General features: G+C 52.1%; 52 protein-coding genes (2 of these 52 cut by a window edge). 24 read left to right on the top strand and 28 right to left on the bottom strand.

Translation table 11 applies throughout. The annotated features are described in order from the left end of the window. The 3 genes from mfd to LI114_RS05200 all read left to right on the top strand — a co-directional run. A protein-coding gene (gene mfd / locus LI114_RS05210) for a transcription-repair coupling factor (protein WP_227219753.1) crosses the window boundary here: on the top strand, window positions 1–1,160 show its end. It extends 2,308 nt beyond the left edge of the window; only the last 1,160 of its 3,468 coding nucleotides appear in the window; its start codon lies off the left edge, out of view; it ends in the stop codon at window positions 1,158–1,160. Between the two features lie 141 nt (window positions 1,161–1,301). Beyond that, complete coding sequence (locus LI114_RS05205; RefSeq protein WP_022127264.1) at window positions 1,302–2,711, top strand: amidophosphoribosyltransferase; 1,410 nt, start codon at window positions 1,302–1,304, stop codon at window positions 2,709–2,711. A gap of 26 nt (window positions 2,712–2,737) precedes the next feature. Continuing rightward, the gene (locus tag LI114_RS05200) at window positions 2,738–3,871 is read left to right on the top strand and encodes a fibronectin type III domain-containing protein (RefSeq protein WP_227219752.1); all 1,134 of its coding nucleotides are present in this window, start codon (window positions 2,738–2,740) and stop codon (window positions 3,869–3,871) included. Between the two features lie 79 nt (window positions 3,872–3,950). Here the strand turns inward: LI114_RS05200 and LI114_RS05195 are convergent, their stop codons facing one another. Continuing rightward, the gene (locus tag LI114_RS05195) at window positions 3,951–5,351 is read right to left on the bottom strand and encodes a sugar transferase (RefSeq protein WP_227219751.1); all 1,401 of its coding nucleotides are present in this window, start codon (window positions 5,349–5,351) and stop codon (window positions 3,951–3,953) included. Window positions 5,352–5,785: 434 nt separating this feature from the next. Between LI114_RS05195 and LI114_RS05190 the strand changes: the two genes are divergently transcribed. From LI114_RS05190 to LI114_RS05160, 7 genes are all read left to right on the top strand, one after another. After that, window positions 5,786–8,194, top strand: coding sequence for a GH36-type glycosyl hydrolase domain-containing protein (locus LI114_RS05190; protein WP_227219750.1), 2,409 nt, complete (start codon window positions 5,786–5,788; stop codon window positions 8,192–8,194). Window positions 8,195–8,405: 211 nt separating this feature from the next. Then, window positions 8,406–8,600, top strand: a complete 195-nt coding sequence (gene thiS / locus LI114_RS05185) for a sulfur carrier protein ThiS (protein WP_227219749.1) — start codon at window positions 8,406–8,408, stop codon at window positions 8,598–8,600. Beyond that, on the top strand, window positions 8,600–9,238 hold the full coding sequence (gene thiF / locus LI114_RS05180) for a sulfur carrier protein ThiS adenylyltransferase ThiF (protein WP_227219748.1): 639 nt from the start codon (window positions 8,600–8,602) through the stop codon (window positions 9,236–9,238). Before thiS ends, thiF begins: the two co-directional genes overlap by 1 nt. 4 nt (window positions 9,239–9,242) lie before the next feature. Then, window positions 9,243–10,004, top strand: coding sequence for a thiazole synthase (locus tag LI114_RS05175; RefSeq protein WP_227219747.1), 762 nt, complete (start codon window positions 9,243–9,245; stop codon window positions 10,002–10,004). Between the two features lie 14 nt (window positions 10,005–10,018). After that, window positions 10,019–11,185 carry a 2-iminoacetate synthase ThiH gene (gene thiH / locus LI114_RS05170; protein ID WP_227219746.1) on the top strand — a complete coding sequence of 389 codons (1,167 nt, stop codon included), beginning with the start codon at window positions 10,019–10,021 and terminating at the stop codon, window positions 11,183–11,185. Next, window positions 11,166–11,726, top strand: a complete 561-nt coding sequence (locus LI114_RS05165; protein ID WP_227219745.1) for a thiamine phosphate synthase — start codon at window positions 11,166–11,168, stop codon at window positions 11,724–11,726. Before thiH ends, LI114_RS05165 begins: the two co-directional genes overlap by 20 nt. Window positions 11,727–11,934: 208 nt before the next feature. Continuing rightward, window positions 11,935–12,642 carry a sugar transferase gene (locus LI114_RS05160; protein WP_227219744.1) on the top strand — a complete coding sequence of 236 codons (708 nt, stop codon included), beginning with the start codon at window positions 11,935–11,937 and terminating at the stop codon, window positions 12,640–12,642. Window positions 12,643–12,738: 96 nt separating this feature from the next. On the opposite strand, the gene LI114_RS05155 is transcribed toward LI114_RS05160, so the two are convergent. The 7 genes from LI114_RS05155 to LI114_RS05120 form a co-directional block, all read right to left on the bottom strand. Then, a complete protein-coding gene (locus tag LI114_RS05155; protein WP_022127273.1) occupies window positions 12,739–14,121 on the bottom strand; it encodes a glycine--tRNA ligase in 1,383 nt (460 codons plus the stop codon). Between the two features lie 93 nt (window positions 14,122–14,214). Beyond that, on the bottom strand, window positions 14,215–14,568 hold the full coding sequence (locus tag LI114_RS05150; protein ID WP_227219743.1) for a hypothetical protein: 354 nt from the start codon (window positions 14,566–14,568) through the stop codon (window positions 14,215–14,217). Further along, window positions 14,558–15,484 (bottom strand): ABC transporter ATP-binding protein, encoded by a 927-nt coding sequence (locus tag LI114_RS05145; protein WP_022127275.1) that lies wholly within the window; start codon window positions 15,482–15,484, stop codon window positions 14,558–14,560. The genes LI114_RS05150 and LI114_RS05145 overlap by 11 nt, the downstream gene beginning before the upstream one ends. A gap of 19 nt (window positions 15,485–15,503) precedes the next feature. Next, window positions 15,504–16,367: an ABC transporter permease gene (locus LI114_RS05140; RefSeq protein WP_227219742.1), complete on the bottom strand. Its 864-nt coding sequence runs from the start codon at window positions 16,365–16,367 to the stop codon at window positions 15,504–15,506. Between the two features lie 17 nt (window positions 16,368–16,384). Beyond that, window positions 16,385–17,500 carry a CDP-glycerol glycerophosphotransferase family protein gene (locus LI114_RS05135; protein ID WP_227219741.1) on the bottom strand — a complete coding sequence of 372 codons (1,116 nt, stop codon included), beginning with the start codon at window positions 17,498–17,500 and terminating at the stop codon, window positions 16,385–16,387. Between the two features lie 7 nt (window positions 17,501–17,507). Continuing rightward, window positions 17,508–18,335 carry a glycosyltransferase gene (locus LI114_RS05130; RefSeq protein WP_227219740.1) on the bottom strand — a complete coding sequence of 276 codons (828 nt, stop codon included), beginning with the start codon at window positions 18,333–18,335 and terminating at the stop codon, window positions 17,508–17,510. Between the two features lie 596 nt (window positions 18,336–18,931). Then, entirely contained in the window at window positions 18,932–19,234 is a 303-nt protein-coding gene (locus LI114_RS05120) for a hypothetical protein (RefSeq protein WP_227219739.1), read from the bottom strand. 117 nt (window positions 19,235–19,351) lie between these two features. Here LI114_RS05120 and LI114_RS05115 point away from each other — a divergent pair, with 117 nt between their 5' ends. Next, window positions 19,352–20,113 carry a YdcF family protein gene (locus LI114_RS05115; protein WP_227219738.1) on the top strand — a complete coding sequence of 254 codons (762 nt, stop codon included), beginning with the start codon at window positions 19,352–19,354 and terminating at the stop codon, window positions 20,111–20,113. 51 nt (window positions 20,114–20,164) lie between these two features. On the opposite strand, the gene LI114_RS05110 is transcribed toward LI114_RS05115, so the two are convergent. The 14 genes from LI114_RS05110 to speD form a co-directional block, all read right to left on the bottom strand. Further along, complete coding sequence (locus tag LI114_RS05110; RefSeq protein ID WP_227219737.1) at window positions 20,165–22,855, bottom strand: glycosyl hydrolase family 59; 2,691 nt, start codon at window positions 22,853–22,855, stop codon at window positions 20,165–20,167. A gap of 94 nt (window positions 22,856–22,949) precedes the next feature. Then, the gene (ychF, locus tag LI114_RS05105; RefSeq protein ID WP_022127282.1) at window positions 22,950–24,044 is read right to left on the bottom strand and encodes a redox-regulated ATPase YchF; all 1,095 of its coding nucleotides are present in this window, start codon (window positions 24,042–24,044) and stop codon (window positions 22,950–22,952) included. Window positions 24,045–24,110: 66 nt separating this feature from the next. Next, window positions 24,111–24,371 carry a hypothetical protein gene (locus LI114_RS05100; protein WP_022127283.1) on the bottom strand — a complete coding sequence of 87 codons (261 nt, stop codon included), beginning with the start codon at window positions 24,369–24,371 and terminating at the stop codon, window positions 24,111–24,113. Between the two features lie 51 nt (window positions 24,372–24,422). Continuing rightward, window positions 24,423–27,185 (bottom strand): FtsX-like permease family protein, encoded by a 2,763-nt coding sequence (locus LI114_RS05095; protein ID WP_227219736.1) that lies wholly within the window; start codon window positions 27,183–27,185, stop codon window positions 24,423–24,425. A gap of 9 nt (window positions 27,186–27,194) precedes the next feature. Next, window positions 27,195–28,397 (bottom strand): PLP-dependent aminotransferase family protein, encoded by a 1,203-nt coding sequence (locus tag LI114_RS05090; RefSeq protein ID WP_227219735.1) that lies wholly within the window; start codon window positions 28,395–28,397, stop codon window positions 27,195–27,197. Between the two features lie 139 nt (window positions 28,398–28,536). Continuing rightward, a complete protein-coding gene (locus LI114_RS05085) occupies window positions 28,537–30,183 on the bottom strand; it encodes a hypothetical protein (RefSeq protein WP_227219734.1) in 1,647 nt (548 codons plus the stop codon). Window positions 30,184–30,429: 246 nt separating this feature from the next. After that, entirely contained in the window at window positions 30,430–31,290 is an 861-nt protein-coding gene (locus tag LI114_RS05080) for a polysaccharide deacetylase family protein (RefSeq protein WP_227219733.1), read from the bottom strand. Window positions 31,291–31,400: 110 nt separating this feature from the next. Then, window positions 31,401–32,558 carry a carboxynorspermidine decarboxylase gene (gene nspC, locus LI114_RS05075; protein WP_227219732.1) on the bottom strand — a complete coding sequence of 386 codons (1,158 nt, stop codon included), beginning with the start codon at window positions 32,556–32,558 and terminating at the stop codon, window positions 31,401–31,403. 3 nt (window positions 32,559–32,561) lie between these two features. Next, window positions 32,562–33,764: a saccharopine dehydrogenase family protein gene (locus tag LI114_RS05070; RefSeq protein WP_227219731.1), complete on the bottom strand. Its 1,203-nt coding sequence runs from the start codon at window positions 33,762–33,764 to the stop codon at window positions 32,562–32,564. 49 nt (window positions 33,765–33,813) lie between these two features. Next, window positions 33,814–34,722: a YwqG family protein gene (locus tag LI114_RS05065; protein ID WP_227219730.1), complete on the bottom strand. Its 909-nt coding sequence runs from the start codon at window positions 34,720–34,722 to the stop codon at window positions 33,814–33,816. Between the two features lie 12 nt (window positions 34,723–34,734). Next, window positions 34,735–35,583 (bottom strand): agmatinase, encoded by an 849-nt coding sequence (speB, locus tag LI114_RS05060; RefSeq protein ID WP_227219764.1) that lies wholly within the window; start codon window positions 35,581–35,583, stop codon window positions 34,735–34,737. Then, window positions 35,576–36,427, bottom strand: coding sequence for a polyamine aminopropyltransferase (gene speE, locus LI114_RS05055; protein ID WP_022126963.1), 852 nt, complete (start codon window positions 36,425–36,427; stop codon window positions 35,576–35,578). Before speE ends, speB begins: the two co-directional genes overlap by 8 nt. 6 nt (window positions 36,428–36,433) lie before the next feature. Then, entirely contained in the window at window positions 36,434–37,882 is a 1,449-nt protein-coding gene (locus LI114_RS05050; RefSeq protein ID WP_227219729.1) for an aminotransferase class I/II-fold pyridoxal phosphate-dependent enzyme, read from the bottom strand. A 3-nt stretch (window positions 37,883–37,885) separates the two neighbouring features. Beyond that, window positions 37,886–38,647 (bottom strand): adenosylmethionine decarboxylase, encoded by a 762-nt coding sequence (gene speD, locus LI114_RS05045; RefSeq protein WP_227219728.1) that lies wholly within the window; start codon window positions 38,645–38,647, stop codon window positions 37,886–37,888. Window positions 38,648–39,341: 694 nt separating this feature from the next. On the opposite strand from speD, the gene LI114_RS05040 reads away from it, so the two are divergent. From LI114_RS05040 to LI114_RS05015, 6 genes are all read left to right on the top strand, one after another. After that, window positions 39,342–39,614: an ACT domain-containing protein gene (locus LI114_RS05040; RefSeq protein WP_227219727.1), complete on the top strand. Its 273-nt coding sequence runs from the start codon at window positions 39,342–39,344 to the stop codon at window positions 39,612–39,614. 35 nt (window positions 39,615–39,649) lie between these two features. Beyond that, complete coding sequence (locus tag LI114_RS05035) at window positions 39,650–41,005, top strand: PFL family protein (RefSeq protein ID WP_227219726.1); 1,356 nt, start codon at window positions 39,650–39,652, stop codon at window positions 41,003–41,005. A gap of 127 nt (window positions 41,006–41,132) precedes the next feature. After that, window positions 41,133–41,723, top strand: coding sequence for a hypothetical protein (locus LI114_RS05030; RefSeq protein ID WP_227219725.1), 591 nt, complete (start codon window positions 41,133–41,135; stop codon window positions 41,721–41,723). Window positions 41,724–41,775: 52 nt separating this feature from the next. After that, the gene (locus tag LI114_RS05025) at window positions 41,776–42,636 is read left to right on the top strand and encodes a histidinol-phosphatase HisJ family protein (RefSeq protein ID WP_227219724.1); all 861 of its coding nucleotides are present in this window, start codon (window positions 41,776–41,778) and stop codon (window positions 42,634–42,636) included. A gap of 22 nt (window positions 42,637–42,658) precedes the next feature. Continuing rightward, window positions 42,659–43,330 carry a redox-sensing transcriptional repressor Rex gene (locus LI114_RS05020; protein ID WP_227219723.1) on the top strand — a complete coding sequence of 224 codons (672 nt, stop codon included), beginning with the start codon at window positions 42,659–42,661 and terminating at the stop codon, window positions 43,328–43,330. A gap of 138 nt (window positions 43,331–43,468) precedes the next feature. Continuing rightward, window positions 43,469–45,445 (top strand): cellulase family glycosylhydrolase, encoded by a 1,977-nt coding sequence (locus tag LI114_RS05015; RefSeq protein WP_227219722.1) that lies wholly within the window; start codon window positions 43,469–43,471, stop codon window positions 45,443–45,445. Between the two features lie 72 nt (window positions 45,446–45,517). On the opposite strand, the gene dhaS is transcribed toward LI114_RS05015, so the two are convergent. Next, complete coding sequence (gene dhaS / locus LI114_RS05010; RefSeq protein ID WP_022126972.1) at window positions 45,518–46,045, bottom strand: dihydroxyacetone kinase transcriptional activator DhaS; 528 nt, start codon at window positions 46,043–46,045, stop codon at window positions 45,518–45,520. 620 nt (window positions 46,046–46,665) lie between these two features. Here dhaS and LI114_RS05005 point away from each other — a divergent pair. From LI114_RS05005 to LI114_RS04975, 7 genes are all read left to right on the top strand, one after another. Then, entirely contained in the window at window positions 46,666–47,646 is a 981-nt protein-coding gene (locus tag LI114_RS05005) for an aldolase catalytic domain-containing protein (protein WP_227219721.1), read from the top strand. A gap of 236 nt (window positions 47,647–47,882) precedes the next feature. Next, window positions 47,883–48,689 carry an amidohydrolase family protein gene (locus LI114_RS05000; RefSeq protein WP_227219720.1) on the top strand — a complete coding sequence of 269 codons (807 nt, stop codon included), beginning with the start codon at window positions 47,883–47,885 and terminating at the stop codon, window positions 48,687–48,689. Window positions 48,690–48,791: 102 nt separating this feature from the next. Continuing rightward, entirely contained in the window at window positions 48,792–49,568 is a 777-nt protein-coding gene (locus tag LI114_RS04995; protein ID WP_227219719.1) for a YveK family protein, read from the top strand. Continuing rightward, complete coding sequence (locus tag LI114_RS04990) at window positions 49,568–50,332, top strand: CpsD/CapB family tyrosine-protein kinase (RefSeq protein ID WP_227219718.1); 765 nt, start codon at window positions 49,568–49,570, stop codon at window positions 50,330–50,332. Before LI114_RS04995 ends, LI114_RS04990 begins: the two co-directional genes overlap by 1 nt. Window positions 50,333–50,427: 95 nt before the next feature. Continuing rightward, the gene (locus LI114_RS04985; protein WP_227219717.1) at window positions 50,428–51,273 is read left to right on the top strand and encodes an aldose 1-epimerase family protein; all 846 of its coding nucleotides are present in this window, start codon (window positions 50,428–50,430) and stop codon (window positions 51,271–51,273) included. Window positions 51,274–51,276: 3 nt separating this feature from the next. Beyond that, entirely contained in the window at window positions 51,277–51,735 is a 459-nt protein-coding gene (dtd, locus tag LI114_RS04980) for a D-aminoacyl-tRNA deacylase (protein ID WP_022126978.1), read from the top strand. Between the two features lie 197 nt (window positions 51,736–51,932). After that, complete coding sequence (locus LI114_RS04975) at window positions 51,933–53,237, top strand: WG repeat-containing protein (protein ID WP_227219716.1); 1,305 nt, start codon at window positions 51,933–51,935, stop codon at window positions 53,235–53,237. Between the two features lie 223 nt (window positions 53,238–53,460). Here LI114_RS04975 and LI114_RS04970 read toward each other — a convergent pair whose 3' ends face one another. The 5 genes from LI114_RS04970 to LI114_RS04950 all read right to left on the bottom strand — a co-directional run. Beyond that, the gene (locus LI114_RS04970) at window positions 53,461–54,378 is read right to left on the bottom strand and encodes a dihydroorotate dehydrogenase (protein ID WP_227219715.1); all 918 of its coding nucleotides are present in this window, start codon (window positions 54,376–54,378) and stop codon (window positions 53,461–53,463) included. Next, window positions 54,375–55,142, bottom strand: coding sequence for a dihydroorotate dehydrogenase electron transfer subunit (locus LI114_RS04965; protein WP_227219714.1), 768 nt, complete (start codon window positions 55,140–55,142; stop codon window positions 54,375–54,377). The genes LI114_RS04970 and LI114_RS04965 overlap by 4 nt, the downstream gene beginning before the upstream one ends. A 278-nt stretch (window positions 55,143–55,420) precedes the next feature. Then, window positions 55,421–56,365, bottom strand: a complete 945-nt coding sequence (pyrF, locus tag LI114_RS04960) for an orotidine-5'-phosphate decarboxylase (RefSeq protein WP_227219713.1) — start codon at window positions 56,363–56,365, stop codon at window positions 55,421–55,423. Then, the gene (locus LI114_RS04955) at window positions 56,355–57,641 is read right to left on the bottom strand and encodes a dihydroorotase (protein ID WP_227219712.1); all 1,287 of its coding nucleotides are present in this window, start codon (window positions 57,639–57,641) and stop codon (window positions 56,355–56,357) included. The genes pyrF and LI114_RS04955 overlap by 11 nt, the downstream gene beginning before the upstream one ends. A gap of 17 nt (window positions 57,642–57,658) precedes the next feature. Beyond that, window positions 57,659–57,671 carry the end of a hypothetical protein gene (locus LI114_RS04950; RefSeq protein WP_227219711.1) on the bottom strand. Its footprint extends 515 nt past the window's final position, so 13 of the gene's 528 nt are visible here — the last part of the coding sequence; its start codon lies off the right edge, out of view; the stop codon is at window positions 57,659–57,661.

The raw sequence follows: 57,671 nt of genomic DNA, 5'->3' as shown, positions 1-57,671 counted from the left end.
CCCTTTCGGCTACGCCAATCCCCCGCACGCTGAACATGGCGCTTTCTGGAATACGCGATATGTCGGTAATAGAGGAAGCCCCGCAGGACAGACGGCCTATACAGACCTACGTCATAGAGCACAACGAGGGCGTTATCGCGCAGGCTATAAGCAAAGAGCTGCGACGCGGCGGGCAGGTATACTATATCCACAACCGAATAGACACGATATACACCTGCGCGCAGAAGCTGGCGAAACTCGTACCCGAAGCGCGCATAGGCGTGGCGCACGGCAAGATAACCGAGCAAGAGCTCAGCGAGATATGGCGGCAGCTTATAGAGGGCGAGATAGACGTGCTGGTCTGCACAACGCTTATCGAAACGGGCGTAGACGTTTCAAACGTGAACACGCTCATAATCGAGGACGCCGACAGACTGGGGCTTTCGCAGCTTTATCAGCTCAGAGGACGCGTCGGCAGATCCAGCAGGCGCGCATACGCATACTTCACATTCCGCCGCGGCAAGGTGCTTTCGGAAACGGCTTCAAAGCGGCTGGAGGCTATAAAGGAATTCACCAAATTCGGCTCGGGCTTCCATATCGCCATGCGCGACCTTGAGATACGCGGCGCGGGGTCTATCCTCAGCGGCAGGCAGCACGGCCACATGGAGGCAGTCGGCTACGACCTGTACCTGCAAATGCTGAACGAGGCCATCGCCGAGCAAAAGGGCGAAACTCCCCCGCCCTCGCCCGAGGACTGCCTTATCGACATCATGGCGGACGCCTACATTCCCGAAACGTATATCGAAAGCTCTTCCCTGCGCATCGACGCATACCGCAAGATAGCCTCGATACAGACGGAGGAGGATTCGCGCGACGTGGTGGACGAATTTATCGACCGCTACGGCGACCCGCCAAAACCCGTGATGGGTCTGGTAAACATCGCGCTGGTGAGAAATTCGGCGGCGGCGCTGGGCATACGCGAGATAACTCAGCGCGGCGAAAAGGCGATATTCTACATGAAGAGCCTTTCGCCCGAGTGCGCTCCGCGGCTTTACGACAAATACGGCTCGCGGCTGAAATTCATACAGGGCGATAAACCCGGCTTTTCGATAGACCTGAGCGCCAAAAAAACCACGGCGGAGCTTATCACCGAGGTGGTAGGGGTGCTGCGAACGAAATAAATATTTGCCGAAGTATAAACAAATCATTAAAATAAACTAACGGCTATTGCAATAAGCAGGCGTTTATTATATAATTAAAGTATGGCGGCTCAAACGCGCCGCATACAAGATCTGACAATTTTTCAGGAGGTCAATGGATTTATGGGTGGATTTTTCGGGGCAGTTACCAAAGAAAACTGCGTATTCGATGTTTTCTACGGTACTGATTATCATTCACATCTCGGCACGCGCCGCGCGGGCATGGTAATATACGATGGCGAAAAGGGCTTTCAGCGCTCTATTCACAACATTCAAAACTCGCCTTTCCGCACCAAGTTCGCCGACGACGTAAACACAATGGTCGGCAGCATGGGAATAGGCTGTATATCAGACTACGAGGCGCAGCCGCTGCTGATACGCTCGAAACTGGGCACATACGGCATAACCACCGTAGGAAAGATAAATAACGAGGAAGAGATACTGGAAAAAGTATTCTCAAACAGCCACCTGCATTTCTTTGAGATGAGCGGCGGCGAGGTCAACGCGACCGAGCTGGTAGCGGCGATAATCAATCAAAAAGACAGCCTGCTGGAGGGCATAAAGTACGCGCAGGAGCTTATAGACGGCTCTATGACAATGCTGCTGCTGACGAAAGATGGCATATACGCCGCCCGCGACAGACTGGGCAGAACGCCTATCTCCATCGGCAAGCGCGAGGACGGCTACTGCGCGGCTTTCGAGAGCTTTTCGTACCTGAACCTCGGCTACTCGCACTACCGCGAGCTTGGGCCTGCCGAGATAGCGCTGATAACGCCCGAAGGTGTTGAAACGCTGAGCGCTCCGCAGAAAAAGATGAAGATATGCTCGTTCCTCTGGGTATACTACGGCTACCCCGCTTCGTCATACGAGGGCGTAGGAGTAGAGGAGATGCGCTACAACTGCGGCAGGCTGCTGGCGCAGCGTGACGACGCACAGCCCGACTTAGTTGCAGGCGTACCCGACTCGGGAATAGCGCACGCCGTTGGCTACTCAAATTACTCAAAGATACCTTTTGCAAGACCTTTCATCAAATACACCCCCACCTGGCCGCGCTCCTTTATGCCGCCGAACCAGTCGATGAGAAACCGCATAGCTAAGATGAAGCTGCTGCCGGTAGAGAGCCTTATAAAAGACAAAAGCCTGCTGCTCATCGACGACTCTATAGTACGCGGAACTCAGCTTCGCGAAACTACAGAGTATCTCTTTAACAGCGGCGCGCGCGAAGTACATATCCGCCCTGCCTGTCCGCCGCTGCTATACGGCTGCAAATATCTGAATTTCTCGCGCTCAAATTCCGAGATGGATTTGATAACGCGCAGAGTCATAGCCGAGCGCGAGGGCGACAACGTAAGCGAAGAGGTGCTTCAGGACTACGCCGACCCCGAGAGCAAGAACTACTGCGAGATGATAGAGGAGATAAGAAAACAGCTTAAATTCACTTCGCTGAGATACCACCGTCTGGACGATATGCTGGAATCCATCGGCATAGACCCCTGCTGTCTTTGCACTTACTGCTGGAACGGAAAAGAATAAAAAATCTGACAAGGGAGTAATATGATATGAAAAAGCTTTTAGCCGCGCTTTCCGCCTCGGTGATAATGCTTGCGAGCGCGAGCGCTCTGCCCGCTTCGGCGGCAGTATCAAAGCCTGCTGCCCCGCAGGTGGAAAACGCTTACAGCGCTTCGACCGGCGCAGTTCGCTTAAAATGGGCGAAAATAAAAGGCGTTTCGGGTTACCGCGTATATCGCTATGATTCGTCAACAAAGAAATGGAAGACGATCAAAACGATAGGCAGATCAAGTACAACAGAGTACAGAGACAGCGGGTTATCCCCTGCTACGAAGTACAAGTATAAGATCAAAGCCTACAAACGCGTAAACGGCAAAGCTGTATGGGGCAGTGCAAGCACTGCGAAGAACACAACGACCAAACCGTCTGCCGCAAAATTCAGCAAAAGCTCTGTGACAAAAACATCGATCACGCTCAACTGGAACCCTGTGAAATGCAGCGGATATACACTGTATCAGAAAAAAGACAGCAAGTACACGAAAATCACGGACATCAAAGATATGAACGTATCTTCATTCGAAATCAAAAACCTGCAGCCTGACACAGAGTATTCGTTCAAGATCAAAGCGTATGCCAGAGATTTAGACCTGACCAGACAGTATGCTTCCGGTAACACAAGATCACAATCGACCAAAAGCGCTGTCACATGGTCGAAAACAATGCTTGCATATAAGTCAATGTGTGAAGGCAAAAGGCCGACCAGCGAAGAACAGGAACTGATCAGAAATGATATTCTTGACTACGCCATGAAATTCAACGGGCAAAAAAATCTGCACTTGAGCGATGGCTACGGCAGCACATGGGATATTTCCTATCCGCACCCGCTGGAGATGATCATACGGCGTGATCTGACGGACGTAGAAGAAAACGCCCATATGGACGCGCACGATCAATATGACGGACTTGATGTGCTTTTAAAAGAAGCTTATCGTGAAGGTGGCGAGCAAGGTGCTTACAACTTTGTAAAAGAATGTAGGTACACATCACAACACATAATAGATTGTGCACTCCGGAATCGATATGAAATTAGAGAACTTCACAACTCACTGGAAAGTGCTCATATTATCAACTTCAATATTGGTTTTGACGAGTATAATAATATCTGGTTCTTGTCAGAAGGCTAAAAATAAAACAAAAAAATCAAGCGCATGACTTCAAATCTGAAAGCCATGCGCTTTTATTATTTTTGTATAATTCAGCAAGTCAGCGGTTGAGCTTTTCCAGCTCTTCCGAAGTGTGGCCGCTGTGCTCTTCGCGCTTGGTAGTTACCATCTCGCCGTCCACGCCCTCGGTGGCGTCGGGCACGAAGCATATTTTTATCGTCATAAGTATCAGCTTTATATCAAGCGCAAGCGACTGACGCTCTATGTACATGAGGTCGAGCTTGAGCTTGTCATACGGCGTGGTGTTGTACTTGCCCATTACCTGCGCGTATCCTGTAAGACCCGCCTTTACTTTCAGGCGGTAGTGGAACTCGGGCATATCCTTTTCGTACTCCGCCGCAAGCTCAGGTCGCTCGGGGCGCGGGCCTACGAATGACATATCGCCCTTTAAAATATTTATAAGCTGCGGCAGCTCGTCGAAACGTATCTTGCGGATAAGCTTTCCTATCGGCGTTATACGGTCGTCGTTTTTGCCCGCAAGCTGCGCGCCGTGCTTTTCGGCGTTTACTATCATGCTGCGGAACTTATGCACCTTGAATTTCTTGCCGTTCAGCGTAAGGCGCTCCTGCGAATAGAGAACCGGGCCGCCATCGTAAATCTTTATAGCCGCCGCCGTTATCAGCATGAATGGCGAAGCTATCACCAGCGCTATCAGCGAGAAAAGTATATCCGCCGCGCGCTTTATTATCTGCTGCTCGAAAGGCGTGCCCTCGTTGCGGCAAAGCAGCAGCGGGGTATCGAAAAGATTGCACTCGTCAGCCGAGCGGATTATGATGTCAGAAAGCTTCGGGTTGATATATGTGCGGATATTATTTGCGAACGTGAATTTCACGAGCTGGTTTTTCATTATGCTGGGAATATCGCAGATTATCACAGCGTCGTGCGCGAGAATTTTCTCTTTTATAATGTCGATGTCATCGTCGCAGCTTACCGAATCGTTTATGATGTACTTATCTACGCGTGTGCTCATTTTTTTCACTAGCGCGCTGGCGCTGGAATTGCCATAGATTATGAGCATTTTGCGCGGCGGGTATATGCTGGAAAAAATTTTGGTAAACAGTATGCACCAAACAGCCGCGCCGATAAGTTCGCCGAGGGTAAGCCAAAGCATAGGCACTACCGAGAGCCTGCCTCTGCCGATAAGGCTTATCTCTAAAAATGTGATGGCGTTGGTCATTAGTATACCCAGCACTTGCGAGCCGATAAGGCTGCCCGTCTTGAAATAGCCAAGGCGAAAAGCGCTGAAACAGTTGGCGCTGATGACGTATACTATTATATATAGTATCACCATGAGTATATTGCCGTTAAACCAATAGGGGTCGCGCATTTCGCGGTTATACTGCGTGTACCACATTTTAGAAAACGCGTAGGCGAATGCGCCGATTATTATAAAAGAAGCCAGAAACGTAAGCAGTCTTTTGAACTGTTCTTTATTTTTCATTTATCCGACCTAACCTTTCAAATATGCTGCCAAAAATGTCTTGAAATTAAGTATAGCACATTTTGAAAAAATAATCAAGTATTTTCAAGATACAAAGCGCAAAAAGGCGGAAAATAGACCTATTTTATCACAAATTGCGCCATATGCAGACATATATTACAGTAGATGGCAAAATGATTTTCGCTGTGTATCTGCAAAATTTCTCATAAGATAATAAATTTATAGAAAAAATATCGCGTACCCCCTTGAAAAGCGGGTGATTTTATGTTATCATTATTAAGGCAACACCGCACAACTACCGCCTAGCGGCTTTGTGCGGTATTGCCTTAAAGGCAGAACTGCGCTTTTTTATGCGTACTGCAAAACTTACCGCGGTGTAACGGACGCGGATAAAATATCCTTGCGAATATTATTTTAAAGGAGTATTTATTTCTATGAAGTACGGTTATTTTGACCTGAAAAACAAAGAGTACGTGATTACCCGCCCGGATACCCCGGCGCCTTGGGCTAATTACCTCGGCTCTCCCGAATACGGTGCTATTATTTCCAACAACGCAGGCGGTTACAGCTTTGTAAAGAGCGGCGCTAACGGAAGAATCGCGAGATACCGTTTCAACACCAATATCTCCCTCCCCGGCAGATATGTTTACATTCGTGATAACGATACCTACGACTACTGGTCTGCTTCCTGGCAGCCCGTTGGCAAGCCCCTCGACGAATACAAGTCGGTATGCCACCACGGCACCGCTTACACCCGCCTCGAGGCTGATTACGCCGACATCCACTCGGAAGTTACCTACTACGTTCCCCTTAACAAGACCTACGAGGTTTGGAGAACTAAGGTCACCAATACTTCTGACAAAGTAAGAAACCTCTCGCTCTTCGGCTTCATCGAGTTCACCAACGAAAACAACTACGAGCAGGATCAGGTAAACTTACAGTACACCCTCTTCATCACCAGAACATCTTTCGAGGGCAACAAGATAGTACAGCACATCAACGAAAACAGCGGCAAGGACGCTAACGGCTCTAACTGGAGAGAGAGATTCTTCGGCGTAGCGGGCGCGCGCGTTTCCGCTTACAACGGCAACCTCGACAGCTTTATCGGACCTTACAGAACCTACGGCGACCCCATTGCGGTAGAGCGCGGATTCTGCGACAATAAGTGCAACTACAACGGCAACGCCTGCGGCGCACTTCAGTCCGAAATAATGCTCGACCCCGGCGAGACCGCTGAGATCATCTATGTTCTCGGTCAGAAGAACCCCACTGAGGCTGACGCTATACTCGCTGCATATGAAGAGCCCGGCAAGTGCGACGCTGAGATCAAGGAGCTGGTAGACTACTGGCACGGTCAGCTGAACAACTTCCAGGTAACCACACCTTCTGAAGAATTCAACAACATGGTAAGCGTATGGAACGCATACCAGTGCTTCATTACCTTTATTTGGTCGAGAGCTGCTTCCTTCATCTACTGCGGTCTGAGAAACGGCTACGGCTACCGCGATACCGTTCAGGATATTCAGGGTATCATCCACATCAATCCTGAGCTGGCTGCTGAGAAGATCCGCTTCATGATCTCTGCGCAGGTTGACAACGGCGGCGGTCTGCCCCTCGTTAAGTTCGACCACAACGCGGGCCACGAGACCTGCCCCGATGAGAACGACGAAAACTCGGTATACGCTAAGGAAACGGGTCACCCCTCTTACAGAGCTGACGACGCGCTTTGGCTCTTCCCGACCATCGTTAAGTACATCGGTGAGACCGGCAACAAGGCGTTCCTCGACGAAGTTATCGTATACGCAAACGGCGGCGAGGACACTGTTTACGACCATCTGAAGAACGCTATCCGCTTCTCTATGGAGCGTCTTGGCGACCACAAGATGCCCGCAGGTCTGCACGCAGACTGGAATGACTGCCTGAGAATGGGCAAGAAGGGTGAATCCACCTTCGTAGCATTCCAGCTCTACTACGCTATGAGCGTTATCAAGGACATGGCTGCTGAGAGAAACGACAGCGAATATGTTGCATACATAGAAAAGGTACAGGCTGAGCTGGGCGAGAGCCTTACTGCTTGCTGGGACGAGGACAGATTTATCCGCGGTATCCGCGAGGACGGCGTTGTAGTAGGCGCTAAGAAAGACCCCGAGGCTAATATGTGGCTCAACCCGCAGTCTTGGTCGGTGATCTCGGGCTTTGCAAGCAAAGAGCAGGCTGACACCGCAATGGAGAGCGTACACAGAATACTTAACACTCCTTACGGCGTAAAGCTTCTCGAGCCTCCTTACGTTGACCACTATTTCGACGGTGCGCTCATGCACATCTTCAACCCCGACACTAAGGAAAACGGCGGTATCTTCTCGCAGACTCAGGGCTGGGCTATACTGGCAGAATCTCTGCTGGGTCACGGCGACAGAGCTTTCGAGTACTTCCTCGAATCCTCGCCCGCTACCCTGAATGACAAGGCTGAGATACGCGTGCTCGAGCCGTACGTTCACGGTCAGTTTACCGAGTCTACCCGCTCGCCTTTCGCAGGACGTTCGCACGTTCACTGGCTGACAGGTACAGGCTCTACCGTAATGGTAGGCTGCGTAGAGGGTATCTGCGGTATGCGCCCGAACGCTGACGGACTTGTCATCAGCCCCTCCATTCCTCACGAGTGGGACGGCTTCCAGATCGAAAAGAACTTCCGCGGCAAGCACCTTTCCATCGACATTCAGAACCCCGACCACGTTGAGAGCGGTGTAAAGAGCATCACCATCAACGGCGAAAAGCTCGAGGGCAACTTCATCAGCGCTGACAAGATGAAGGAGCAGAACGAAGTAGTAGTAGTTCTCGGCTGATAAATTCGATATAACAAAAAGCGGTTCGCTATGAGCCGCTTTTTTTTGTACCGCAGCGAGTGTTCATATTTTAGCAATTGACAAGCGCCGCGGGATATGGTATAATAAAAATAATCACGATAGACCGTGCTCAGGGGTGTACCACCATCGGTACAGACTCCCGGCACGGTCTTTTTTGTTTGTGGTAAATATTTACACAGAGGTGAATCTCATGATAGTTATAAACGGCGAGAGTTTTGATACGGATAATCTGCCGCTTACCGAGCATCTGAAAAGCGAGGGGCTGCTGCCAGAGCGCGTGGCGGTAATGGTAAACGGCGAGATACTGCCGAAAAGCGAGTACGCCGAGCGCGTGCTGACTGACGGCGACACGGTAGAGATAGTCGGCTTCGTGGGGGGCGGCTGATGGCGCAGCTTGATCTCAGCGAGCGCGAATTTGCCGAAGCACTCGACTCGCGCAGCAGCGTGCCTGTTTACGACATTATGAAGCGGGCGCGGGTAGGCATCGCGGGGCTGGGCGGGCTTGGCTCAAACATAGCGGCGGCGCTGGCGCGCGCGGGCGTAGGCAGGATAGCAGCCGCCGACTTCGACGCAGTAGAGCTTTCAAACATAAACCGCCAGATGTACACGCTGCGGCACATCGGCATGAAAAAAGCGGAGGCTATGGCGCAGATAATCGCCGAGATAAACCCTTTCTGCGACTTTGAGGCGCACGATATTAGGGTGACGGCGGACAACATCGGCGAGCTTTTCGGCGATTGCGACATAATTTGCGAAGCTTTCGATGTCGCCGAGCAGAAAGCTATGCTGGTAAACGCGGTACTGGAGAAGTACCCGCAGAAATATTTGGTCTGCGGCAGCGGCATGGCGGGGCGCGGCAGAGCGAACGAGATAACCACCCGCAGGATAACCGACCGCTTTTTCATCTGCGGCGACGGCGTTACCGACGTTGCGGACGGCGACGGGCTGACGGCGGCGCGCGTGACGATATGCGCGGGGCATCAGGCAAGCAAGATAATCGAGATAATTTTGAAAGGTGTGTAATATCATGGAAGATAAATTTGTACTGGCAGGCAGAGAGTTCAGCTCCCGCTTCATTTTAGGCTCGGGAAAATTCGACCTCGACCTCATAAACGCGGCAGTCGAGCACGCGGGTGCTGAGATAATCACGCTGGCGCTGCGCCGCGTAAACAGCTTTAACGGCAATATTCTCGACCACATCCCGCAGGGCATTACGCTGCTGCCGAATACTTCGGGCGCGCGCAACGCCGAGGAAGCGGTAAAGATAGCGCGCTTGGCGAGAGCGGCGGGCTGCGGCGAGTTTATAAAGATAGAAGTTATCCACGACTCAAAATATCTGCTGCCCGACAACTACGAGACCGCGAAAGCCTGCGAAATGCTGGCTAACGAGGGCTTTATCCCGCTGCCGTATATGTATCCCGACCTCTACGCGGCGCGCGACATGGTGAATGCGGGCGCGGCTGCCATAATGCCCCTTGCAGCGCCTATCGGCTCAAATCAAGGTCTTGCGACAAAGCAGTTCATACGCATACTCATCGAGGAGATAGACCTGCCGATAATCGTTGACGCGGGAATAGGCAAGCCCTCGCAGGCGTGCGAAGCTATGGAGATGGGCGCAGCGGCGGTAATGGCGAACACGGCTATCGCAACGGCGGGCAACATCGTTGACATGGCGAAGGCTTTCAAGCACGCTATCATCGCGGGCAGAACGGCTTACCTCGCGGGCACGGGCAGAGTTCTCGACCGCGCTTCGGCTTCCTCGCCGCTGACAGGATTCATTCAGGACTAAAGGGGGCGAGTGAAATGGAACAGCAGAGAATTGACCACATGAAATACCTGCCCGATATGGAGATATTGGAAGATTCAGACATCGGCGAGCAGGTAGTCAGCCGCATGAAGGCTTACGATTACAACAAATACACGGCGGACGACGTAAAGCGCGCGCTGGAGGCAGAGTACCTCAGCACCGAGGATTTCGGAGCGCTGCTCTCCCCCGCCGCCGAGCCATTCCTAGAGCAGATGGCGCGCCGCGCGACTATTGAAACGGGCAAGCATTTCGGCAGCAGCGTTTGCCTTTTCACACCGCTCTACATCGCGAACTACTGCGAAAACTACTGCATTTACTGCGGTTTCAACTGCCACAACAAGATACGCCGCGCCAAGCTCGACTACGACGGCATACGCCGCGAAATGGAAGCAATTGCAAAGACCGGCATGGAGGAGATACTTATTCTGACTGGCGAAAGCCGCAAGATGAGCGACGTTGAGTACATCGGTAAAGCGTGCGAGATAGCGCACGAGTATTTCAAGAATGTCGGCATAGAGGTCTACCCGATGAATACTGACGAGTACGCCTATCTGCACAAGTGCGGCGCTGACTATGTAACGGTATTTCAGGAAACTTATAACAGCGATAAGTACGAAACGCTGCACCTCGCGGGCCACAAGCGCATATTCCCCTACCGCCTGAACGCTCAGGAACGCGCGATACGCGGCGGAATGCGCGGAGTAGCGTTCGCGGCGCTGCTGGGTCTGGACGATTTCCGCAAGGACGCATACGCTGTCGGCACGCACGCCTACCTGCTTCAGCGCAAGTACCCGCACGCCGAGATCTCGTTTTCATGCCCGCGCCTGCGCCCCATCATCAACAACGACAAGATCAACCCGAAGGACGTTCACGAGCGGCAGCTTTTGCAGGTAATGTGCGCTTACAGAATTTTCATGCCGTTTGCGGGACTGACCATTTCTACACGCGAGCGCGCAGGCTTCCGCGACAACGTGGTAGGAATGTGCGCGACAAAGATCTCTGCAGGCGTAAGCACCGGCATCGGCAGCCACACCGAGGAGGAGTCGAAGGGCGACAACCAGTTTGAGATAAGCGACGACCGCTCGCTCGATGAAGTTTGCGCTGCTATCCGTGCGAAGGGTTTGCAGCCGGTGCTGAACGACTATGTTTACATTCCTGAATAAGGTCATCGCCGTCAGCCAGCGGCATATCTGCCCCCGCCCGCTGGAAGAACAGGTGTACCGCATCGCAGAGAACGGCATCAGCAGGCTGATACTGCGCGAAAAAGACCTCGCCGAAGAGGATTATCTGCGGCTGGCGGAGCGTGTGCTGAGATCATGCGAGCGGTGCGGCATGGAACTGACGATACATAATTTTCCGAACGCTGCGCGCGAGCTGGGGATAGACCGCCTGCATATGCCGCTGCCGATGCTGACAGCGGAACTTTGCGCCGAGTTTGAAACAGTAGGCAGCTCGGTACATAGCGCGGAGCAGTTGGCGCAGGCGGAGCGGCTCGGCGCGAAGTACGTCACGGCGGGGCATATTTTCGTTACAAATTGCAAAAAGGGGCTGCCGCCGCGCGGATTGGATTTTCTGCGCGATATGTGCGAAAGGGCGAACGTGCCCGTTTACGCCATAGGCGGGATAAACGCGGACAACGCCGAAATGGCGCTAAATGCAGGCGCTGACGGCGTTTGTGTAATGTCTGCCATAATGCAAATGTAAATTGGTTTAACAATTGGTTTTGTATATTATGCTTAATATACAAAGCCAATTTTCTTTGTATTTAGGTTCTCTTAATAAAAATTCCACAATGTAATGAAACTGCGTTGACAGACTGCGAAATTTGTGTTATAATGGTAATATAAAAGTGTAAAATAGGTGAAATGAAATAGACGTATACGCCCAGATTTTAGGAAAGGGGCTGGAAAATGTGAATGATACAGCAGCATTAACGTTTGAAAGTGAGGGCGAAATGCTTGTGACCGAAACGCGAGCCAAGCAGATAGAGCTTCCCCCGCACCTTGATTTCAAATACCGTGAAAAACCCGTGTACAGCTTTTTCAAGCGCATTTTCGACATTCTGCTTTCGGCTTTCGCGCTTATCGTGCTTTCGCCCGTACTGCTCGTCTGCATCGCGGCGATATTTATAAAAGACCCCGGAAACCCGTTTTTCGAGCAGGACAGAGTCGGCAAAAACGGCAAGTTTTTCAAAATATACAAGCTTAGGTCAATGTATAAAGACGCTGAGGCGCACAAGGCAGAGCTTATCGAGAGCAACGAATGCAACGGCGCGGTTTTCAAAATACGCAACGACCCCCGCATACTTGGAAAAGTCGGCAATTTCATACGCAAGAGTTCGATAGACGAGTTGCCGCAGCTTGTGAATATCCTCAAGGGCGATATGTCGATAATCGGCCCGCGGCCTTTCGTGCCCGACGAGCAGGAGCGCATGACGAGCGACCGTCTGCTTGTGAAGCCGGGACTTTCCTGCTACTGGCAGATCAACGGCAAAAACGCGCTTTCGGCTGAAATGTCGGACTACTACGACAGGAAGTACATAATGGACCGCTCGCTGATAACTGACGCGGCGATAATCCTCAAAACAGTCGGCATCGTGCTGAAAAGTTCAAATTCATAAAAAATACTGAGCAGCTTTTACGGCTGCTCTTTTTTTGCAAAAAAATCCCCGAAAGGTGCTTGACCTCTCGGGAATAATTGATATTTAGCAAATTTATCAGAATGCCAGCTTTTCTTCGAGGTACTTCTCAAGATCAGCGATGGCAACTCTTTCCTGCTGCATGGTATCTCTGTCGCGAACGGTAACGCAGCCGTCCTCCAGAGTGTCGAAATCATAGGTGATGCAGAACGGAGTACCGATCTCGTCCTGACGGCGGTAACGCTTACCGATCGCTCCTGCTTCGTCATATTCTACCACGAATTTCTTAGCAAGCTGCGCGTAAAGCTCGCCAGCAGGCTCTTTCAGCTTCTTCACCAGCGGCAGAATGCAAGCCTTTACAGGCGCGAGCGCGGGGTGAATGTGCATTACGGTGCGAACGTCGTTCTTCTCCGCGTCGATAAGCTCTTCATCGTAAGCTTCGGTAACGATGGAGAGGAAAAGTCTTTCTACGCCGAGCGAAGGCTCGATAACGTAAGGAATGTACTTGGTGTTGTCATCGGGGTCGAAATATTCAAGGCTCTTGCCGCTGTGGTTCTGGTGCTGAGTAAGGTCGTAGTCGGTTCTGTCCGCTATGCCCCAAAGCTCGCCCCAGCCGAAGGGGAAGAGGTACTCGAAGTCAGTCGTCGCCTTGGAATAGAAGCAAAGCTCCTCGGCATCATGGTCGCGCAGGCGCAGGTTCTCTTCCTTGATGCCTAGGCTGAGCAGGAAGTTTTTGCAGTAGCTTCTCCAGTACTGGAACCACTCGAGGTCGGTACCGGGCTTGCAGAAGAATTCAAGCTCCATCTGCTCAAACTCACGAACGCGGAAAATGAAGTTGCCGGGGGTGATCTCGTTTCTGAAAGATTTGCCTATCTGACCAACGCCGAAAGGTACTTTCTTCCGCGATGTTCTCTGAATGCTGGCAAAGTTTACAAATATACCCTGCGCGGTTTCGGGACGCAGATAAAGCTCAGCCTTAGAGTCCTCGGTAACGCCCTGGAAAGTTTTAAACATCAGGTTGAACTGGCGAATATCGGTAAAATCGCTCTTGCCGCACTCGGGGCAGGTGATTCCCTTTTCGCGTATGTAGTCCATCATCTGCTCGTTAGTCCAGCCTGCGGGGTTTGTGCCGTCGAAATCCTCGATGAGGTTATCGGCGCGGTGACGGGTCTTGCAAGCCTTGCAGTCCATCAGCGGGTCAGAAAATCCGCCGAGGTGTCCCGAAGCCACCCAAGTTTCGGGGTTCATCAGTATAGCCGAGTCAAGTCCTACGTTGTAAGGAGTTTCCTGAACAAACTTTTTCCACCAAGCTTTCTTGATGTTGTTTTTCAGCTCAACGCCGTAAGGACCGTAATCCCATGTATTGGCAAGTCCGCCGTAAATTTCGCTTCCCGGGTAAACAAAACCGCGATTTTTACAAAGCGCGACAATTTTGTCCATTTTCTTTTCGCTATTAAGCATTTTTTGACCATCCTTTCAATTTGAAATCATGTACTATATCATTATACACTAATTTTCACAAAAAATCAATAGCTGCGGCGCAATTTTTGCAAATTACTCCTCCAAAAATGCGCTCTGCGCTTCGGCGAAAAAGTCCTCGGCGCTGTTCGGCTCGGCGATGCCCGCATACATGAGCTGCGCAAGTTTCACGAATGATTCGTGCATATCTTTGCATTGCAGAATTTCCATCGGTTCGCTGCCGTCGTTTCGGAAAATGCGGTAAACGCCCGCGATGCAGAGCACCTCTATACAGCCCAACCCCGCCCCGATAAATCTAAACGAGCGCGGCAGACGTTTGTGCGGGTGCTTTTCGGCGGCGATCTCGAGCAGCGCGGTCAGTTCATCGGCGCGCACGATGTCCTCGTCCGTCATCTCCGAACGCAGTATCTCAAGCTTTTCAAACGTCATTTTCAGTCACCTCGCCCGACTGCTCCGCCTGCTGAGCGGCAAGCTTCGCCTGTTTTTTTGCGCGCTTTTCCAGTACACGCTGGCGGCGCGCTTCCTTTTTCTCACGGCGCACGCGGCGTATCTCCTCGATGTCGGCGTTGTAACGCTCCAGCGCGTCGTCCACCGTGCCGTCAAATTCCACGCCGCCGTCTTTCAGATAAATAGCGCGGTCGCAGGTCGATTTAAGCGCATCCGCCGAATGTGAAACGAAAAGCACGGTAACGCCCGTGTCGATCAGCGCCTTGATAGCCTTGCGGCATTTTTTTCTAAATCTGGAGTCGCCAACGCTCAGCGCCTCGTCTACCACAAGAATGTCGGGGTGGATATTGATGTTTATTGCGAAGCCCAAGCGCATTTTCATGCCGCTCGAGTAGGTCAGCACCGGCTGGTCGATGTACTCGCCGAGGTCGGCAAAATTAATGATGTCGTCCTCTATCTCGGCGATGTCGTCATCGGTCAGCCCCAGCAGGTAGCCTTTCATCGTGATGTTCTCCCTGCCCGTCATCTCGGGCGAAAAGCCCGCCGTCAGCTCGAGCAGCGCCGCGACCTTTCCGCGCACGGTAACATCGCCGCTGGTGGGGTAGCTTACGCCCGTTATCATCTTCAAAATAGTAGATTTTCCTGCGCCGTTCCTGCCGATGAAGCCGACAGATTCGCCCGCGTAGATCTTGAACGAAACGCCGCCGAGCGCGGGGTGCTGGCGCACTCCCCTATTACCCGTGAACATTGCCTTAAAACGCTCTCTGCCGCTCTTGTAGAGATAGTAATTTTTTACAACGTTTTCAAATTCTATAACAGGCTCGCCGCTGCGGTCGATAACTCTCGGAGTTTCGACCTCGGGAGCTTCCTCTATTACAACATTTTCCTCGATTTCCATTTGCAATATGTCAACTCCTTTACAGCACGTCGGGTATCAAGCGGCGCAGCTTCTTGTAATAGTGGCTGCCCATCAGTATCAACAGCAGCATCTCGGCATAAAATACCACCGTTTCTGTCGTGTAATTTGCATCAAATATGGATATTCCATACAAAAATGACTTCCTATATCCGTTTATGAAATAATTGATAGGATTGAGATACATCAGCTTTTTGATGAAAGGGTTCTCAATGTCGTATGTGCTCCAAAAAATTCCGGACAGCCAGAAAAGTCCCGTCATTATCGAGCTGATAAGGTTCTCAAAATCCTTGCTGAATGCCGACATCGGCGCAGTTGTCCATGTAAGTATCAGGAAGAAAAGGAACATCAGCGGGCAGTAGTAAAAAAATTGCAGATTGTAGATCATCGGCGCGTAACCTCTCACGCAGAGCACGATGAACATCAGCACAGCCAGCAAAATATGGATATACAGCGCCGAAAGGTTTGTGAAAGTCATTATGTTCGACATCGGGAAGCTGAGTTTCGTGACATACTGCTTGTTTTTGCGTATTGAGCGCGCGCCGCCGAGTATCGCCTCGCTGATGTAGAACCACGGCACATAGCCGACCAGCATGAAGTAAAATCTTGGGTAACCAGCCACTATATTGGAATGACGCAGACCCACCGCGAAAGCGAACCACAGTATGAAGAGCGTGAAAGTCGGCTTTATAACCGCCCAAAGCGGGCCGAGCAGCGAGCCGCTGTACGTCTTTTTCAGGTGGCTGACCGAGAGCAGGAAGATCTTTTTCGCCTGCCCTTTGTGCTCGCGGAAAATTATCGAAAGTCCGCTTTTCTCTTCGCCTTTTGTTGTATAAAAATATTCTGAATTGGTATTTTCAGCCATATCTAACAAATTTCCTTTCATTTATCAAAAACGTCCGCCACGCACTCGGTCGAGTGTCCGTCGCAGGCAGACATATATTTCTTAACAAATTCCGCGTAACGCCCCTTATCAAAGTGCGCAAGCTCGTCCGTAACTGCCGCCGCCAGCTTTTCGCCGTCGGTAATCACAGGGCACGGCATATCGCGCTTGAAATCGAGATAAAAATCGCGATCACTGAGATATTCTTCCAAGTCTTTGCACCAAAGCAACATTGGTTTATCCAGCAGCGAAAACTCAAATATCACGGAAGAATAGTCGGTGATGAGCATATCGGCGCACGGCAGCAGCTCGTTTGTCGAAAGCAGCGGCAGATCGCAAACGCCGTTTTTCACGCGCGGGTGCTCGCGGATGACCACCTGCCAGCCCTCGCCAAGCGCCTTTTTCAGCCCCTCGACCTCCTCAACGCCAACTGTGTAAGCGTGCGAAGCGTCGCCGCGGAAAGTCGGCAGGTAGAGCAGAATTTTTTTTCCGACCGTTTTGGGAGCGGCGGCGTGCAGCTTTTTGCGGCATTTTTCAGCATATTCGCCGTCGAAAAAAACGTCTGTACGGCAAACGCCCAGCGCCTGCGCCACGCCTTTTTTCAGCCGAAAAGCCTCCTCAAAAACCGGCACGCACGCGGGCGAGCTTACGGTAACGAGGTCGATGTTGCGCGAAACACTGCCCTTGTAGCTCGGCGGGATGTCGTCCGGCGTGGAGTAGCCGAATTTTTTCAGCGCGCCGCAGGAATGCCAGAGCTGCACCGCCAGCGTTTCGGAGCGCTTTCGGCAGGCATGCGCTGGCACGAAATAGTTGCAGATCACCAGCCCGCGCGCCACGGCGTACCGCTTCATGAAAGCGCGCATAAATTTGAGCATTCCGCCAAAGCCCGCCGCCGAGAAATCGCAGCACCACGCCTCGCACCTGTACCCGCGCTTCTCCAGTTCCGCCATCAGCGGCAGCATACTTTCGGGCGGGCGGTCGCCGTTCAAGTCGGCAAAAAGCACCAGTTTTTCCTCTATCGGCTTGCTTCGGCAGGAATTATACCAAATCGGCAGCAGCGTTTTCTGCAAAATGTATTTCAGATATTGTTTCAGCGCGCTCTTTTTAGTTGACATATTTTAACTATTTCCTCAAGAATTTCTTGTAGATCTTGCCCGTCAGCGACTGCGGCAGCACGAAAAGCGCAAGCTGCGCCGCGCAGGGAATTATGAAATCGCTCAGCCGCGAGTAGCCCGAGCGGAATATCCGCCAGCGCACCGATATAAAAGAGCGCGTGTTGCGCCAATTGCGGCGGCGGCTGAGGTTTGCGCGTGTAACGCGGTAGCGCACCAGCACCTCGGGTATGTTCGCACCTACTGCCCCCGAAGCCAGCATTTTCACCACGAAATCGTAGTCCTCGCAGCGGCGCACTTCCGAGTAGCCGCCCGCTTTTTCAGCAGCCGACTTTTTGTAGACCAGCGTCTGATTATTAAAAGGATTGCGGCGGCGGGCGTAAACGCGTATCTCGTCGTTGCTTTCGGGGGTGCTCTTCACGGCGATGGGCTCGCCCGTTTCGGAGTCAAATTCCTCGATGTACGCGCCGCACATATCAAGCTCAGGGTGCTCCGCCATCAGCCGCAGCTGACGTTCGCAGCGCTGCGGCAGGGCGATGTCGTCAGAATCCATCTTCACGATGTACTCGGTATCGGCAGCTTTTAGCGCGGCATTCGCGCACGCGCCTACGCCGCTGTTTTTATCCATTTTCAGCACGCAAAGCTGCTGAGGGCAGCGCTTTTCAAACTCGGCTACCACGCCCTCGAGCGCCTTGCCGAGCTCGCCGTCGCAGACCAGTATCAGCCTGCGGCAGGGGTGGGTCTGCGAAAACATACTCTCTAAGCTGGCGCGGAGAAACTCCGCCTTTTCGCCCGAGTATACCGACATCGAAACCGTGTACTGCGGCAATTCAGCCATTTTGCAGACCTCCTTTAAACTAAACATATCATTTTAATTATACTACATATTCTTATAAATTGCAATGTATATTATACACAAAAAATCAAGCGTTCGCGGCGGTTTGACGGCATAAACGCAAAAAAGCCCGACGTATCTCGCCGAGCCTTTGCCGACAGCCGCTCTGCCGACCTGCAATTCTGTTAAAGTGAGCGCGAACATCTGTCATTTACCGGATCAGGAAGCTATATGGTTGAAAAAGCTAAGACTTGCCGCTGATAAACCTTTCAGAATTGCCGTGAGTTACTCTTTTACAGCGCCCGATATCAAACCGCTGTAAATGTATTTTTGCAGGAACAGGAATATCACCAGTGTAGGTATTATGCAGATGACTATTCCTATGAAAAAATGCCTTTTGTTGTAAAGTATGCGCCTGCGGCGCGCGGAGTGTCGTCAAGGCTGTCTATCATCGCAGATACGGAGATTTACGCCATATGCTGTGAGTCAACGTTTATCGTGGTGATAGTGATGGTCGCTGCCCTCGGAAATGATCTAATTATCGCAGCCAAGCGCCGAAATTTCTTGCAGAAAGTTCAGCGTCAAAAAGTCAGTTTAATTTAGTTAAGGCTATTATTTTCACCAGTGCCGAAAATCTCTAAATTATTGTATTTCGCCCATTCGTCCTCGCCAAGCTCGCCGCCCGCGGCAATCAGCCCCGTACACTCGTTCGCTGAAGCGGCAGGGTCAAGCGTTTCGCGGTGCTTCGGTATGCCGCCGCCCGCCGCGCTGTAAAGTTCCGCAAACGCCCCCACCCCGCCGCGGTGCATTTTCTGCTGTAAACTCAGCGGCAGCGAATTGTAAAAACGCATCGCCCTGCTGTCAGATTCAAGTAATTCGGATAGATCTTTGTAATCATTCATCGCTAAAACTCCTCTCTTTTCAGCATATTTTTCCCTTACCGCCGAGATTTATACCTTGTAAATCGTGCGAAACTGTGGTATAATAGCGTATATGACCACAAAAAGGAGTTTTAAAATTTGCAAAATATAGCGATAATGCTTGCAGGATACATCATATCAATTTTCTGTGTGCCGCTTCCGCGCGTGTGCTCGGGCAATGCAGCAGGCATTTTCGGCGGTGTGCTGCTGTTTATATATACCGTATATTTCCAAAACGTGAACGCCGCCGTCTGCCGATTTGCGCAAAAAGGCGCGCCGCAGTTCGCGCTGGTAGTCCTGATCTGCACGCTCATGCTGATCGCGATAGTCTATTTTACCAAACTCAGCATAAAAATGTATGTTGCTCAGCGCCGCCGACCGCCGACTTCCCTGCCCTGCACCGTTATCGTGCTCGGCTGCCGCGTAAAAGGCACGCGCCCCACGCGAATGCTTCGCCGCCGACTCGCCGCCGCCTACGATTACCTGCGCGAAAACCCGCGCGCCGTCTGCATAGTTTCGGGCGGACAAGGCGCGGACGAGCAGATCAGCGAGGCGCAGGCGATGCGCGACTACCTCGTCGAACTCGGGCTTGAACCCTCGCGAATTTTTATGGAAGACAGTTCGCGCGACACGATGCAGAACCTGCGCTTTTCGCTCGAGATCATCAAGGCCGCCGACCTGCCGCAGACCGTTGCCGCCGCGACCGACAGCTTTCACCAGTACCGTGCCGCGATGCTCGGCAGGCGGCTCGGGCTTTCGCTCTACGCCGTTTCCTCCAAGACCGAGCCGCGCTACGCCCCGACCTACTGGGTTCGCGAGTGGTTCGCGATAGTAAAATACACGTTTTTCAGCCGCGGTTAAATTCACATATGTACAAAAAAACGGACTTGTTTTCGCAAGTCCGTTTCTCAGTTATACCTTGTTTTTACGCTTTTTTCTCACGCTGATAATTATCGCCGCAAGCGCCGCCGCACCTACAACCGCCGCTATCGCCGCAGTTGAGCGGCTGTTCGCGGTCTGCTTTTCATTTGAGATCGCCGACTTTTCCATGCCGCTGTCGTTCAACATTCCTCCGTCTGGATCGCCGTTTTGCAGGACGGTCATACTGCCGTACTCGTAAGCGTCGAAGCCGAGCGTGCCGGAATGAACCGTAAATTTCAGCTTATGGTCGCCCATCCCCAGCCCGTAGCGCCGCCAAAACGCCTGCTTCGAGCCGCTGTTGACCTTGATCTTATCCGCGACCACCTTGCCGTCAAGCTCAACGGTGATGACCGCCTCGCTCGCCGTACCGATTAGCGCAGCGCTGTCGCCATCAAATTCAAACTCCGCCATGCTTCCGTCAGAAGCGTATGAAGCGGTGCGGTTGTGATTGGTAAAACTATCCATCGTATTGTGTTCCCAATCGCCGTCAAATTTCACACTGCCGTCCAGCTCATCGCAGCGAACAACGTAGTTCGTCATGTCGGCTGGCAGCACCGCTAGATCGTCGAAACTGTTGCGGTCGTAGGAGCTGAAAAGCGCCGCTCTGCCCGAGAAGACCGCCGCATTTTCCAGCGGTACCGAAGCCACCTGCACCCCGTCGGCCGCCGCCGTTAGAACATCGCCCTGCGCCGTAACTGTCAGAGTATGCCAAAGCGCGGGATCAAATTTGTCCAGCTTGCCCTCCGCGAGCGTTTCGGAATTGCTGCAAAACCGCCAGTCGCCCGTGCGCACAAGTTCCAGCCGATAGCCGCTGCGTGAAAGCTTCGCCGAAGCGTTGATGTACCGCAGACCAACGCCCGCGTAGCACTCCTTGTCGCCGTTTTCGTCAAGCTTCACCTTCGCGCTGACGGTGTAATTCGCCCAAGTGTCGTCGCCGAGCGTGGTGACCGGCTCGGGAGTCATGCCCCACTCGATCCCGCGCAGATCGTCAGTGATCTGCTGAGTCAGCACGTTGCCCTCGTCCGTCTGCTCGACCTCGAAAGCCCCTCCCATGTCGGTAGTGTAGCGCGGCGCATTTCCGCGATCTTCCAAATAATCCTCAGCCTTGTCTGCATACTCAAAATCGTCCGAATATGGCAGAGCCAGCCGCTCCTGCGGGGTATCGTCAGTGAGGTCAACGGGCTGGACTTCCAGCGTCGAGATAGTAACCAGCGAATACGGCTTGACGGATAACTGGTATGAATAGCCATCAGAGGATTTTTCAGGCTCTATCGCCATGATATTCTTTAGATAATTCTCGTTATAAGCGCCATCGTCCGGCCCGCGCGTTTCCCATACCTGCACTGCGGAAGCAGCATGATCAAGATTTTTCACCGTAAAAGTATAGTTTCGCTCGGTGGACGTGTTGTTCGCCAGTACCGCCGAGTAGTCGCCGGTTTCCGGATCAGCGAGGGTCACGATGTTGTTCGTCGTTTCGGAAAGCACATGGTTTTCCTCTTTACCATCGCCCGCGCAAGCGCTCTTCACAAACTGCCAGCCCTTTTCGGTGAACAGACTGAAATGCTCGCAGAGGTACATTCCCGCGCCCGCCTCCAAAGCGCCCGACCACGGCTGATTTGCTGTAATAAGCTGCTTCGGATAGTAGGTCGCGCCGCTGTAATAGGCGGCGACAGGCGGCTGAAACTCGTACATCGTGTAGCCGCCGTTGGGGTACATATTTATGATGCACCCCGCCACATCGAGCATACTGTTCACGCCGGAAATGCCCGAGCCGTCGGCAGTAGCGGCATATTTTGCCTCGCCCGCGGGCGGCAGACCCTCGCTGTACCAAAGCTCCTTGCCGTACTTGTCGCGGCATTTCAGCGTGTTTTCGTCCGCCGTCGAGGTGTAGTGGATGCCGATGACGTCGACCGCGTCCATCAGATCTTTGTCCTCCAGCATCATCGAAGCGAGGTCGTAGCGCGCATCTTGGTCGGCGGCAACTATCTTAATATTCTTATATTCATACGGCGTATCCTTTTCCGAATGAAGCGTGTTCGCGAAGTATTTTATCCACCCCGCGTCGATAGATTTTTCGTTAAAATTCGGTGCAACGTAGTCAAATTCCAGCCCGTAAGTTTCGTAAGCTGAGTTAAGCGTCTGCTTGAACCACTTGTACCTCAGCTCACGAACGCCGTCAACGCCTTTGCCATTTTTTATAAAAGCAGGTGCACCCCAAGAGAGCAGTTCTAGCGTAACGTCGGGGTTGATAGCCTTAACGTCCGCCGCCAGTCTAAAGCCCGCGCCGCGCCTAACATTGACAGCATCTTCCTCAGAACGCATCGTGGACGGCTCAGTACCGCTAGAAGAGTTGACATCTGCGCCCATTTCGATCTTTAAATGGGTCATTCTGACAGCTCCATTCGGGTCGAACAACCAGTTCAGCAGCTTTTGATACGCCTCGGGCTGCTCGTCCATGTAGTCCAGCAGCAGCCGCGAAGAATTGTTCGCCGATATGCAGCCGAAACCGCGGTAAGCGTCATTTTTCGCCGTGTCGCAGGTGCTGCCGTCGATCGTGACTTCAAAAACGCCGCTAGGTACGACGTTTTCCGTCTTTGAGGACTCCGCCGATACCCCTCCCGTCAGCGCGGAAGCAGCAAAACAGAGAGCGCATAATGCGGCAGTCAGTTTTGTTTTTTGCATAAAATAATCAATCCATTCATAAACAAATTTTCCTATTTGTTTATCTTCCTCGCCTTTTACTTCTCTATATTTTCAGTTTCATATTTTTATATTTTCAGACGTTGAAACGGAACAGAACTATGTCGCCATCCTGCATAACGTACTCCTTGCCCTCAGAGCGCACCAGACCCTTTTCCTTAGCTGCCGTCATCGAGCCGCAAGCCATCAAGTCGTCGAAGGACACAACTTCCGCGCGGATAAAGCCCTTCTCGAAATCAGAGTGTATCTTGCCCGCCGCCTGCGGAGCTTTCGTGCCCTTTTTGATCGTCCAAGCCCTAACTTCGGGCTGACCGGCGGTGAGATAGGAAATAAGTCCCAGCAACGAGTAGCCAGCCTTGATGATCCTGTCAAGACCCGACTGCTCCAGACCGAGATCGGAGAGGAATATCTCCTTTTCTTCGTCAGTCATGTCAGAAATTTCCGCTTCGAGCTGCGCACATATCGGGAAAACCGCCGAGCCTTCCGCCTTTGCGATCTCGCACACCTCGTTGTAGTGCTCGTTTTTCTCAACACCGTTTGTGAAATCCTCGTCCGAAAGATTCGCCGCGTAGATCACGGGTTTCAGCGAGAGCAGCGGGGTCTCTTTCAGCCATTCGCGCTGCTCGTCGGTCATCTCGAAAGCGCGCGCCGCCTTGCCCTCCTCCATGAAAGCTTTTAACTCCTCGAGAAATTCCACCTGCGGCGCGAGCGATTTGTCGCCCTTCATAGCCTTTTTCGTGCGGTCAAGCTTGCGCTCGATCAGCTCAACGTCTGAGAATATCAACTCGAGGTCGATGGTTTCAATGTCGCGGCGGGGGTTTATGCTGCCGTCAACGTGGATAATATTGTCATTTTCAAAGCAGCGGACAACGTGCACGATAGCGTCTACTTCGCGGATATTTGCCAAAAACTTGTTGCCAAGTCCCTCGCCCTTTGAAGCGCCCTTTACCAGTCCCGCAATATCAACAAATTCCAGCGTAGCAGGGGTAAACTTCTCGGGATCATACATATCACGCAGCTTTTCCAGGCGGACATCTGGCACGCTAACTATGCCAACATTTGGTTCAATTGTGCAAAAAGGGTAGTTTGCGCTCTCAGCACCGGCGTTAGTAAGCGCGTTAAAAAGTGTCGATTTGCCAACATTCGGCAGACCTACCATTCCTAATTTCATTTATATCTTCCTTTCAAAAAAACGCAAAGGCGGTCACACGCCGCCTTCGCACGCTTTTTTTGTAAATTATTCACATTCGCAGCATTCGCACTCATCGTCGCAGCAGTCGTCAAGATAGTCCTCGCCCTCGTAGCTGACATTGTTGCTGCCGATGGTCGTGGTCTTGTTCTTGCGCGGCGAGATGAGCATTCCGACGATCACGCCGAAAAGGAACATCGAGATCGACATCCAAAATGCCTCGTCCTTAGATACAAAAGTATCCAGTTTTTTCTTGATCGTTCCGATGTTTTCGCTCAGTTTTGCGGTAATCATTTCAAATTTTTCCATGGTAATTTCATCCTATAAACTTATTTATTGTTGCTGTATTATACAGTTATTTCATTCTATGGATTTTAAAGACTGCGCCATGTCAATATTCCGCAGCCTGAAATACAGCGCTCCATTCACTATGCAGGCAAAACCCGCCGTCAGCAGCGCGCCGATGATGTACGAAGCCGCGTTCAGTTCGCGAATGAACATCACCGCCTCGACCTCCACCGTCACGACCACGAAATAGTGCAGGAGTTTGCCCAGCCCCAGCCCGATGATTATGCCGATCGCCGTCGAGATAACGCTTTCGCGGTAGATGTACGCCGCCGTTTCGCCGTCGTAAAAGCCCAACACCTTCACCGTTGCCAGCTCGCGCATGCGCTCTGTAATGTTAATGTTTGCCAGATTGTACAGTACCGTCGCCGCGAGGAACGCCGCGCAGACTATCAGCAGCAGCACTATCGCGTTCATGCTTTTGATCGAGCGCATAAAGCTTTTCACCGAGTCGTCCTTGAAAGTCACGCCCAGTACCCGTTCGTCTGAGATCAGCTCGCTTTTCACGCTCTCGTTGCTTGCAGAATTATCCGTATTCAGCAGTGCAATGTTATCCTGCGGCTTTTTGCCAAACGTCTTTTCGTACTGCGCGTCTGTCATAAATATGTAATTCAGCGCGTAATTCTGCATTATCCCGCCGATCTCCGCTTCGTATCTGTCGCCGTCTGGGTCGGTAAAGCTTATGCTGTCGCCCTCGGAAAGGTCGCACATATCTGCCAGTTTTTGCGTTATCGCAACGCCATTTTCTGGGTCGATGTCGCTGCCGTCGGGGCGCTTCATCTGCACATATCTGTCTTTCAGACCGTCCGCCGCGATTATCGTCGCCGAGTAACCGTCGCCGCCGTCCGCTTCTACCGCCATGGAAAACGCAGCTTTGCTGTATTTCACACCATTGCAGTCCTCCACAGCCTTGTATGCGTTGTCAAAATCCGTATTCAGCGCCACTATTGCCGAATAGCGGAATATCTCGCCAAACTGCTTGTCGATTATCGCCGATACCGAATTTTTCAAGCCGAAGCCTGTGATTATCAGCGCCGTGCACCCCGCCACGCCTATCACCGTCATGAAAAAGCGCTTTTTATACCTCAGCAGATTTCGCACCGTTACTTTCATAAGAAAGCTCAATTTGTTCCAGATTGCGGGCGCTCTTTCCAGCAGCACTCGCCTGCCTGCCGCGGGGGCTTTCGGGCGCATTATCTCAGCGGGCTGCGCACGCAGTTCTCTGCGGCATGAATACACCGCCGCCGCGCAGGTCAGCAGCACCGAAACGCACGCCGCCGCCAGCATATACGCAGGTCGGAAAGGCGTTGCCGCACCGGGGATATTGTACATTATGCGGTAGGTGCGGATTATCAGTCTTGGAAATATCTGAAGCCCAGCCGCCGCGCCGATACAGCTTCCCGTCAGCGAAGCCAGTGCGCCGTATATCATGTATTTTGCCAGAATATGTATCTCGCCATATCCCAGCGCCTTGTAAACGCCTATGACCGTCCGCTGTTCCTCCACCATTCGCGTCATGGTCGTTAGACAGACCAGCGCTGCTATCAGTATGAAGAACATCGGGAATACTTTGGAAACGTTGTTTATCTTTTCGGCGTCGTCGCGGTAGCCTTCGTAATCGCTGAGGTCAAAACGCGTTTGGTTGTAAAATTTCAGCTCCGACGCATTTTCAAGCTGCTCTTTCGCCGCCGCAAGCTCGATTTTCGCCTGCTCCAGCTGCTCAGAATAGCCTTCGCGCACGCTGCCGTCTGTATCGCCGATAAGCGCCGCCAGCATATCCGCCTTTTCGTTGGTCTGCATGAGCTGCGATTTTATCAGCACTTTCTGAAAGCTCTTCTCCTGCTGAGCGTATTTTTTTTGCAGCTCAGCGGCCGCCGCGAGCGCCTTTTCATGCAGCGCCGAAAGGCTGTCCACGTCGGTGGAGAGCACGCTTTCCAGCGTTTCTATCTCGCCCTGCGCATAGTCGATCTTTTGCTGAGCCGAGTTTTTCATGCTCTCGTACCGCTGCGAAACGCTCTCTTCAAAAGCTTTTTCTGCCGCCGCTCCGCGCTTTTCCGTCTGCTTTTTGTACTCCTCTGAAAATGGTTCGTACCCGCTCATGCCCTCCAGCCGAACGTACAGATCGGTGTAATAATCGCACACAAAGCTCTCTTCCGGCAGGAAAATATTGCTGTTTACGCTGCCACTGCCGATGGACGCATGGTCTCGCTCAAAGCCGATGTACAGCGGCGAGATAACCACGCCGACTATCTCGAAAGTGTCGCAAGCCAGCGTATCGGTCACCTTTTCCGAGCTGTTTGGGGCTTTCAGCGTTATCTTTTCGCCTATTTTAAACGTATCTGGCGCGCCGATCTTCACTTCAACCGCACACTCGTTCTTCGCAGTCGGCAGTCTGCCCTCCTGCAAAACGGGCACGTTCAGGTCGTTCACGCCTCCGCTCTCGACGTTTGAATTTATCGAGATAGCTTTGAGGACAACGTTGCGCTGATCGTAATTGTAATAAAATTCCTTAGAGTACCCCGCGCACGCGCCCTCTACCCCCTCCGCCGAGCGCACCGCCGCTATGTCTTTCGACTTGACGCCGATGTTTGAGCGCAGGCGCAGATCCATAAGCCTGCTCTGCTCAAAGTAGTTTGAGGCGGTGAGTATCATATCGGGGCAGGAGGCTTTTATGCCCGTAAAAAAGCCGCAGCCAAGCGCGATTATAAGGAATACCGACATAAATCTGCCGAACGAACGCCTTATCTCGCGCAGCGCGTCTTTAAAAAGCGCCGTCATAAAAGCGCGTTATTCGCCGAACATCTCTTTTGAGAGCTTGCCGAGTATCTCGCAGCCCTTTATGATGTTCTCATCGGTAGGCGTAGAGAAGTTCATTCTGAACGAGCGGCTCTCGTCATCGTCATTGATATTGAAAGCCGTGCCGGGAACTATCGCCACCTTGTAGTCCTTTACCGCGGTGGTGCAGAAATCTACCATCTGCTGAGTAGTAACGCCCTCGGGAAGAGTGCACCAGATGAAGAGTCCGCCCTGCGGGTTAGTATGGGTGATCTTGGAAGAGAAATTCTTATCTATCTCGCTGAGCATAAGGTTGGTCTTGTGCTCGTAAACGCGGCGCAGCTTAGCCAGATGCTCATCGAGGTCGTATTTTTTGAGGAAGCGGTAAGCCAGCATCTGCGACCACATAGTCGAGTGAACGTCGGCTACCTGCTTGCAGACTACTATCTTCTGAACAATGTCCTTGTGCGCGCAAACGTAGCCTACTCTAATTCCGGGCGAGAGTATCTTAGAGAAAGTGCCCGAGTAGATAACGCTGCCTTCGGTATCGAGGGTCTTTATGCTCTTAACGTCCTCGCCCGCGAAGCGGAGATCGCCGTAGGGGTTGTCCTCGAGGATAACAGCGCCGTACTTCTTGCAAAGCTCAAAAGCTGCCTTGCGCTTTTCCCAAGACATGGTGTTTCCTGTCGGGTTCTGGAAGTTCGGGATAAGGTAAACCAGCTTTACGCCGCCCTCTTTCAGCTTTTCCTCCAGTTCGGCAATGTTCACGCCGTCGGTTTCAAGGGTAACGCCCTTGAGGTATACGCGGTAAGATTTGAAAGCGTTGAGCGAGCCGATGAAACTGGGCTTCTCAGCCAAAATAACGTCGCCCTCGTTGCAGAGCACTTTGGCGGAAAGCTCGTTGGCCTGCTGCGCGCCGCTTGTTATGATAACTTCATCGTACTCGGGGTTAAAAACGCCGCGGTCTTTGAGTATCTTCTTTACCTCGTCGCGCAGAGGGGTGTAGCCCTCGGTAAGACCGTACTGAAAAGCTACGGAAGGCTCTTCTGCGAGCAGCTCTTTAGAAAGTTCTTCCAGTTCCTTAGCGGGCAGAGCCTCGGGTGCAGGCGAACCTGCGGCAAAGGAAATCACCTGCGGGTCTGCCGAATATTTCAATATCTCTCTTATAGCGGAAGCCTGTAAGTGAGATACTTTTTCTGAAAACTTAAATTCCATGATATTTTCTTCCTTTCAAAAAATTATACAATATAATTATAGCACATATTCGCCGCGATTGCAAGGGCTGGGCGGATAAAAATGCGCAAAAAAAGAGCGGCAAAGCGCCGCCCTTTAAGAAATTTTCAATTGTCGATCATCAAGCGTCAAGGTAGCTGTTTGCGGGGGAAGCAGAAGCAGTTGCCGAAAAGTCGCTGTTGTCAGTGCCTGCTATCTGAGCGTTGAAAATAAGGTTGTAAAGCTCTTCGCCGAGAGTAGTCTTTAGCGATTCGAGCCATGCGTCGCCATTCATCGAAGAAACGTACTGGTCGAGCTGGTCGTTGTCGCTGATGTTGTACATCGTGCCGCTCGGAACCGTGATGTCCGAAGCGTCGGTCTCCTGCGCGGTGATCGCGATAGTGCCGAGGTCGGTATCGTTAGCGCTCAGAGCAATGTTGGTGTCGATGTTCGTGCCGCTGTTGTTGAAGTCGTATACCATGCTGATATTGTCGCTGGAATCGGTCACATTTATGGTAATTTTACCTGTCAGCGAATCTTCGCCGGCGGTGAGGTTATCATATGTAGCGGTAACGTTAGTAGTTTCGTCCGAATCGTTCATGGTCATCTTTACAGAGCCGTTGATGGTATCGCCGTCGATGTCAACTGCGCCCGCCGCAACGAATTCGTCTGTGCCGTCGGAAGTGAACTTCCAGTCGAGTATCATCTGCTTATCAGTCGAGTAATTAACTATCTGATAGCTGTCGTCGCCGCCCTCGGCTTTAAAGCCTTGAACTTCGTCGCCGTTGTAGTAAACGTCGAAAGTAAGAGCGCTGTCGTCGCCCTCGTCGATGCTTGTCAGCAGCCCATCCCACATCGAATTGTAGTCGTCCTCGGAAAGACCCGCGCTTGTCATAGCACCCTTGAGCGTTTCGTCAGCCTTAGCCTTGTCAGCCACCGCCTGCGCTATCTTCTTGCCGTCCTCTTTGGTGATGGTGTAGGTCTTAGTAGTAAGTGTGTAAGATTTTCCGTCGATCTCGCCGGTCTTATCAGCTCCGTCGGTCGCTTCGGGAGCGTTTTCCTTGATGGTGTCGCCGTAAGTTTCGAGGTCGGTGAGCAGCGCGTCGAAATCTATATCCGAAAGCGCGTCTACGTTCAGGTCTGAAAGACCCGCCGCGGGAGAAGCCATCATGTCGGCAGTGTAAGACGAAGCCTCGTAAGAATCGTCGGAATCGTAATCGTCAAAATCATAGCTGCTGTAATCTTCGTCAAAAACCGTACCAGTGCCCGCCGCAGAAGCGTACTCCTGCACCAGCGCCGCGAGGTCGTCAGCATTGCCCGTAAGGTAAGCGTCGGAGAACTCAGGGATCTGGAAATAAGCAGTTTCGTTGGCGTTGTCGATGACCATATTAGCCGAGATAACGGAATTTGCGCCATAGTTGAAGCCGTAGTTTACGGAAGTCATTTTGTCCTTCTGCTTAGCCTCTACCGAAACGGAAACATCGGAAAGCGGGGTGCTGAGGCCTACGGTATCGCTGACGCTCTGTGAGGGCTTGTAGGTCACCTGTGCGGTGTAAGCGCCGTTGTACTCGCCCTTTGCGAGCTGCTGAGCCTTATTGAGCTGGGCTTCGATATTCTTAGCCGCTTCGTCGATGGTAACTGCGCCCGACTGGCTGCTTTCGTCAGCCGTCTTTGCCTTGCCGTCGCCGCTGTCCTTTACAAATTCAAAATAATATGCCGCGCCCGAGCCTACTACCGTAAGCGCAAGAACGCCTGAAAGCACGGGGGTAAGAAAAGATTTTTTCATCATAGTAAGTGTCCTCCTTAAATGAAGTTATATACTTTTGTTCCTGTTATTATCTTTGAGGTCTGACAGACTGCACGAACGTTCACCAAAACAGTAAAAATATCGACAAAAAGAGTTCATACAATCTACCATTTTAAATATACCACACTTTCCCGAGTTTGTCAAGCGTTTTTGCGCGCAAACCGCCGCTTTTACCAAACTGTAATCAAAAAATATCCCGCGCCGCCGAACGCAGCACGGGATATTCGCTCACTTCAATTTCTCAAATTCAAAGCCCTCGTCGCGTATGCCGTCGATGACCTCGCTCAGCACCTCGGCGTTGGTCTGCGATACCGAATGCAGGAGGTAAACAGCGCCCTCGTGCGCCGCGCCTATCAGCTTTTCCTTAGCCTGCGCAGGGTCCGGCTGGGCGTTCACGTCCCAGTCGGCGTAGGCAAAGCTCCAGAGCATCGTGCTCAGCCCGCAGTCTTTCGTCACGCTGAGCGACTGCTCCGAAAACTCGCCCATCGGCGGGCGGAAAAGCTTCATCGTAACACCGAAATTCTGTTTCATATATTCCTGTAATCCCTCTATCTCCTGCCGACATTCCTCTGCCGACAAGTCGGGCATAGAGTAGTGGCTTACCGAATGATTGCCGACGATGTGCCCCTCGTCTATCATGCGCTGTACCAACTCAGGGTTGCGCTCGGCGTAGTCTTGCAGCAGGAAAAATACCGCCTTTACTTTCTTCTCTTTCAGCGTGTCGAGTATCTGCGCGGTATAGCCGTTTTCGTACCCTTGGTCGAATGTAAGCAGTATATTTTTCTTGTCCTCGCGCAGTGCCTCAGCCCCGTATTTTCCGTAGTTTGCGTTGAAATCCAGCGCACCCGTCGGGCGATTTTTATCGTCCAGCTGAACGCCCTGACCGTAGCCGTGTTTTTCGGTCGAGAGCGCGCCGCCCTGCACTGGCTCTACCGCCGTGCTGTCCATAGTCGTGCGGGCAGTTTTTTTCGCGGCATAGGTGCTCTCCGCCGTGTTGCCGCTGCGGTCGGCGGTATCGTTATCGGCCGCCGCACAGCCCGCTGCGAGCATCGCCGCAGCTGTCATGAGCAAGCAGATCTTCTGTTTCATATTTTATCATTCCTTTCGATGGTGTTACGCTTATTATTCGCCATCGTGCTGATTTTGATTAACGGAAAAATCTGCAAAAAAACAGCGCAGCCGAAGCCGCGCCGTATAATTTATAGCCTGCATTTGAAATTTTCGTAGCCGAAAGTTTTTAGCGTTTCAAAGCTGCCGTCCGTTTTCATAAGCAGAATATCGGGCAGCGGCATACCGTTGAATGTGTTGTTTTTTACCATTGAGTATATCGCCATATCGCCGAAAACCAGCCTGCTGCCGACCGCAATCGGCTCGTCAAACGAGTATTCGCCTATGAAGTCGCCCGAAAGGCATGTCTGCGAGCCTAGGCGGTAGTCGTGCGCCTTTTCATGCAGTTCGCCCGCGCCCGCAAGCGGCGGACGGTATGGCATTTCGAGCACGTCGGGCATATGGCAGGCCGCAGAGGTGTCGAGTATCGCCGTCGGCATATCGCAGTTCACGATGTCGAGCACCTCAGTCGCCAGCCAGCCCGCATTGAGCGCGAAAGCTTCGCCCGGCTCGAGATAGACCTGCACGCCGTATTTTTCCTGCATATGCAAAATGCACCGTTCCAGCCGCGGAATATCGTAATCTTCGCGCGTGATATGGTGTCCGCCGCCGAAATTCACCCACTCCATGCCTTTTAGATAAACGCCGAATTTCTGCTCAAAAGCCGCAATCGTGCGCTCTAAGTCGTCGGAATTTTGTTCGCAGAGGGTGTGAAAATGCAGTCCCGAAACGCCGTCCAGATCCTCCGCACGAAAATCGCGCAGACGTATGCCCAGCCGTGAGCGCGCCGAGCATGGGTCGTAGATCTCGTGCCCCTCCTGCGTGGAAATCTCGGGGTTCACGCGCAGACCTATCTTCTTCCCCGCCGCGAGCACCCTGCCGCGGTATCTGTCGAGCTGGGTGAACGAATTGAAGATGATGTGCCCGCAGTTCGCGATTATCTCGTCGATCTCGCTTTCGCGGTAGGCGGCGGAAAAAACGTGGTTCTCCTTGCCCATCTCCTCCGCGCCCAGCCGCGCTTCAAACAGCCCGCTGCAAGCCGTTCCGCTGACGTATTTGCCTATCAGCGGGTAGAGCGAGTAGCAGGAAAAAGCTTTCTGTGCCAGCAATATCTTGCATCCGGTGCGCTTCTCAACGCCCGCCAGTATCTCCAAATTGCGGATAAGCGCCGCTTCGTCGATGATGTAGCAGGGCGTTTTCAAGCCGCTTTCCGCAAGTATCTTGCTGACTGAATTTGATATTTCCGCCATGTTTTAGTCCACCAACACGGGGTCGAAGTCCTCTTCCCATGGCAGACCCCACTGGTTCAGCGCTTCCATGAAAGGATCCGGGTCAAACTCCTCGATGTTGTAAACGCCCGGCTTAGACCACTTGCCCGTCATTATCATCATAGCGCCGATCATCGCGGGCACGCCCGTTGTGTAAGACACCGCCTGCGAACCTACCTCGCGGTAGCATTCCTGATGGTCGCAGATATTGTAAAGATAGTAATTCTTATCCTTGCCGTCCTTTTTGCCGCGGAAAATGCAGCCGATGTTCGTCTTGCCGACGGTGCGCGGACCGAGCGACGCAGGGTCGGGCAATACGGCTTTGAGGAACTGGAGGGGCACTATCGGTCTGCCCTCGTACATTATCGGCTCGATAGAGGTCATGCCTACGTCCTCGAGGCATTTCAGATGGTTGAGGTAGCTCTGACCGAAAGTCATGAAAAAGCGTATGCGCTTTATGCCCTTGATGTTGAGCGCCAGCGACTCCAGCTCTTCGTGGTGCAGCAGGTACATATCCTTTTCGCCCACGCCCTTGAAGTTGTAAACGCGCTTTATCTCCATCGGCTCGGTCTCTACCCACTTGCCGTCCTCGATGTAGCTGCCCTTTGCCGAAACTTCGCGTATGTTTATCTCGGGGTTGAAGTTGGTCGCGAATGGATAGCCGTGGTCGCCGCCGTTGCAGTCGAGAATGTCGATGTAGTTTATCTCGTCGAACTGGTGCTTCATGGCGTATGCCGAGAAAACGCCCGTAACGCCGGGGTCAAAGCCGCTTCCCAGCAGCGCTGTGATGCCCGCTTTTTCAAACTTCTCGCGGTAAGCCCACTGCCACTTGTACTCAAACTTGGCGGTGTCCTCAGGCTCGTAATTCGCGGTATCGACGTAGTGGGTCTTGGTAGCAAGGCAGGCGTCCATTATCGTGAGATCCTGATACGGCAGGGCGAGGTTGAGCACTACCGCGGGCTTGTAGCTCTCTATCAGCGCTATCAGCTCGTCAACGTTGTCCGCGTTCACCTGCGCCGTTTCTATAACGGTCTTGGTGGTGGGGGCGAGCTTTTCTTTCAGCGCGTCGCACTTCGATCTCGTGCGGCTGGCTATCATTATCCCCTCAAATACCTCGCTGTTCTGACAGCACTTGTGGATAGCTACCGAGGCAACGCCGCCGCAGCCGATTATCAATGCTTTTGACATTTTCGATCATTCCTTTCCGATCATACGATCTATAAGATTTATACGATTTTTAATAACAATCCCAGTTGTAAATAACATCACTAAAATCAAGCTCTTTGAGCTTTTCTCTGTTTATGAAAAATCCGCAGATGCCCGAATCTCCCCACATTATCTTTTCGCCGCCATTGCCGTAGTCGCTGTCGAGCTGCAAAAGCAGAAAGTCATGGTCGGTGTCCGCTTCGCGGGGGTCTTCCTGCGTAAACGCGGGGTATCCGCCGATCTTGTGGCCAAAAGCTTCCTCGCAAAGCTTTTCATATCCCGCTATCTCGTACGGGTCTATATCCAGATCTGCGAAAGAGCCTATCTGCTTCGGCGGCTGAGCGGCGTTATAATATTCGCAGAAGATCTTCTCGAACCGCGCGTCATACGAGCTCATAGCGTTGCTTTCCAAAGTAAATTTCAAGCCGTATTCGCCTTTCACGGGCATAATGTTTTTATCGTCAAATTCGTTCTTTTTAAACTTAGCCTTTACCTCGTCCTCGGTAACGCTTTTGTCAACGTCTTTGTGATAGATCACCCGAAAAGTATCCTGACGGGTGTTGTCCTCGAACGAAAGCCCCCATAGGTCATCGTTCAGTATCCAAAACTGCAAAAGCCCGCTTTCGGGGAGATCTTTCAGCTTTACCTGCGAGCAGTCTATCTGCGCCAAAAGCCTTAGCTGTCTGCCGTTTTTGTCCTGCGGTATATCGCCCTCGTGCGGAACATAGCCCGTCCCGCCGGCTTTGCTCTCAAATATCGCGGGCTTCGTTTCGGTCAGTTCAAGCCTAGCGCAGTCCGTCAAAGTATTTTTCTCCAGCTCTTTCAAAGCTTCCCGCGCGGCTCTCAGCTCGGCTTCGCGTTCCGAAGTTTCAGCCGATGTGTCAGCCGCCGTATCAGCCGCGGCTTCGTCTTTCTTCTTGAAAAAATCAAACAGCCCCATAATAGCCCCTCTTTACTTGTTGAAATACAGCAGTATCTCTCTCAGCAGCTTGCAGGCGAGCGCCGTAGAGCGCCCCGTTTGATCGTACACGGGCGAAAGCTCGTTGACGTCAAATCCCACGATATTCAGCTTAGCGACCTCTTTTATCGCGCCCATCAGCTCTTTAAAGCTTACTCCGCCCGCTTCGGGAGTGCCCGTGCCGGGAAATTCCGAGGGGTCTATAACGTCGAGGTCTAGGGTGAAGTATACGGGCTGCTGTCCGATTTTCCGTACAGCTTTATCTATGCCGTCGAAGTTGAATTTGTTCATGTATGTGTGCTCAGCCGCAAAGCGGAACTCCGCCCGCTCGCCGCTGCGTATGCCGAACTGATATATCCTGCCGTCGCCGAGTATGTCCCAGCAGCGGTGCAGTACGCAGGCGTGCGAAAGCTGCTCGCCCAGGTAATCGTCGCGCAGGTCGGCGTGAGCGTCAAAATGGATAATGTGCAGATCTGGGTACTTTTTAGCCGCAGCCCTCACCGCGCCCAGCGTAACGAGGTGCTCGCCGCCTATCATGCAGGGGCGCTTTCCGTCTGCCAGTATCTCCGCCGCCCGCTCTTCTATCATCTCGAGCGCGCGCTCGGGGCTGCCGAAAGGCAGCTCTAGGTCGCCGCTGTCGAAAACGCAGATGTCCTCTAAGTCTTTATCCTGATACGGCGAGTATGTTTCTATTCCGAAGCTCTCGCTGCGCATGGCTGAGGAAGCGAAGCGCGTTCCGGGGCGAAAGCTTGTAGTGCCGTCGAAAGGCGCGCCGAAAAGCACCGTCTGCGCGTCCTCATATTCGCAGTCGCAGGCTATGAATGTGCTAATATTTTTACTCAACATCTCTCAGCAGCTCCTCTACATAATTAGGCAGCGCGAACGCTCCTGCGTGCAGACGGGGGTTGTAGTAGCGCGTTTTCAGACCCAGCATGCTCCAGCGTGTGCCGTTGTAATCGTTGGTGGGGTGGTATTTCTTTGAAGCGAAGCCGAAGAGCCAGTGTCCCGAGGGGTATGTGGGTATATGCGCCTGATACACTTTGCTTATCGGGAAGCTTTCTACTATGCGCTTGTGCGAACGCTGCATAGCCGCCGCGTCCTCGGCGTAAAACGGGCTTTCGTGCTGATTGACCATTATGCCGTCCTCATGCAGAGCCTTAAAGCAGCTTCCGTAAAATTCTTTGGTAAAAAGACCCTCGCCCGGCCCGAACGGGTCGGTTGAGTCTACTATTATAACGTCGTAAAGGTCTTCGCAGCGGCGTATGAACTTCACGCCGTCCTCGTAGTAGATGTGTACGCGCGGGTCGTCGAAGCGGCAGGCGGTGGTCGGCAGGTACTGCTTGCATACCTCTACCACCAGCTCGTCTATCTCAACCAAATCTATGCGCTCTACCGCGGGGTAGCGTGTAAGCTCGCGCACTACGCCGCCGTCGCCCGCGCCGATGACGAGTATGTTCTTCGGGTTAGGGTGCACCGCCATGGGCGTGTGAGTTATCATCTCGTGGTAGATAAATTCGTCCTTTTCTGTAAGCATCATGTAGCCGTCGAGCGTTAAAAATCTGCCGAATTCTTTCGAGTCGAAGATGTCGATACGCTGAAATTCGCTGAACCCGCTGTAAAGCTGCCTGTCTACCTTGATGGAAAACTTAACGTTCGGCGTGTGCCGCTCGGTAAACCATAATTCCATTTTCCGTTACACTCCTTTCAGAACATTCAGCCGCTCGATATTTATATCCTCAGTTCCCGTCATCGAGCAGCCCTTTTCCTTTGCGTACTTTATGTATTCTATTATCTCCGCCGTGATAAGCTCGCCGGGGGCGAGTATGGGGATCCCGGGCGGATAGCACATTACAAATTCGCTGCATATCCTGCCGCAGGTCTGCTCCAGCGGCAGCGATTCTTTTTCTGCGTAAAATGCTCGGCGTGGGCTTAGCGCCACGGTGGGGTTTATGTACTCGTGCGAGAGCATTCCCGCGCCAGACTTGCCGAAGCGGCGGCGTATCTCTGCCAGCGCGCTTATCAGCCGCTCTACGTCCTGCTTTCTGTCGCCTACCGAGAGGTAAGCGAGTATGTTGCCTATATCGCCGAATTCTATCTGTATATCGTACTCGTCGCGCAGCAGGTCGTAGACCTCTATGCCCGCCAGCCCTACCGAGAGGGTGTGTACGGAAAGCTTTGAAATATCGAAGTCAAAAACGCTGTCGCCGTTTATCAGCTCTTTTGAAAATGCGTAGTAGCCGCCTATATCGTTTATCTCGCTGCGCGCGTATTCGGCAAGCTCTACCGTTTTCGCGAATATCTCTTTGCCGTGCAGTGCGAGCCTTTTGCGCGATATATCGAGGCTCGAAAGCAGCAGGTATGAGGCGCTCGTGGTCTGCGTAAGATTTACTATCTGCCGCATATAGTCGCTGTTTATAGCCTTGCCCATCAGCAAAAACGAGCTTTGCGTAAGGCTGCCGCCCGATTTGTGCATACTTACCGAAGCCGCATCCGCGCCAGCCGCCATTGCCGATATGGGGAAATTCTCGCCGAAGTAAAAGTGCGTACCGTGCGCCTCGTCCACCAGCACCAGCATACCCTTAGAGTGCGCCAGCTCGGTGATCCGCTTTAGGTCTGAACATACGCCGTAGTAGGTGGGGTTGTTGACGAGTACAGCTTTGGCGTCTGGGTTTTCCTCTATGGCTTTTTCCACCTGCGCCACGCTCATGCCCAGCGCTATGCCCAGCTTATCGTTCACTTCTGGATTGACGTACACGGGCACGGCGTCGCAGAGTATCAGCGAATTTATAGCGCTTCGGTGCACGTTTCGCGGAAGTATTATCTTATCGCCGCTCTTGCAGGCGTACATTATCATGCTCTGTACGGCGGAGGTAGTGCCGCCCACCATGAAGAAAGCGTGCGCCGCGCCGAAAGCCTCAGCCGCGGTGTCTTCCGCCTCGCGTATCACCGAAACGGGGTGGCAGAGATTATCCAGCGGCTTCATAGAGTTCACGTCGGCGTCCATGCACTTCTGCCCTAAAAACTCGCAAAGCTCAGCATTTCCCCTGCCGCGCTTATGCCCCGGCACGTCAAAAGGCACTACGCGCATACGTCTAAATTTTTGCAGCGCCTCGTAAAGCGGCGCGGTGTTTTGATCTTTCATCTTTTAATACACGTTCCTTCCGCTGAATATCTCTATCATCTCGCGGCGCAGCGCGTCGCTTATTTCCAGCCGTGTGCGCGGCGGCAGCTCGTCGGCGTCGATATTGAAAAGATAATTTTGCAGGTACAGATCTTTTATCAGCATCTTTGTGTGAAAGATATTCGCCTGATACACGTTTATATCCAGCGCGTCGTACCGCTGCAAAGTTTCCTCGTCGATGTAATCCTGTATAGACGTTATATTGTGGTCGATGAATATTTTCTCGCCGTCGATGTTGCGGGTAAAGCCGCGCACGCGGTAATCCATCGTTATAATGTCAGATTCGAAGCTGCCTATAAGATAATCCAGCGCGGTAAGCGGCGTTATCTTGCCGCAGGTAGCCACGTCAATATCTACGCGAAAGGTAGCTATGCTGTTGTGCGGGTGAAACTCGGGGTAGGTGTGCACGGTAACGTGGCTTTTATCTAAGTGCGCCGCTATCTCGTTGCCGCCCGCGGGTATCATGGTGTCGTCCGCTATCAGGAAAGTAGCCGAAGCCCCCTGCGGATCGTAATCCTGCTTCGATACGCTCAGCACCTGCGCGCCTATCATTTCGGTAAGGTGGGTCATTATATCGGTAATTCGCTCGGAATTATACTGCTCGTCGATATACTCGATGTACTTATGCTGTTCGCGCTGAGTTTTGGCGTAACAGACATCGTAGATATTGAAGCTGAGCGATTTTGTAAGGTTGTTGAAGCCGTAAAGCTTTAGCTTATTTTCCATGATCTTATCGTCACCCCTTGTAAAAATAAAAAAAGCAGGTAAAAAGCCACATTGCTTTTTTTACCTGCGTGCATGAAGCCCCCCGCCCGCCGCTTTTTGTATACTCCCGAAGCGCACAAGCGAAAGCCTGTTATTTTTCTGCATATTGGTTTTCAGAAGAGTCTATATAGCAAACACTTTTACTACTCTTATTGACCGTTTCACAAGTAAGGGCGGGCTTTTTTTCAAGACCGCCGATAATATGGCGTACTTATAAAATGAATTTCAATAAGGCAACAGAAGTTGCCAGCCGCTTTTATCCAAAAGCAGCGTTCGGCATTTGACCGGGCTGTCCGTTTCCACAACTCTCCGCCCTGCGGCGAAGTGGTCAATAAATTTGCTGTACGATGACTTTCTGAAACATCGCCTATTGCAATTTTCTTTATTTTATCACGCCCGCGCGCCGATGTCAATAGCTTTTTCAAAATTTAACGCGCCCTTTTCAAGTTCTTTACACCGCGCAAAGTCAGCAAAAAAAGGGGTTTAGAGCAATTGCGGGCGTATATACGCGCGGGATATTTTACAATTTGTTAATTTATCTTTTGGCGGCGGCGGCAAAATCGCTTGCAATTTCGGCAAATGTGTGTTATAATAACTTTGTAGTTTTTTTGACAAACAAATAACAAGCAAAATTCTGAAAGGATGGTATATAAACATGAGAGCAATAGTTACCGTAATTGGAAAGGACGCAGTAGGAATACTCGCAAAAGTAAGCACCGAGTGCGCAAATTATAACGCTAACGTTATCGAAGTTACACAGTCGGTCATCGAGGATCTCTTTGCTATGATAATGCTGGTAGATATTTCCAAGCTCAACATTGACTTCGCCGAGATGGCTGAAAAGCTTGCCGCTAAGGGCGAGAACGAGTGGGGTCTGAAAGTGCTGGCTATGCACGAGGACATCTTTAATTGTATGCACCACATCTGATATTCTGCATTTTTTGAGAAAGGTAAGAAAGCATAATGATAAATCAGTATGATATACTCGAGACCATACGCATGATACAGGACGATTGTCTTGACATACGCACTATAACCATGGGAATTTCGCTGCTCGACTGCATCGACCCCGACATCGACAAAGCCTGCAAGAAAGTTTACGATAAAATAACTCTGAAAGCCCGCGACCTGGTAAAAGTAGGCGAGCAGATAGAGAAAGAATACGGCATACCGATAATCAACAAGCGTATATCCGTAACGCCGATAGCAATAATATCGGCAGCCTGCAAGTGCTCGCCAGTGCCTTTCGCTAAGGCTATGGACGAAGCGGCTAAGGCGGTGGGCGTAAACCTCATCGGCGGATACACCGCGCTGGTACAAAAGGGCTTCTCTGAGGGCGACCGTGAGCTTATCGAGTCGATACCAGAAGCGCTGGCTTCTACCGAAAGAGTTTGCTCTTCCGTAAACATAGGCTCTACAAAGACTGGTATAAACCTTGACGCCTGCGGACTTATGGGCAGGATAGTAAAAGAGTGCGCGGAAAAGACGGTTGACAGCGCCTGCTTCGGTGCTGCAAAGCTGGTAGTTTTCTGCAACTCGGTAGAGGATAACCCCTTTATGGCGGGCGCATACCACGGCGTAGGCGAGCCTGACTGCATGATAAACGTAGGCGTTTCCGGCCCCGGAGTTGTACGCGCCGCTCTGCGCAAGTACCCCGACGCCGACATCACCAAGATCTCTGACGTTATAAAAGAGATCTCGTACAAGATAACTAGGATAGGTCAGCTGGTAGGCGTTACCGCTTCTAAGAGATTAGGCGTGCCTTTCGGCATAGTAGACCTCTCGCTCGCGCCGACCCCCGCGGTAGGCGACTCGGTAGCGCACATTCTGGAAGAGATAGGCCTTGAGCGCTGCGGTACTCACGGCACTACCGCCTGCCTCGCTATGCTCAACGACGCTGTTAAGAAGGGCGGCGTAATGGCATGCTCGCGCATCGGCGGACTTTCGGGCGCATTCATCCCCGTATCTGAGGACGCGGGCATGATCGACGCGGCGGTAGCGGGCACGCTCACCATCGAGAAGCTCGAAGCTATGACGGCCGTATGCTCGGTAGGTCTTGACATGATAGTAGTTCCCGGCGACACCGAGCCCGACACCATAGCCGCTATCATCGCGGACGAAGCCGCTATCGGCATGGTAAATACAAAGACCACGGCGGTAAGAGTTATCCCTGCTATCGGCAAAAAGGTCGGCGAAGTTCTCGACTGGGGCGGACTTTTCGGAAAAGGCCCTGTAATGCCGCTTCACAAGGAATCGCCCTCGAAATTCATCAACCGCGGCGGTCAGATACCCGCTCCCCTGCACTCGCTGAAAAACTGACCAAAGCGCGGCTCGCGGATTTGGATAATATGTAGAATTGCTTTATTCTGCTGAGTTTCTGTTGACTTATGCAAGGAAATATTGTATAATTATTACAGAACAAAAGATCAGAAAGGAGCGATCTATCATGAAAAAAATCAGAAAAATCAAAAAGACAACAGCCGTCATCTCGGCGGCGGCTCTATTCGCGGCAATGACCTCATGCGGCAGTACCGAAGCGCCCAAAAACGCTGAGGAAAAGCAGAGCGCTGCCACCACGCAGAGCGCTAAGACCGAGCAGGAAACGCAGCCGATCATCGAAGATACGGCGAACGGCGAGAGGGAAACGATAAGCTTCGAGCGCACCGCCGATAACGAGATCACCACTGCCGACGGCAAATTCACCATTTCGTATGAAGCCGAGCTTTCTGCGGACAGAAGCACGCTTACAGTTACCGAAAGCGTTACCAACAATTCGGGCGAAACGGCTGTGCTAGATATACGTCCGCGCCTGAAAGTTTACACCGACCTCACCGACCCCGACACCATCTTCGCTTTCACCGCCGAATATCAGGGCACTAAGATAAACGCGGGCGAAACTGCGAAGTCCACGGTGGAAAGAACACTGGAAGAGGGCTGGTCTGAGGGCGACGCAGAGCTTTGGCTGAGGGCGCAGACCGATACCGACTGCGCTTACGATTACGCGGGCAGCGAAGCGGGCTTTGAGTTCAAGATCTGATATGACAAGGGGCGGATATTTACCCGCCCTTTTCTTTTGACGGAGGATATTTATGGAGCAGAACAGCATACGCGGGCTTTGCGACCTGCACACGCACACGAATTTTTCGCCCGACGCGAAGTCTGCGCCCGAGGAAATGTGCGAGCGCGCGATAGAGCTTGGTTTGGCAAAATACGCCATCACCGACCACTGCGACGTGAATTTTTGGGAGCGCGCAGAGGGCGACGGCGTGCGAGATTTCGATATGTACGGCAGCGGCAAGTACGCGCCCGCAAGCATCGCCGCGCAGACCGCGCTTAAAGAAAAGTACGCCGGCAGGCTGGATCTGCTCTGCGGAATAGAGCTGGGACAGCCGCTGCAAAACATAGAAAAAGCCGAGCAGATAATGGCTGACAAGCGGCTCGACTTCATAATAGGCTCGCACCACCAAAACGCGGGGCAGGACGATTTCTACTGGATAGAGTACGATAAATTGGACAGTTATGAGATCTCCGCGCTGCTTGAGGACTACTTCACGCAGATGTACGAGATGTGCCGCCGCGGCGGTTTCGACGTGCTGGGCCACCTCACTTACCCGCTGCGCTACATTTGCGGCGAATACGGCATTCAGATAGACCTGCGCCGCTTCGACGACATCATCGCCGAGATATTCCGCACACTCATCGGCGGGGGCATGGGCATAGAGATAAACACCTCTGGACTGCGGCAGAAGTACGGCAGGGCGCTGCCCGACCTCGGCTTTGTAAAGCTTTACCGCGAGCTTGGCGGCGAGATTATAACCCTCGGCTCAGACGCGCACTGCTCCGCCGACCTCGGCAAGGGCATAGCGCAGGGCGCGGAGATAGCGCGGCAGGCGGGATTTAGGTACACCGCCTACTTTAAGGCGCGCCGTGCGGAATTTATCAAGCTGTAAAAATCAGAAAGAAGATGTAAATATGTCTAAAAACGGTTCAATATCGGCGTCAGTAATTAAACGTCTGCCGCGGTATTACAGATTTCTCGGCGAGCTGAGCAAGCAGGGGGTAGACCGCATCTCCTCGCGCGAGCTTTCGCAGAGAATAAAACTCACCGCCTCGCAGATACGGCAGGATCTCAACTGCTTCGGCGGCTTCGGTCAGCAGGGCTACGGCTACCACGTTGACGAGCTGCGCGCGGAGATCGGCAAGATACTCGGCGTGGACAAGCAGTTTCGCACCATACTCATCGGCGCGGGCAACCTCGGCAGAGCCATAGCGACGCACATAAATTTCGACACGCGCGGCTGCGAACTGATAGGCATTTTCGACAGCAACGAGCAGCTTACCGGCAAAACGGTCGGCAACCTTAAAATTATGAACATCAAAACACTGGAAAACTTCTGCCGCGAAAATCACCCGATAGTCGCGGTGCTCTGCATACCGAAAGCCGCGACCCAGCAGATAGCTGACACGCTAGTCGGCATGGGGCTGAAAGCTTTCTGGAACTTTTCCCACTACGATCTCTCGATAGGCTACGATGACATAATTGTAGAAAACGTCCATCTCGGCGACAGCCTGCTGACGCTGACCTACGGCGTGAACGTGCTCACCTCAGACGATGATGACCGAGAGCAGGAAGCGGAGGAGTAACGCAATTTAGATATTTGAACATCGTGCACATTGGCAGGCGAAAGAAAATTTTCGTCTGCTTTTTTTATAAAAACTATTGCAATTGTGAAAATTTTAATGTATAATTATATGTATAAAATAATTCTATAGGAGGAAGCTATGTCAGAAGATACCAATTCAAAGAAAACGGACGACACCACAGCTAAGGCTGAGCCGCGCGTTTCAAAGAAGATAATCGCGGCGTTTGCGGCTATGGCGGCGGTGATAATCGCGCTGGTGATAGCCGTTGCGGTGCTGGCTTCGGGTCGGGATAAGGACGAAAGCAGCGCCGAAAGCTCCGCCGTGAGCAGCGCCGCCGAGTCTGCCGTGAGCGAAGCTGAGGACTCCCCTGCCGACGAAAGCTCTGAGGAAGAGCCGCAGGACGAGAGCGAGGCTGAGGAAAGCGAAGCGGAGGACTCGCAGGCTGAGGAAGATACTAAAGACGATGAAGCCGCCGAAGGTTATGTATTTTATTACAACGGCAGCAATACATGGGAGGACAGCGGCGTTACCATGACGGGCATAGAGATGTCTTTCAAAAACGGCGGCGAGGCGCTTTCCGACTGGAAGCTGACCCTTGAGGTAGAGGGACTTGACCGCTGCGACGGCTGGAACGGCACATACAAATGCAAGGGCGACACCCTCACCATCACCCCCGCCGACTATAATAAGGAGGTCGCTGCGGGCGGCACTGTAGAGCTGGGCTGCAACATTGGCACAAAGGGCCCGCTGAACGTCAAATCGGCTAAGCTCAACGGCAAAGACTGCACCGTAAAAAAAGGCAGCGTTCCGAAAGCGAACAACAATAATAACAATAATTCGCAGAACGCAAATTCGGGCGAAAGCGTTGACGTCGACAAGCTGCTGAAACGCACGTCTAAAGCCAAGCAGGGCGACGATTGGCTGCACACCGACGGCAACAAGATATATGATAAAAACGGCAAAGAGGTGTGGATAACGGGCGTGAACTGGTTCGGCTACAACACGGGTACGAACACTTTCGATGGACTTTGGAACAGCGTTATGACCGACTCGGTAAAGGGCATAGCCGACCACGGCTTTAACCTTATCCGCGTGCCCTTCTCCGCCGAGCTGATAAACCAGTGGGCGGCAGGCGAGTACCCGCAGGCGAATTACAACAACGCCTATAATCCCGAGATGAACTCGATGAACAGCCTGCAAATATTCGACTATTTCTTAAAGCTGGCTGAGGAGAACGGTCTGAAAGTGATGATAGACATACACTGCGCCGAAACAAACGCCTCGGGCCACACCGTGAACCTCTGGTACACCGATAAAGTCAAGACCAAAGATTATTACGCGGCGCTGGAGTGGATGGCTGAGCGCTACAAGGATAACGACACGATAATCGCCTACGACCTCAAAAACGAGCCGCACGGCAAGCCGAACGAGGGCAAGTCCGCCGCGAAATGGGATAACTCAAAGGACGAGAACAACTGGAAATACGTTGCCGAAACGGCGGCGGGCAAGGTGCTCGCGAAAAACCCGAATGTGCTCATAATGGTAGAGGGCACGGAAGTTTACCCCAAGAAAAATGGCAGCGCCGACTCGACCAACAGCGATGATTTTTACTTCAACTGGTGGGGCGGAAATCTGCGCGGCGTAAAGGATCACCCGATAGACCTCGGCAAATATCAGGATAAACTGGTGTATTCGCCGCACGATTACGGCCCTACCGTTTACGAACAGCCGTGGTTCAAGGGCAGCTATAATTACGATTCGCTGATGAAAGACTGCTGGCACGACAACTGGTTCTACATCTACGAGGAAAACACCGCGCCGCTGCTGATAGGCGAATGGGGCGGCTTTATGACCGAGCCGAACCTCACCTGGATGACGCATATGCGCACACTAATCGAGAAGTACCACCTGCACCACACATTCTGGTGCTACAACGCAAATTCGGGCGACACGGGCGGACTTGTGCTCGATGACTTCACCACATGGGACGAAGAAAAATACAAATTCGTCAAGAAAGTTCTCTGGCAGGAGGACGGCAAATTCGTAGGACTTGACCACGAGATCTCGCTCGGCAAAAACGGCATAACGCTGAAAAAAGCGAAAGGTCTTTCGTGATCTGAAAAATCTATACGCATAAAAACAGGGACGTGCTCCGCAAAGAAGCGCGTCCCCTTTGTTATACTTACATCAAAACTGCTGGCGCATAAGCTTTATGCAGCTTCGCAGACCCTCGGTATACTCTTCGGGCGATGCGGAATTTTTCGACACCAGCCAGCGCACCAGCGAGCATATCAGCGCGTCGGAATAAAACTCCGCCGCAAAGGTGCTCTCTTTATCCGCCTTGAAATACTGTTTGAAATACTCCAGCAATATCGACTCGAGAATATCGTGAAAATAATCGCGGAAAGAATTTTGCCCCTCTATTTGCAGCGCCTTTGAGTAAAACTTTTTGTTATCGTAAAAATATCGGCAGACCGAAAGCAGATGCTGCCAGCCGTCGTCGCCCGGCACATAATTGAGTGTGTGTACAAATTCTGTATAGAATATCCAGTTTACAAGGTCGTACTTATCGCGGAAATGGTAGTAAAAGCTCTTGCGGTTCATATTGCAGCTTTCGCAGATGTCGCCTACGCTTATCTTTGCGAAAGGACGGCGCTCCATAAGCTGTTTCAGCCCCTCGGCAAGCGCGCGCTTTGTAACGTTCGAATCCGCCATTCTCCGTGAACCCCCTTGTTCCCTGCGATACAGCCGCCGCTTTTGCGAAGCAGTACGGCTATATTTATTATAACATATTTTGAAAAGATGTCAATGTAAATTTTGTGAAAAAGGGAGTTGAGGGCTTTTAGTAATCAGCAATTCATGATTTAGAAATTTTTCATCAATAAATCGCACCGTATGCAACCCACCGTTGCGCAAAAGCAACCCCCGATTTGTAGACTTCCCCGCCCGCGCGGTGTATAATATAGATACAGTAAATTCATATATCGACAAAATCATCACGCGAAAGGAGATACGCCTAAAGAGATAAGGCAAGCAAAAAACACGGCAATAAAATAATAGATTGCCTCAATACACTTCCCCTTTTAGTCCGCCGCAGCGCCCCGCGCAGTTTATCTGCGTATGCTGCGGCGGGCTTTTTTTGTTAAACACAGGCGGCAGCGTTCATAAAAAGTTTTCATAAATGCCCTCAAAATACTTGACAAAGCTCTTTTATGGTGCTATAATAGTAACATCGCTTTAGTAAGTAAAAGCTTAAAAGCATAAAAACATTAAAGCTTAAAATCATAAAATTGCTAAAGTACATGTAACTGTTTGTGAAAGGAAGTAAAGTAAAAATGGCACCAAAAAGAGGAGATCTTATCTCATACAGACCTGACATCAAGCTGCTCGACGCTACTATCAGAGATGGCGGACTCGTAAACGATTTTCGTTTTTCCGACGAATTCGTAAAAGAGCTTTACCGCACCAATATCAAGTCGGGCGTGGAATATATGGAATTCGGCTACAAGGCTTCTAAAGAGCTTTTCGACGTAAACGCTTTCGGCAAATGGAAGTTCTGCGACGAGGCCGACATACGCGTGATAGTCGGCGAAAACGACAGCCCGCTGAAGATCTCCGTAATGGCTGACGTAGGCAGATGCGACTACAAAAAGGACATTCTGCCGAAGAGCGAGAGCGTTATCGACATGATACGCATAGCGACATACACCCACCAGATGCCCGCGGCGCTCGAGATGATAAAGCACTGCCACGACCTCGGCTACGAAACTACCGTAAACATCATGGCAATATCCGCCAGCCCGGAAGATGATATCGAAATGGCGCTCAAGCTCGTCTGTGAAAGCCCCGTAGACGCTATCTATCTGGTAGACAGCTACGGCTCGCTCTACCCGGAGCAGGTGCGCGAGCTTACTCAGCGCTACTGCGACGCTGCCGAAGCGGTCGGCAAAAAGGTGGGCGTGCATATGCACAACAATCAGCAGCTAGCTTTCGCAAATACGATAGAGGGCATCGCACACGGCGCAAGCCTTGCCGACGCTACTATGAGCGGCATGGGCAGAGGCGCGGGAAACTGCTTTATGGAGCAGATGCTCAGCTTCCTCAGAAACCCGAATTACAAGCTTGACCCGACGCTGAAATTCATCGAAAAGTACATCGCTGAAGAGCGCGAGAAAGGCTCGGTATGGGGCTACGACGTACCCTATATGCTGACAGGCGCGCTCAACCGCCACCCGAGAGCGGCGATAGCTTTCATCAAAGAGCACAAGACCGACTACAACGGACTTTATCAAGACCTGCTGTACGAAATAAGCTGATTTGATAATAATCAACCGACTGCGGAGTTTTTAGCCGCAGTCGGCTTTTTTTGTATCAAAACCCGCCCGCCAAACAGCGCGCATTTGTGTAATAATACAAAAATTCAATAAACTATAAACAAACTATTGAAAATTGACGAAAATTGTGATATAATATTTTGTGTGGGTCTTTGCGGCAAAAAGCTGCCGAGACCCAGCGAACTCGCACTTTTCATACGGAGATGAACACTTGATTTATGATAATAGATTTTCATACTCACGCCTTTAACCCAAAGGTCGCCGAAAGGGCTATCGAAAAGCTTGAGAAGATAAGCGGGCTGAAAGCGTACACCCGCGGCTCGGTAGACGGGCTGATAAACCGCTTTGACGAATGGGGCGTGGACGCAGGCGTAATGCTCTCCATCGCCACAAAACCTACCCAGCAGCAGGTGATAAACGACTGGGCGGCTGAGATAAACGATACTAACAGCCGCATACTCGCCTTCGGCAGCGTGCACCCCGACTCGGAGGACGCGCCGGACGAGATACAGCGCATAAAAGAACTGGGACTTTACGGCATAAAGCTGCACCCCGACTACCAAAATTTCATGGTGGACGACCCGCGGCTCGACGAGATATACGAGTGCATTACGGAAGCGGAGCTGCCCGTGATATTCCACGCAGGGTACGACTGTATGTCGCCCGAGCTGATACACTGCCCGCCCGAGCGCTCGGCTAATATGCTGAAACGCCACCCGAAGATGAAAGTCATCCTCGCGCACTTAGGCGCAAACGAATACTGGCATGACGTTTACGATCTGCTCGCGGGTACTGACGGCGAGGTGTATTTCGACACATCGTTCACGGCGAACTGCCCCGACGAGCTGATGCTGAAAATAATCAGGAAGCACGGCGCTGAGCGCATACTTCTCGCGAGTGACTGCCCGTGGGAGAGCACGCAGAAGATGATAGAAAAGCTGCTGCGCCTAGACCTCGGCGACGCCGAGCGCGAAGCGATAATGGGTAAAAACGCCGCGCGGCTGCTGCATCTTAACATGGAATAACGCCGAGATGTAATAAATGTCAATTGACAACCCGCAAAAAATGTTGTATAATAAGCTTTGGAACAGAACAATGGTTTAAATATCAATTATAGGAGAATTTGAATGGAAAATCAGGAACAGGAAATCGACCTCAGAGAGCTGTTTTACGTCTTGCTCTCAAAGCTGCACATTATAATACTTGTGGCGGTATTCGGCGCGCTCTGCGCTTTCGCCATTGCTAAATTTGTGCTGCCTGTAAAGTACACCTCGTCAATCTCGATATTTGTAAACGCAGCGGGCGAAAACCAAAACACTACCGATGGCAAAGCGGACAACGCCGACCTTACCGCGGCGAAAAGCCTCGCCGCCACATACATCGTCATTCTTGAGGACGATATCGTTTACGACAAGGTCTCAGAACTGCTGGTGCAGGATTACGAGATCTCAGACCTGCAAAAGGTCTTCAACGTTTCGTATGAAAACGGCGAGCCTTACATCTCGGCGAGCCAGATAAAGTCGCTCGTAACAATCGCTTCGGTAAACGAAACGGAAGTAATATCCATCTCGGCGACCACGCAGAACCCCCAGCTTTCCGCCGATATATGCACATACATAGCCAACATCGCGCCCGACCTGCTCACCCGCACCACCCACGCAGGTTCGGTAGAATCTATCGGCAACGCTAAAGTTCCAAGCGCGCCCTCTTCGCCGAACGTGAAGAAGATTACGCTCATCGGAATGTTGGCGGGCTTCGTCATCGCGGCGGCTGCTGTTATAATCGCACACCTTATCGACAACAGGATCAACATTGGCGAAGATTTCAAGAAGAGATTTCCTGATGTGCCCGTTTTGGCAGAGATACCCGATGTTTACAATCTTGATAAGGGAGGTAAAAAGTAATGAGCAACGAAAAGAAACGCAAGAAAAGCTTGAGAAAATACGTTACCCTGCTTGACAGAGAATTCCCGTTTCAGACTACCGAGGCTTTTAAATCGCTGAGAGCGAACCTGATATTCAGCCTTTCCACAAGACCCAACAAGGTGTTTGCCGTTACGAGCGCTATGCAGCACGAGGGAAAATCCACCGTGGCGGCAAACCTTGCTATAACGTTCGCGCAGATGGAAGCTAAGGTGCTCGTCATCGACGCCGACCTGCGCAAGCCTGTACAGCACAAGATGTTCAAGCAAAAGAACAAGGCGGGGCTTTCTACCCTGCTGGCGGGCATGACGGCTTTCAAGGACGTTGTCTGCGAAAACGTTATCCCCGGATTAGACGTGCTGGTGAGCGGCCCCATACCGCCCAACCCCTCGGAAATGCTCGCTTCAGACAACATGAAGCAGCTTATAAAAGAGCTGGCTGATTACTACGATTACATAATCATCGACACGCCGCCGGTAAACATAGTCAGCGACACAATCTCGCTGCTCGACAGCATCGCGGGCGTAGTGCTTGCGGCGATGTCCGGCGTTACCACATACGAGTCCTACCAGCTCGCGCTTGACGCAATCAACTTCGCGCACGGCAGCGTGCTCGGCTCGGTAATAACCTGCTGCCCCGTATCCACCGGCAAGAGCGGCAAGGGCAGATACAGCTATAAGTACGGCTACAAGTACGGTTACGGCTACAGTTACGGCTACGAATATTCTTCATCGGCAAAAGAATAATAAAACTGACAAACTGACTATCGGCAGAGAAGCTAATTATTGCACACTCTGCCATTTTCATACAGACTCATTTTACCCGAAAGGAGCAAATAAAAATGCTGATAGAAAAGAAAGTAGGAAATTTGAGCTTTGCGGCTGATGAAAACGGCGCTGAGCTTCACTCGCTGAAATATAAGGGAGAGGAATTTCTCTGGCAGTGCGGAGATGCTTGGAAGCGCTACGCACCCGTTCTCTTCCCTTTCATATGCTCGCCTAAGGACAGAACTTACCGCGCGGGCGGCAAGGAATACACTATGCCCGGCAACCACGGCTTCGCGCGCGACAGCAAATTCAAGCTTGTCGGCGACTCTGAAAGCTCGGCGACCTTCTGTCTGGAATCTTCGGCAGCTACCAAAGAATGGTATCCTTATGATTTCAAGCTGCTGGTGAGCTACATCATAAATAACGGCGTGCTCGAAGTACGCAGCACCGTGCAGAATACCGGCAAGGAAGATATGTACTTCTATCTCGGCGGACACCCCGCTTTCATCTGCGACATCGAGGGCGGTGAGAGCGTTGCCGTTTACGAAAAACCTGAAACCATAATCCAGCCCATCCCCGAAGGCGAACGCACCGTGCTTGACGGCAAGACCACCCTGCACCTCACCCGCGAGATGTTCAAGTACGACGTTATCATGAAAGACCACCCAGCTTCTAAGGCTATAACGCTGAAAAAAGAGGACGGCGGATATGTAAAGCTCAGCTTCCCGAACAGCGAGTGCATAGCCGTATGGACGGCTGCCGACCCCGCGGCGCAGTTCATCTGCCTGGAACCTTGGACGAGCGTGCCTGCATACGCGGACGACGAGTACGCAAACATTGAGGAAAAGCCTCACGCTATAAAGCTTTCGCCCGAATCGGCATACATCTACAAATATTTTATCGAGATTGGAAAGATATAACAAATGAGAGCTGTAATTCAAAGAGTCACCCGCGCAGAAGTCAAAGTAGACGGCGAGAGCGTCGGTAAGATAGGCGGCGGACTGCTCGTGCTGATGGGCGCGGGCGCTGACGACACCGAGGCGGACTGCGAAAAGCTGGCTGACAAGATAGTGAAGCTGCGCATATTCTCCGACGAAAACGACAAAACAAATCTTTCGGTAAACGACGTTCACGGCGACATACTGGCGGTCTCGCAGTTCACGCTGTACGCCGACTGTTCGCACGGCAACCGCCCCAGCTTTATAAACGCGGGCGAGCCGAAGCGCGCCGAGCAGCTTTACGAGTATTTCAAAGCGCAGCTCGCCGCAAAGCTCGAGGGCAATGTGCAGGCGGGAATTTTCGGCGCGGATATGAAAGTAGACCTGCTCAACGACGGACCTTTTACCATAATAATGGAATGTATCGGCGGAAAGATAGTATAATAGTAAATGAAGCGGTTTCCCTGCATTTATTATTAGAATTATTACTAAAATGTAATGGTTACAAACCTTAAATTCATCTAAATAAACATTGACTTACATCGAAAATTGTAGTATAATATTGTATTGTAGAACTGCGCGCCGAAAAACATATAGGCGCATACATCAGACAGAAAATGTATTTTTTAAGGAGGGCCTTTATGAAAAGGTATCTTGCTCTCATCACGGCTTTCGCCGCGGCGCTTGCGCTGGGCGGCTGTTCACTTCCGGGCGAGCAGCAGCAGGACGATGATTTCGCCCCAAGCGATTCATACGCAGATGCGGAAGTTACTGACGTTGAGGAAAAAGTAAATTATCACTGGGTCATAGAGCCCAGCATTTCTGCGGAAAATATCATAGTTTTCGATGGCAGCCAGGTAAATACCGACGGCGATGTGAACACCATGTACCAGACCATCGCGGTGCTTTGCCAAAACGGTCTTTACGGCTTTATCGACTACAAGGGCAACATAGTGGTACAGCCGCAGTACAAGTATTACTACATCTGCTCATGCGGACAGATAGTGCTTTACAACATCACCGACCAGAAAAACGATACCCGCGAGTACTGCACGCTGGACGATGACGGCACGGTGGTAGACTACGTCAACGAGCATGAAAGCTCGAAGATAGAGTATTATTACGACGACGGAAAGATATATTACGCTCGCGAAGCGGAAGAGTGGGCGGTGCACGAATACACCGATAAGAAAACGGTGGTAGCCGCCGAAGCTACGGTAGATTCGCTCGGCAACGGCGAGTATGACGCAGTAGTTCCCGAAACCCCGAAATACGGCGTGGTAAAGCAGGACGAGATAGTCCTCGACTTCCAGTACGACGATTACTACGCGCCCGCCTACGTCGGCGCAGGCATCACGGGCATCGCGCTGAAAAAGGACGGCAAGTGGGGCTATGTAAACTCCGGCGGAGATGAGATAGTTTCATTCAAGTGCGATGAGATATTCAGTTCCTACAACGGCGAGCTTGCTGATTCGCAAGAGTCGGGTCACCCCTACCTCTTCTCTGAGGAATTTGTGGCTGTGAGCATGAATTACTCGTTCGGCTACTACAATATCGACGGAAGCTGCATGGTAAAGACCAACGAATTTGAGCAGGCGCGCCCCGTGCACAACGGCAAAGCCTGGGTGTGCAGCGGCGGCAAATGGGGCGTTATCAGATTCGGCGCGGCTGAGGAAGAGGAAGGCATAACGATGACCACCACCTCTACCACCACGACGACCAAGCCGTGGTCTACGACAGGCAGCTCGGCGACCTCTGAAACATCGGCAAGCACTAAAAAGACCAAGGCTACCGAGCCGACATACACCGACCCTGTGACCGACCCCGTGACCGACCCTGTTACCGATCCCGTTACCGACCCCGTAACAGACCCCACTATCACCGATCCGATAATCACGGATCCTGTTACAGATCCCGTAATACCCGACGTTCCCGCCGAGTACTAAAACTTTCAGACACAGCAAAAGTCCGAAGATCTTTTTACAGATCCTCGGACTTTTTTATTGCACATATCAGCAGATGAAGTATTTCTCTCCGAATTACAGAGTTTCTGCTTTGTCTAGTCTGCGCTGATCTTGGCAGGGCTGTTGCTTGATAGTCTATGATGATTTCTATTTTTATATACAAAAACGGCGCACGCCGAAGCATACGCCGCAATATCTGTATATTTTACCAAGGCTGCACAGTGCCCACTATCTCAGAGATATTGGCAATTCCGTTATCCTCGCAATATTTCTCCAGCCCGTCGATCATCTTCACGGGAGCGTAGGGGTCGGCAAATATCGCCGCGCCTACCTGCACTGCGGAAGCGCCCGCCATCATCATCTCTACCGCGTCCTCCCAGGTGGATATACCGCCCATGCCGACAACGGGTATCTTTACCGCGTTGGCAGTCTGCCAAACCATTCTCACCGCCACGGGGAATACCGCAGGGCCGGAAAGTCCGCCGACGTTGTTTCTCAGTATTGGGCGGCGGGTCTTTATGTCGATGCGCATACCCAGCAGCGTATTGATGAGCGAGAGCGCGTCCGCGCCGGCAGCCTCTACCGCCTTAGCGATGTCGGTGATGCTGGTAACGTTTGGCGAAAGCTTCACCATCAGCGGTTTATCGGGCAGCTCTTTTTTCACAGCCGCAGTTACCGCCGCCGCTACGTTACAGTCCGTGCCGAAAGCCGCTCCGCCCTGCTTTACGTTCGGGCAACTGATGTTCAGCTCTACCATATCAACGGCCGAGGGGTTTATAAGCGAAGCCAGCTCGGCGCACTCTTCTATCGAAGCGCCCGCGATGTTCGCGATTATGCGCGTGTCCTTAGTCAGCAGGTTAGGCAGCTCGTAATTTAGGAACTTCTCCGCGCCGCCGTTTTGCAGACCTACCGAGTTTAGCATTCCCGCGGGGGTCTCCGCTACGCGCGGGCCTTGGTTGCCCTGACGCGGTTTCAGCGTAGTGCCCTTTACGGAAATTCCGCCAAGTTTCGAGAGGGGGTAAAGGCACTCGTACTCTCTGCCGTAGCCGTATGTGCCGCTGGCGGGGATAACGGGGTTTTTAAATTCCACGCCGCAGACGTTTACTTTTAAGCGTTCGCTCACGAGAAATCGACCTCCTCTCCGTCAAATACAGGGCCGTCCTTGCAGACGTGCGAAAGAAACTGCTCGCCGTCCTTGACCGTTTTGCAGACGCAGACCAGACAAGCGCCTACGCCGCAGGCCATTCTCTGCTCCAGCGAAACTTCCGACTTAACGCCGTATTCCTTAGCCAGCGCTACTATGTTTTTCAGCATGGGCGCAGGACCGCAGGCGTAGATGATGTCGGGCTTATCGCTTTCAAGGCGCGCTTTCAGCGGCTCGGTAACAAAGCCGTGTATGCCCGCAGTGCCGTCGTCGGTGCAAAGAGTAGCCTCACAGCCCGCCGCTTTGAAGTCATCTTGCAGTATAGCTATGCCCGCCGTGCGGAAGCCGCTTATCACCTGCGCGTTTTCGCCGTACTGCTTAGCTATGCCGAGCATTGGGGGCGTGCCGATGCCGCCGCCTACGCACACAGCCTTTTTGCCCTCAAGCACGGTAAAGCCGTTGCCCAGCGGCGCGATAATATCTATAAGCGAACCTACGTTCAGCTCGGCTATCTTTTCTGTGCCCTTGCCGCGCACCTCAAAAACCATTCTCAGCGTGCCGTTTTCCTTGTCTATATCGCAGATGGATATTGGTCTGCGGAGGAAGTAGCCCTCTGCCGCCACCTGCGCGAACTGCCCCGCTTTCGCGAGCTTCGCGATGTGCGGACAGTAAACCGTTATGTCAAAAATACCCTTAGCTATCGCCTTTTTCGCGACTACGGGGTACTTGCCCTGTCTGTACATTTTCTCAATCCTTTCGGGGTCTATTACTATGCAAAAACACAGGCGGAGCAGTATCCGCCTGCGTGATGTGTAAATTAAGGCAATACCGCACAACTATTGTGTGCAGATTGCGTCGTCAGATTTTTCGTCAGATTGCCTAAAGCCGACGACGCTTAACTCGCGTTAAGCTAGGAGGTTTTGGGTGATATGACGGAAAATTGTTTTGGCTTCGCAAAAACGCAAGCAAGATGTGCACAAAGCCGCTAGGCGGTAGTTGTGCGGCGTTGCCTTAAAAGCTATCAAATATCAAGGCTTATCTTAGGCAGGTAAGAGATTATGTCCTCTTTCATGCGGATAACTTCGCGCCTTGCCGCTTTTGCAAAATCGTGCTCGTCGCAGTTCTCTTCCTTTTTGTAAGCGCACATTACGCCGCGGGAGGAGTTTACGATAGCGCCCAGGCCGTTTTTGTCAAAGCCCTTCGATACGCCCTCAGCTCCGCCGCCCTGAGCGCCATAGCCGGGTACGAGGAAGAATGTGTGCGGAAGAGCGGCTCTCATCTCAGCAAGCTGCTCGGGATATGTAGCGCCAACTACCGCGCCTACTCCGCTGTAACCGTACTTGCCGGGAAGCTCTTCGCCCCACTTTTCGCACATATCGCCCATTGTGGCGTATACCGTTTTGCCCGACTCGAGCTTTAAGTCCTGAAGCTCGCCCGAAGATTTGTTAGAGGTCTTTACCAGCACAAAAATGCCCGCGTCCTTTTCGGTGCATACCTTTATCAGCGGCGCTATGCCGTCTGTGCCGAGGTAGCCGTTTACAGTGAGCGCGTCCGCGCCGAATGGGGCAATGTCCTCTACTCCACCAATGGTAACGCTGCCGAGATGCGCCGCCGCATATGCTTCCATAGTAGCGCCGATGTCGTTGCGCTTGCCGTCAGTGATCACGAACATACCCTTTTCCTGTGCGTAGCGGATAGTTTTGTAAAGGGTCTTTACGCCCTCGTAGCCGTACATTTCGTAGTACGCCGCCTGCGGCTTTATCGCGGGGCAAATGTCGTGTATCTCGTCGATTATCGCCTTGTTGAATTCCAAAACAGCCTTAGCCGCCGCCTTGCAGTTAGCGCCGTACTTCGCTATCTTTTTTTCAACGATGTACTGCGGAACGTACTCCAGCTTGGGGTCTAAGCCTACTACCGAGGGGTTTTGCGTTTTTACAATATTTTCTATCAGTCTGTCAAGTGACATTTTCATCTTCCTTTCGGTCAAAAACTATCTTTCCGCGGCAGATGGTGTACACCGCCCTGCCCTTGAACGTTTCGCCCTTGAAAACAGTGTTTTTCGATTTCGAGTGCAGCTTTTCAGGCTCTACCGTCCACTCGGCTTCGGGGTCGAAAATGCAAAGCTCGCACTCCGCGCCCTCTTCTATCTTCACGGGCGGCAGACCCAGCACTCTGCGCGGGTTGACGCTCATAAGCTCTGCTATCTTGCCGATGCCGCATTTTCCGCCGTGGTAAAGCTTCGTGAGCGTTGCTGCAAGCGAAGTTTCCAGACCTACTACGCCGTTCGGCGCTTTGAGAAAGTCTGCCTTTTCCTCCGCGGCGTGCGGGGCATGGTCGGTGATTATGCAGTCGATAGTGCCGTCGAGCAGCGCTTCTTCTATCGCAGCCCTGTCCTTTTCGGTGCGCAGCGGCGGCGACATTCTGTAATCGGCGTCACGCGAATAGAGCTTTTCATCGGTGTAAGTGAAGTAGTGCGGCGCAGTTTCGCAGGTGACGTTCACGCCGTCGCGCTTAGCCGCGCGAATTATGTTCACCGAGCCGTATGTAGAAACATGGCAGATATGTATGTGCGCGCCGCAGGAAGCCGCCAGCGCTGTCTCGCGCGCGGTGATGTAGTCCTCGCTCGCTCTGTCCATGCCCTTAACGCCCAGCGCTTTCGACACTTCACCCTTGTTGATTATGCCGCCGTTGATGATCTTCAGATCTTCGCAGTGCGAGAGGACGGTCATGCCGTTAGTCACCGAAAGCTCCAGCGCCTGACGCATAAGCTCGGCGTTCTCAACGGGTCTGCCGTCGTCGGTTATCGCGAAAACTCCCGCATTTTTCAGCGCTTCGTAATCGCAAAGTCCGCCGCCGCTCATACCCTCGGTTATGCAGGCTGAGGTGTAGACGTTTATGCCCGTCTGCGCGCCTTTATCGAGGATATATTTTACAGTTTTTGGGGTATCGCAGGCAGGCTTTGAGTTCGGCATAAGCAGCACGCCCGTAACGCCGCCCGCTTTCGCCGCGGCAGCCCCCGTGAAAATATCTTCCTTATAGGTAAGTCCGGGGTCGCGGAAATGAACGTGCATATCGAAAAGCCCCGGCACGGCGTAAAGCCCCGTGCAGTCTATCACCCGCTCGGCAGACCCGCCGCAATCGCCTATCTTCACTATCTTACCGTCTTTAACGGCTATGTCAGTAACGCAGTCAAGCCCTGTCTGCGGGTCTGCGGCGTGTACGTTTTTTAAGATAAGATCCATGTATTTCTCCGTTCTTATCAATCCTTAGTA

It is taken from the genome of Ruminococcus sp. 210702-SL.1.03 (genome assembly GCF_020559915.1).
Taxonomy (GTDB): Bacteria; Bacillota; Clostridia; order Oscillospirales; family Ruminococcaceae; genus YE71.
This window is presented reverse-complemented; position numbering and strand designations above follow the sequence as displayed.

Coding starts and splice junctions, on each gene's coding strand:
- LI114_RS04965 (WP_227219714.1), bottom strand. CDS start 55,142: ATGTACAGACAGGGCAAGTACCCCGTAGTCGCGAAAAAGGCGATAGCT.
- LI114_RS05050 (WP_227219729.1), bottom strand. CDS start 37,882: ATGAAAGATCAAAACACCGCGCCGCTTTACGAGGCGCTGCAAAAATTT.
- dtd (WP_022126978.1), top strand. CDS start 51,277: ATGAGAGCTGTAATTCAAAGAGTCACCCGCGCAGAAGTCAAAGTAGAC.
- LI114_RS05130 (WP_227219740.1), bottom strand. CDS start 18,335: ATGGCTGAATTGCCGCAGTACACGGTTTCGATGTCGGTATACTCGGGC.
- LI114_RS05030 (WP_227219725.1), top strand. CDS start 41,133: ATGAAAAAAATCAGAAAAATCAAAAAGACAACAGCCGTCATCTCGGCG.
- LI114_RS04990 (WP_227219718.1), top strand. CDS start 49,568: ATGAGCAACGAAAAGAAACGCAAGAAAAGCTTGAGAAAATACGTTACC.
- LI114_RS05145 (WP_022127275.1), bottom strand. CDS start 15,484: ATGGAAATCGAGGAAAATGTTGTAATAGAGGAAGCTCCCGAGGTCGAA.
- LI114_RS05200 (WP_227219752.1), top strand. CDS start 2,738: ATGAAAAAGCTTTTAGCCGCGCTTTCCGCCTCGGTGATAATGCTTGCG.
- ychF (WP_022127282.1), bottom strand. CDS start 24,044: ATGAAATTAGGAATGGTAGGTCTGCCGAATGTTGGCAAATCGACACTT.
- LI114_RS05025 (WP_227219724.1), top strand. CDS start 41,776: ATGGAGCAGAACAGCATACGCGGGCTTTGCGACCTGCACACGCACACG.
- LI114_RS05155 (WP_022127273.1), bottom strand. CDS start 14,121: ATGCTTAATAGCGAAAAGAAAATGGACAAAATTGTCGCGCTTTGTAAA.
- LI114_RS05175 (WP_227219747.1), top strand. CDS start 9,243: ATGGAAGATAAATTTGTACTGGCAGGCAGAGAGTTCAGCTCCCGCTTC.
- LI114_RS05065 (WP_227219730.1), bottom strand. CDS start 34,722: ATGGGGCTGTTTGATTTTTTCAAGAAGAAAGACGAAGCCGCGGCTGAT.
- nspC (WP_227219732.1), bottom strand. CDS start 32,558: ATGGCGGAAATATCAAATTCAGTCAGCAAGATACTTGCGGAAAGCGGC.
- thiF (WP_227219748.1), top strand. CDS start 8,600: ATGGCGCAGCTTGATCTCAGCGAGCGCGAATTTGCCGAAGCACTCGAC.
- LI114_RS05000 (WP_227219720.1), top strand. CDS start 47,883: ATGATAATAGATTTTCATACTCACGCCTTTAACCCAAAGGTCGCCGAA.
- LI114_RS05090 (WP_227219735.1), bottom strand. CDS start 28,397: ATGGAATTTAAGTTTTCAGAAAAAGTATCTCACTTACAGGCTTCCGCT.
- LI114_RS04955 (WP_227219712.1), bottom strand. CDS start 57,641: ATGGATCTTATCTTAAAAAACGTACACGCCGCAGACCCGCAGACAGGG.
- LI114_RS04975 (WP_227219716.1), top strand. CDS start 51,933: ATGAAAAGGTATCTTGCTCTCATCACGGCTTTCGCCGCGGCGCTTGCG.
- speE (WP_022126963.1), bottom strand. CDS start 36,427: ATGGAATTATGGTTTACCGAGCGGCACACGCCGAACGTTAAGTTTTCC.
- thiS (WP_227219749.1), top strand. CDS start 8,406: ATGATAGTTATAAACGGCGAGAGTTTTGATACGGATAATCTGCCGCTT.
- LI114_RS05080 (WP_227219733.1), bottom strand. CDS start 31,290: ATGAAACAGAAGATCTGCTTGCTCATGACAGCTGCGGCGATGCTCGCA.
- speD (WP_227219728.1), bottom strand. CDS start 38,647: ATGGAAAATAAGCTAAAGCTTTACGGCTTCAACAACCTTACAAAATCG.
- LI114_RS05140 (WP_227219742.1), bottom strand. CDS start 16,367: ATGGCTGAAAATACCAATTCAGAATATTTTTATACAACAAAAGGCGAA.
- LI114_RS05020 (WP_227219723.1), top strand. CDS start 42,659: ATGTCTAAAAACGGTTCAATATCGGCGTCAGTAATTAAACGTCTGCCG.
- dhaS (WP_022126972.1), bottom strand. CDS start 46,045: ATGGCGGATTCGAACGTTACAAAGCGCGCGCTTGCCGAGGGGCTGAAA.
- LI114_RS05205 (WP_022127264.1), top strand. CDS start 1,302: ATGGGTGGATTTTTCGGGGCAGTTACCAAAGAAAACTGCGTATTCGAT.
- pyrF (WP_227219713.1), bottom strand. CDS start 56,365: ATGTCACTTGACAGACTGATAGAAAATATTGTAAAAACGCAAAACCCC.
- LI114_RS05110 (WP_227219737.1), bottom strand. CDS start 22,855: ATGCAAAAAACAAAACTGACTGCCGCATTATGCGCTCTCTGTTTTGCT.
- LI114_RS04995 (WP_227219719.1), top strand. CDS start 48,792: ATGGAAAATCAGGAACAGGAAATCGACCTCAGAGAGCTGTTTTACGTC.
- LI114_RS05040 (WP_227219727.1), top strand. CDS start 39,342: ATGAGAGCAATAGTTACCGTAATTGGAAAGGACGCAGTAGGAATACTC.
- LI114_RS05195 (WP_227219751.1), bottom strand. CDS start 5,351: ATGAAAAATAAAGAACAGTTCAAAAGACTGCTTACGTTTCTGGCTTCT.
- thiH (WP_227219746.1), top strand. CDS start 10,019: ATGGAACAGCAGAGAATTGACCACATGAAATACCTGCCCGATATGGAG.
- LI114_RS05035 (WP_227219726.1), top strand. CDS start 39,650: ATGATAAATCAGTATGATATACTCGAGACCATACGCATGATACAGGAC.
- LI114_RS05095 (WP_227219736.1), bottom strand. CDS start 27,185: ATGACGGCGCTTTTTAAAGACGCGCTGCGCGAGATAAGGCGTTCGTTC.
- LI114_RS05135 (WP_227219741.1), bottom strand. CDS start 17,500: ATGTCAACTAAAAAGAGCGCGCTGAAACAATATCTGAAATACATTTTG.
- LI114_RS05015 (WP_227219722.1), top strand. CDS start 43,469: ATGTCAGAAGATACCAATTCAAAGAAAACGGACGACACCACAGCTAAG.
- LI114_RS05100 (WP_022127283.1), bottom strand. CDS start 24,371: ATGGAAAAATTTGAAATGATTACCGCAAAACTGAGCGAAAACATCGGA.
- LI114_RS05120 (WP_227219739.1), bottom strand. CDS start 19,234: ATGAATGATTACAAAGATCTATCCGAATTACTTGAATCTGACAGCAGG.
- LI114_RS05150 (WP_227219743.1), bottom strand. CDS start 14,568: ATGACGTTTGAAAAGCTTGAGATACTGCGTTCGGAGATGACGGACGAG.
- LI114_RS05165 (WP_227219745.1), top strand. CDS start 11,166: ATGTTTACATTCCTGAATAAGGTCATCGCCGTCAGCCAGCGGCATATC.
- LI114_RS05085 (WP_227219734.1), bottom strand. CDS start 30,183: ATGATGAAAAAATCTTTTCTTACCCCCGTGCTTTCAGGCGTTCTTGCG.
- LI114_RS05005 (WP_227219721.1), top strand. CDS start 46,666: ATGGCACCAAAAAGAGGAGATCTTATCTCATACAGACCTGACATCAAG.
- LI114_RS05190 (WP_227219750.1), top strand. CDS start 5,786: ATGAAGTACGGTTATTTTGACCTGAAAAACAAAGAGTACGTGATTACC.
- LI114_RS04985 (WP_227219717.1), top strand. CDS start 50,428: ATGCTGATAGAAAAGAAAGTAGGAAATTTGAGCTTTGCGGCTGATGAA.
- LI114_RS05070 (WP_227219731.1), bottom strand. CDS start 33,764: ATGTCAAAAGCATTGATAATCGGCTGCGGCGGCGTTGCCTCGGTAGCT.